Raw genomic sequence first — 57,671 nt, forward strand, 5'->3', positions numbered from 1 at the left:
TGCGGTCCTGCGGACCGCCTTGGGAATTGCCGCTGCGCAGCAATTAAAGGCCAGCGCGCTGCGCGCGCCTTTGGCTGGCAGGAGGGGGTCGGGATGCTCGGGCGATGAATTCGCTTGAATTCAGGGATTTATGATTTTGTTTCAGGTGGTCTGATTCTCACTGTTAGATCTGGCTCAATGGATTATGTTTCGGTAGCCAGAGGGGTTCTGAAACTTCCTCAAGTCTAGAGAAAAAATCCAATATGCGCCACTTCATAATACAACTCAGGCGGGGAGTCAATTTCGCTCGCAAAGTCCATCCAGGCCGTGTCAAGGTCTGTTTCGTCGCCGGATGACCATGCGTCGATGAGGTCGTCCCAACTGCACCTGCTAGGGCGGATTTCGCGTTCACTGGCTTCCTTCTGCGCCCCCTGGGCCTGCCTGCGGACATCCCGCCAGTCGACCGGGGTAATGCTCATCCGCTTGCCGTGGGCACGTTCCTTGAGCCGAGGTGCGATGGCTTGGCGGACAGGCGGGGGTGGGGTGCGTCCGGTGCGCTTCCAGTTGGTGGCGCGGAGCTGCCAGTATGCCTGGTTGATGCGTTCACGACTGGCAAGGCTGGGGGTGCGGGTCTTCCAGCCGCGACGCGTACGTGCGGGGATGCCCGCACGATCCATCGCCTCACGCCCGCCCTTACGGGTGTTCAGGTAGTCCAGTTGCGTTCGGACGTTAGGCGACACGTCTGCCGGCGGCGTAACCTCACCACTAGCCATCAGGTCCAGGACCTCGGTGTTCAGCTGCTCGCCGAACACGGTGCCGCCGCTGTCGGGGCCGCGTCCCCAGGACCCCAAAGGCCCCCCGCTATGTGGTAGACGAGGCCGACGAGACCTCACCTCTCACCCAGCCGCGAGATTCTCTTCACCTTGATCTGATTCAACGCGCGCCCTTCCATGAACAGCGGCCTACCGTTCCAGCGAGCCGCCCACACATCACCAGCGAGGTGGAGTTCATCCGTACCACCTACCTGAACAACCGTCAGCCCTGCCTGATGCGCACGGACTGCCTTTCGCCGCAGGTTGGAGAACGCCTGCCCACGAATAATATGCTGCCACTCCGGGCGCCGCAATTCATGATTCTTTCGACTATCGCCCATGGTCGAAACCAACTTGGCGTACATCGCAGCGACGTAAGTCTTCGTCAGTTCATCGCCCTCGGAAACAGCCTGCATACGGGTTTCATTGAGCACATTCACCAGCGTCTTGAACAGGGATGCGCTGCCTTTTGCGACGTAAGCCTCCCGGATCACCGGTGGTGTGCACAATTCCCCGTACAACAGTGAAGCGAGGTCTCTCAGGCCCAGCACCACCGACGTCGGGACCCACAACGTGCCGGACATCTCCCGGTCGTCACCAAGGGGGTGAGGCAACTCGGGATGTTGCCAGTCGATCGGGTCGATCCGGCAGATCCCCGAAAGATCCAGTCCCTTCCCGTAGTTGGCCAGATCATCCCAGCCTTCCGGGTTGTGGGTGATCGTGCGGATCGGAAGATGTGCGGACTGCAGCGCGGCAAGATAGGCGGCGTTGATATCGAGCTCAGTCACCTCCGTACCGTCCGGCACGGCAGGATTGGTGAACTTCGGGCGCGCCTCCCACACCTCGTCCGCATTGTCACGCCTCTTGCGAACCAACGGTTCGGGCAACTTGGGGTAGGTCGTGTGCTGATAACTCGTCTCCACCCGCGTCGCCTCGAACAACTCCATCACATCAGGAATCGCCGAACCACCGTCACCAGCCAGTGCTTTCAGGGCCGCGTCGGCGTCGCCTCCGCGCTCCTCCAGCGCGCGAGCGACCCGGTCGGAGACAAACGTGGACAAGCTGGCCTTCGCAGAGCTGACACGCCGCTGCCGCGCGGGCGCCGCCGCGGACACGGGGTGTGGCTGCTCCGGTGCCGAAGCGGTGCCGGAGGGGGCAGGGCACTGAATGGTGGCCGCTTCCCGGACAGACCGGGGTGGTCGGTGGGATTCCGGTGAAGCGGGGGTGGCCTGCACGGAGCCGAAGGCTGGGGCGCTGTCAGCGGGATCGGTGAAGCGGGCATAGGGCAGTTCGGCGCGCAGCTGAGTGGTGGTCTGGGGGCCGAAGTCGCGTTCGGAGACGTCGATGCGGGCATGCTCGCCGGTGCGGGTCAGGGTGAGAGTGACGTCTGGGTCCAGAGCGGCCACCACTTCGGGGAGGTCGGTGTCGAGCACGGCTAGGACCGGGATGTCTTGGGTTCTGGCCAGGTGGGCCAGAACCCGTGTGACGGCGGGTAGTTCGGGGCCGGACAGCGGGACCACGGGGTCGTGGGTGTACTGCAGGCGGTCGACCACCACCAGTGTCAGGCCGGTGATGTCCGGGACGGTTTGCGCGATGACTTCAGCGGTCAAGTCCGTGCCGTCGTCCATGTGCAGAGGGGCTCCTGCAAGGCGGCCCCGGGTTTCGGTCGCGGCCTGCTCCTCCGCGGCGGTCAGGGCGCCAGTGCGCAGCCGTCGGTAGTCCACAGGGGTCTCGGCGGCGATGATGCGCGCGGCAATATCTGCCCGGGTCAGTCCTGACGCCGCGTACAGCACGGGGAGCCCGCGGGTGAGGGCGGTGTGGCGGGCGGCGGCCGCGGCGAACAGGCTTCCGCCGGCACCCGGAGCAGCGGCGATCAGGGTCAGCGTGCCTGGTCTGAGGCCGCCGAGCGCCGTGTCGAGGGTGGGGATGCCGAACGAGACGGCCTGACCGTGACCGGACGCGCTAGGCGTCAGAACCTCGTCCAGAGCGTCGTCCAAGGCCGTCAGACGGCGCGTGGCCGCTGCTACGTCCGGCGAAGTGATGGTGGCCTGGCGGGCGGCAGAGGCACTGGAGGGCGAGAGAGCTTCGGGAGTGGCGGGGGGGAGCGCTGCGACTGGTGTGCGGCGGTGCAGGAGCAGCTGCGGGGTGCCGGAGGCTGCGGCGGCCAGCAGGTCGCCCAGCTTCCCGCGCGCCGTGGTAACCGGCGTGGCCGACAAGGTGGACAGCTGGGCCTGCCAGGTGGAGTCCAGATGGCTCAGCGGGGAAAGTACCGCGCACTTCGTACCGCGGCCGATCAGTGCGGACCGACCTGCCGCGGCGGCATCCACCAGGTCGTACAAAGCCTTACGCGCCTCATCGATACCCCACCGCCGCACGGCGCCAGCTGTGGTGGTTGTGGTGCCTGGTGTGTCCTCGGCCATGTCTGCTCCTTCCCTCCACACAAGACACGTAAGACACGTAAGAGTTTAGCGTAAGGGTGCTGTGGGGTGCCGGTGTGTGAGGCGTAAGGAAGTGAAGAGTTGGCGCCCCGTCACGAGGCGGGCAGCAAGCGGCTGCCCCGCAGAAACGTCGGCTACCGTGACCTGGATCTGCAAGCAACTGGTCGGGCGGCTCTACGAGCGCTTCCTCTCCCAGATCGCCGTCTGGACCGCACCATCCGGTCGATCATCTGCTTCCAGGTCTTCGCACTCAACGACGGCGACGACAGCGCGGTACACAGCCCGCGCTACCGCAGAACAGCCTGATTGCCGATTCAAGGAGTAGATACTCCCCCGTCCCGTGTCACCTCCCTACGGCAACGCGGTCCCCCCAGGCCGTCGCGTGGCCGCCTCGCGCGCACCGCGGCGTCCCGGGAACAGTGCCCAAGCGCCAGTTACGCCTCCGCATCCGGATCTTCGCTGGCGAGGCGGCCGGACAGCTCAGCCCGCAGCTCGGGCACCGGGACCTGAGCACCCAGCAAGCCTGCGAACTCCCCCAATCCCCAGGTGATCAGCTGCCCGCTGCGGGTGAGGTAGAAGCCAACCCGCTCCAGACGGTAAAGATCCTCGAAGTCCAGCAACGCGTACCCGGCCAACTGGTAGGCCGCCGCCGGGAGACGGACTGGGTCCTTCAGCGCTTTGAAGTCCAGCAGCAGCTGGCCGGCGATCAGGTCCGCGTCCGCGCCGCCCACCGCGCGCGAGCCGGCGAAAATAGGCCCTGAATAGCACTCCTCGGCCTCGGTGCCGGCGCGCAGCTCACCGAGGGCGTCCTGCGCAAGCCGCACCTGCACCGTGAGGTCGTCCACCATGTAATCGGGGACCTGGGCGAGCAACCCGGGCAACGTCAGCCCGGCAGCCAGACGCACAATCGCCGACCCCGGGTACAGAACACCGGAGCGGTAGACCTCCTCGAACCACACCATCACCACGCACAGACGGGCCAGCCGCTCCTCCGCCGCGGCGGCCAGCAGTATCGGCTGGCCCCGGTCGTCGGGCCGCTCCTGCTTGAGCAGAAAGCGCAGTTCACTCTCCAGGTCCCGGCCGGTTGCCAGAATCGCATCGGCGACGTCGGGGCGCCGCATACCCGCGCACCAGGCGGCCGCGCTCGCGACACCCTCGCGGACCGCACCGTCGATCACCTGCCGGCAGGTGAAGGCGTAGCGCAGTCGGTGGTCGATCGCCGCGCCGAGCGTGCCCCATGCCGGCCGTACCCCGGGCGGCGGCGTCGGCAAGGACACTGGCCGCTGCGCGGCGCGGGCTGCGGCGCGGTAGGTGTCCATCGCCGCACGCGGACGTGGCAGGTGTAACGCGGTGAATCGGGTGAACGGGCTGTCGGACGAATCGATCTGGGACGTCAAGGACAATCCAGGCTCCTCTTTCCAGGCGCGGACCGGCCGCGGGATAGCCACGCGCATTGATCCCATCGTCTCGGTACCTACGGGTAAGACGTGGGCGCTTTGCCAAGTCCCGGGCCTGCACATGGGGTTACGCGTCACCTGGGTACGGGCGGACCGCCGCCGTGAGCCCGACCACACGCATGCGAGGGAGGTGCCGTCAGTCTGGGGGTTCCCAGCATCAGCATGCTCGCCTGCTCACGTCTTCGCCCGTGGTAGCCGATCACGTTCGTCGCCGACGATGTTCTCGCCGCCCGGTTCCATCGGTACGGCATCACCCCCCTGGCCGACCTGAGGTGAACGACACTCATCTGCCTGCCTTCGGCGGGCCCACTGGCTGACCCAGCACCTGGCGCAGTACAGCGTCGTGCTCCTGGAAGACCACTCGCCCGCCTGCCCTCAAGGCGTCCCACACGGTCTCCTCTTCTATCTCAGGAGCCGGCCCGAGAGGGACTGATGAGGGCTCAGGGCCCGCGTCTTGCACCGTCGATGCGTCCATCGCGACCAGCTCGGCTCCGTACGTGCGTGCCACGTACTCGGCGATCCGCAGACCACTGCCGTCCAGGTCGCCGCTGTATCTCAGGTGGATCCCCTGGTCGACCGCGAGCTGCAGGAGGGTGTGGTCGACGCTGCTGAGCTGCCCACTGGTGCACGCCAGCGGGCCCGGGCTGTCGCAGGCCATGGCTGCTTCGAGGACCGAGGGGTTCTCGACCACGGTGAGCACCTGGGGCGCGAGCGTCGGCGGGGTACGGGTCAGGTCGAGCAGGGTCAGCGCCACCGGTGTGGCCGCCCCTCGTAGCCGCCGGTCCACCGGCCCGTCGCCCACCGCCTGCACCTGGTACAGCAGCACGGTGGCCGACAGCCGGTCGGCGATCACTCCGTAGTCGGTGAGCAGCGCCCGGACCAGGTCCGGGCGGCTCGGCTCGGGGCGCTTGGCCAGTTCGGCGATTGCGGCGACCAGTCGGGTGCCGGCGGTGGTGTCCAGGTCGAAGTAGTGCGGGTCGCCCGCGCAGTTGTGCGAGAGCTTCGCCAGAGAGACCGCGGGGCTGTGTGGCAGCTGCGAGGTGGCGGCAGCCAGGGCGTCGACGAGGCGGCGTATTGAGGCCGCGTCGTCGTCCGCGACGCCGGCCGCCCGCATCCGCGCCACCAGGGCAGGCAGGTGCGGCAGGGCTCGGCTTGTGTAGTCCCACAGTTCCTGGCGCAGCGTTGCGGCTGTGCGCCGGTCTGCTGCTCGGTCTTCCACTGGGCGGCCGACGGCGCGTTCCACCAGCGGTGGCAGGTGCTCGGCGGTCAGGCCGAGGACCGTCAGTAGTTCGCGGAGTGGCACGCGGACGCCGGTCGTGCCGACGGCAACGGCCGAGCGGACGCTGCGGCGGCGGGCGGTGGTGTCCAGCCAGGAGCGTAGGGTGGCGATCCCCGCCGGGGGCAACTTGGGTACCCGTACGGCGGCGATCCTCTCGGGGGCCTGGCCGGAGCACAGTCGGTCGTGGATGGCTGCCCACAGGGGGGCCAGGTCGGGGTCGTCGGCAATCAGGTCGAGGTCAACGCTCACGTGTGCTCCTCGCGGCGGGCGTGGTCCAGGGCCAGGTCGAGGGTGAGGGGTTGTGGTTCGCCGTGGCCTTGCCACAGCCAGGGCACGGTGACTCGGTGCCGTCCGGCGGTAACTACTTGGTGGACCATGACCTGCCCGGCTTCCTGTTTGATCATGGGGGTCATGAAGGGGGCGGTTGCGAGCACGTCGAAGTCCCAGGAGCGCAGTAGTGCGAGGACTTGGCGCAGGTTGGGTTCGTCGAATGCTGCGTCGATCTCATCGACGGACAGCAGCCGGGGTCCGCGGAAGCCTTCGCCGGAGTACATCGACCATGCTGCGGCCAGCAGCGGGAGCATGGTGGCCAGTCGCCGCTCGCCGGTGGACAGCGACTCCAGCGGGTTGGAGCGGGCGGTTACCTTGCGGAATTTCTCCGTGCTGCCGTCGCCGAACGAGGCGTGGGTCAGGGAGATTTCCCAGTCGTGCCAGGCGCGGTAGTCGAAGGTGTGGGCGACGCGATCGGCCCAGGGCTCGCCGGCCTTTTCGTCCATTCGCTGACGCAGCACGGCGTACATCTGCTCGAAGACCGCGTCGGAGGGCGGCTGGGAGATGAGGTCCACCATGCGCTGGGCGTCCTCGTCTTCGCGTACCGTCCATTCGACCTGGACGCCGACGCCTGCGACGCCGGTGCGGACTTCGCTGAGGGTGGAGCGGATCTTGCGGACCAGTTCCTGGGCCGCCTCACGGCGCAGGCGCACATCGCTGCGCAGTCGGGTGAACAGGCTGGTCTTCAGGGTCTGTTTGATGTCTGCGCGCAGGTCGTCCTCGAGTTGGCCGGCGGTGGCCTCAAGAGCCTGGACGGCGGTGTGGAGGTCTTCTCCGCGGCCGGCGCCTGGATCGGCGACGACGGCGCGGCGCCAGTCGGTGTTCTCGATGCTGATCAGGGTGACCTGGCGGTCGAAGCGGACCAGCGCGGTGTTCGCTGTGCGGGCGCTGGTCTCCAGTGCTGCCAGGGCGCGGTCGCGGGTCTGGGTGAGTGCGGCGAGGCGGTCGGCGGAGGCGGGGCGGTCGGCGAGCAAGCGGCGGGCCCAGGCCAGGCCGGCGGTGAGGTGAGCGGGCCGTTTGGAGGCGTCGGTGGGCAGGTCGTCGGGCACGGTGGCGAGGTCTTCCTCGGCGAGCCGGGCCAGTTGGCGCAGGCAGGCGTCGCGGCGGTTTTCGGCGGCCTGCCGGTAGGGGGCGATGCTCTCGAGTGTCGTCTGGGCGGTGGCGGCCTGCACGGCGGCGTTGTTGCGTCGTTGGAGGAGTTGCTCGGCCTGGGTGCGGGTTTGGTTCAGGGTGGTGGCGGTGTTCGCGCGGTGCTGCCGCAGCCGCTCGTATTCGGCGCCGTGCAGGGCGCGGATCTCGGCGACGGCAGCGGCTTCTCGCTGGGCATCCCGATGGGCGGTGTCTGCCTCCTGGCGGGCGCGTTCGCAGCGGTTCGTCCATTCCTTGGCCGCACGGGCATCGTGGCCGGCGCGCTGGAGCAGGTCGGTGGCGCGCAGCGCGGCGTGTTTCCATGTCTCGGTCTGCGAGGCGAGTTGTTCGGTTGCACGTTGATGGCGGTCGAGCGCGGCCGGCTCGGTGGGCAGGAGCGTTCCGTCGGGCAGGGTGGCCCGTCGGTTGAGCGTACGCAGGGCGTTTTTGACCGTTTCACCGGCCGTTCGGTGGCGTTCGGCGGCGGCCAGCGCCATGCTGCGGGCGCGGGTGAGGGCGGCGTCTGCGTCGTTCTCGGCGTCCTGGGCGGTGCGGGCGGCGGCGAGGGCGGCGAGGGGGAAGGCGGCCTGTTCGGCGTCCGCTTGTTGTTGTGCGTCGGCGGCTGCAGCCCGGGCAGTCTCGCTGCGCTGTGCGGCCTGCTGCCGCTGATCGAGTGCCTGGTGTGCTTGGTCGGCCTGGGTTCCGGTGTCGGTGGCGGCCTGCTCGGCGTGACGCAGTTCCTGTTCGACGGCGGCCAGGCGTGCGGCGCGGGCGACGGCTGCGGTCTGAAGCTCGGCCAGGGCCTGCTGGCGCCTGTGTCCGGCATCTGCGATACGGCTGTCGGTCTGTCGTTGGACGGTCTCGGCCTCGCGCCGCAGCCGGGCCACGGTCTCAGTTGCGGTCAGCAGCGCCGCCGCCTTCGGGAAGGCGTCGCGTTCGTCGGCGGCGGCCTGGATGTCCTGGTGGCGGCGGCGGGCCTCCTCCTGTGCGGCGTCCAGGAGCTGCTCGGCGGCGGCCAAGTCTCCTTCGAGGGCGGCGACGCGCTCCAGCCGGGCCCGCTCGCGGGCGGTACGGCCGATGTACGCGGCTCGGTAGCCGTCGGGGGCGGCAGCCGTGAGCACGCCGGATGTCAGCCGGCCGGTGGCCAGGTCGCTGCCGGGGGCATCGACGGGGATGGCGTGCAGGAGTCGCCGGATGCGGTCGGGGTCGATGGCCGGGTCTGGTTCGAGGTGCAGCAGGTCGGCCGGCGGCGGGGTGGAGGGTGGGGGTGAGGGTGAGGTCGCCGGCCACCGCGCTGCCGTCGGGGGTGACCAGGGCGTCGAGGATGCCGGCGACCAGTAGGGCGCCTTCGAGGCGGCTGGCTTCGGTGTCGGTCAGGTGGGGGGCGAAGTCGACCAGTGCCCACAGGGGGATTCCGTCGTGGTCCTGGCGGGTCCGCCACGGCGGGGCGGGCGGGGTGGCGGCGGCCTGGCGGCTTGCGGCCAGCTTGGCTTCGATGGCGGCGACGTCGGCGGCGAGGTCGGTCTGGTGCTCGGCGGCCTCAGCGTGGTGGTGCAGGCGCGGAGCGGCTGCCGCGTGTGCGCGCTGTGCCATCAGTTCGATGTCGGCCGGGCGAAGGGTGCCCAGCCAGGTCTCGGTGTCGTTCGCGGGGCTGTCCGATGCGGGGGCCTCGGGTACCTGGATGGCCTCGGCAGACAGATGGACGAGGTCGGCTCGCCAGCGGTGCACATCCCCCAGCCAGGTGCGGGCGGCGCAGGCGGCATCGTCCACGCCGGCGTTCCATTGCAGCTGGGCGGCGGCGAGGTCGGAGCGCGCGGCGTCCTCGGCCTGCTGGTAGGTGGCGTGGGCTTGGTCTCGTTGCCGTTCGGCTTCCTCGGTCTCGGCGCGGGCGGTCTCCTGCGCGTCGCGGTAGGCGGCCATGGCTTCGGCCGCTGTGGCCTGCGCGGCCTGGTGCACGGCGCGGGCTCGCTTAGCGGTGGCGGCGGCCTCGGTGGCCAGGGCGGCGTCGGTGGCGGCGGTCTGCTGGTGGCGGGGCAGGTCGATGCGGGCGCGGGCCGCTGCGGCAGCGGAGGCGAGCCAGGTGGTCAACTGCCCGAGGTCCACGCGGCGCTCGTCGTCGGCGCAGGTGGTGAGTTCGCTGGAGGCGGGTTCCAGCTGCCGGATGGCGGCTGACCATTCGGTGGTGCGGGAGGCGAGTTCGTGCTCGGTGTGTTGCCGGTGGGCGGTGGCTTCGGCGGCGAGCCGGCGGTGGGTGTCCTCGTCGTCTTCGGCGGCGCGCAGCTCTTCGGCAGCCGTGTACTCGGCTTCCTGGGCCAGTTGGTGGCGGCGCAGCGCGTCGTCCACCGCCCGTATCTGGCTGGCGCGTGCTTCGGCCCAGGCCCCAGGGGTTGCGCACAGGGGGTCGATATCGATGGCCGTTTTGCTACCGATGTCGGCCGAAGTCAGCTGCCCGGCGGCGGCCAGCAGGCGTTCGATGGCGGCTTCGGCACCCAGCGTCGTGGCGGTGCTGCGCAGTTCATCCGCCAGGTGGACCAGATGGTGCTGGCTGGTGCGGGCAAGGTCCGCCGAGCCGTCGGCCTGCTCGGTGGCCGCGCTCGCGTCGGTGGTGGCCTGCCCGGCACGTTCAGCGGCCTCGTCGGCGGTCTTGGCCAGTTCGGCGGCCCGGATTTCCCGGTGCGGCAGATCGGCCCCGGCGTGGCCGCGCAGTTCGCTGTCGGCTGCCTCGAGGCGGCCTTCGAGTTCGGAGATCCGACTGAGGGTGGCTGTGTGCTCCTGGTCGGCTGCCGCCTCGGCGGCCTGGGCCGCCTGGACCTGGGCGGTCGCCTCCCGTGTCCGCCGGGTCTGGTCGTCGAACTCGGTGTTGGCAGCGGTCAGCGCCGCGGCCTGGGTTTGCGCGACGGTGGTGAGGTAGCGGCGGTAGGCCCGGTCGGTGCTTTGAAGCAGCTTGGCTTCCTCGCGGGTGCGCTGCAGTTGCGTCTCCAGTTCGGCGATGCGTTCCATCGCCTCCGCGATCAGGGTGAGGCTGTCGGTGTCGAGGGCGGGCAGCGCATCGGTGAGCACCTGGCGCATGCGCGTGGGCGAGATGGCCTCGGCGGTGCGCAGACTGCGCAGGCTACGCAGGACGGCGATGAGCGCGTCGAACTGGACTTCGTCGAGCGGGGCGAACAGGCGGGTGCGGATGGTCTGCCGATAGTCGCGCTCGTCCTCGACGACGGGCAGATGGGCCAGCGCCTTGGTGCGCAGGCTGGGTGAGGCGGTGAACAGTTCTCCGTCGCAGGCGGCCAGTTGCTCGGCCAGGTCCTCGATCCGGACCGGCTCGCGGTCGCGTTGCAGCAGCAGGTCGGCCCCGATGCGGCCGGGGGCGAGGAAGAAGGCGCGGTGCAGGTGGCCACCGGTTGCCCGCAGCCACAGTCCGGTGGTCAGGAACGTCACCTCGCCGGTGTCCGCATCGCGCAGCCCGTACTCCAGCCACCAGGCGCCGGTACGGTCCTCCCGGTCGTTGAAGTCGGTGTGGCGGCTGGTGAGTGTGCCGGCTGCTTGGCCGGACACCGACAGGGCCGTCTGGGAGGTGTCTGCATCCAGCAGGACGGTGACCAGCATGGAGGCGGTCAGAGACTTGCCGGAGCCGTTGGGGCCGGCCAGAGTGAGCCAGCCGTCGGCGAACAGCAGGTCCTCGCTGGCCCAGGCCCAGGAGTTGACGATGCCGGCGCGGGTGGGCTGCCAGCGGCCGTCAGCGCCGGGCTGTCCGAGGGGCACTGCCCAGGCCGGGTGCGCAGTGGGATGGTCGGTGACGCTCATGGGCTAAGTTCCTGCCTGTCCTGCGTGCGGCGCGGTGGGGGCGGTGAGGAGCCGGGTGCGGCTGGCACGGAGCGGGGAGGGTGTCGCAGGTGGGTACGCCACAGGTAGATCCCGGGGGTGGGGTGCCAGTGGTCGGTCAGGTCGGGGTCTGCGGTGAGCAGCCCGGCCTGGATGAGTTCGGCGGCGGCGGCGCGGGCCAGGGCGGGCAGGCGCCGGTCGTAGGCGGCGGCCCAGCGAGGCAGGTCGTCGCGGTGCCGCTGGAACAGAGCGGTCACCTCGGTGATCGGAAGCGGGCCAGTGGGGTCGGCGCGGCGGGGCAGCTCGGCGAGCAGGGCGAGGGCTGCCTGCCGCTCGGTGCGGCGGCCCTGAGGGAAGTCGATGCCGCTGCCCAGACCCGTCGGATCAGCGGTCTGCCACCAGTCGCGGCGGACAGTGGCGGCAAGCCCGAGAGAGGCCACGACGCTCAGGGCCCGTTCACGGCCGGTGAGCGTGTGGAGGTAGGCGGTGGTCTCCGCAGCATCGTCGTGGGGGTCGGTGGCGGGGTCGTCGACGAGCCGGCGCAGCGCCTTCAGCCGCCGCTCGTCCCGGGTCGGGGCGCCCGCTGGTTCGAGGGCGGCGGCGGTGTGGTCCAGCAGTGACTCGGCGGACAGGGCGGCGGCGTGCTGCTGTGGGGAGAGGTCGTCCAGGCCGAGCAGCGTGGGGGAAAGCGAGGAGAACTTGGCGGCGAGACGGTCCCTGGATGCCGTGACGACCAAGTCGCTGTCCTCATCGGTGACGGCGCGGTCGAGGTCGGCGTCCACGGTGAGTGATCCTTCGGCGACCAGGAGTTTGAGGGCGTCGACCAGGTGCCGGCGGCTTTCGCGGGCTTCCTTCTTGCCGGTGCCGTCGGAGGCGACGATACGGAACTGTGGCAGCCGCCCGGTGGGGGCTTCGGCCGCGCACACCTGCGCGACGGCCTGCAGCAGCTCGCGCAGACTGACGCGCGGACGACGCCACAGCTGCTCGCAGACCAGACAGACCAGTACCAGGACCTCGGTGGGGGCCATGTGCATGGCGCGGCCGTCGCGGGGAAGGTGGGGGCCGCGATCGTCGGGTACGTCGGCGGGGCGCTTGTGGAGGCGGACCAGTTCAGCGACTTCATGGACCTCCAGGCGCCAGCCGAGTTCGGCGCGGAAGAACTGGGCAAGCGCCGTGCCGCCTTTGACGGCGACGCGGTAGAGCTCCGGGTCGCTCTCCGCGCGCAGACGGCCGGTGGCGATGAGCCGGCGTGCTGCCTCGCGCAGGTCGGGATCGAGGAGGTGCGGCGGCGTCATGCCACGCTCCAGGCCTTCGGGACGCGGTCTGGTGGATCACTCGCGGCGGCGTGGTCGGTGGCGGTGACCCGTACCCGCAGATCGGGTCCAGTCAGTCGGCCCTCGGCGAGGGCCACGGTCACGGCCGATGGAGGTCACTACCGCGCCGGACGTGGACCACGACGCCTGCCCCGTCGGCCTCGGCCTGCCCGCGGCCGGTAGAGGGGTCGATCTGGGCGTAGGCGACCTCGATGGCGCGGAACAAGATGACCGCCGCGTCGGTGGGCAGGCCGGCGAAGTGCTCCAGCCCCACTTCCGCGTCGGTGACCAGCAACGCGGCAAAACGCCGACGCTGTGCCGCCTCAGCTGCGGCTTCGGCCAGCGCGGCCTGTCGCTCAGCCGCGGTGTCGGGTACCTTGCGGGGCCGGCCGCTGGATGGGCCGTGCCGCTCATGTTCCCGCAAGGTCACCTCGACCTGATGCCGGCCAGTGCCGGCCGCGGCGGCGGTGCCGTGGGCGACGTCTTCTTCCGCCGGGCCGATGACCGCGTGCCAGGCCGGCCAGGCGGCGGCATACACGCGCCGTGCCTCGGCCGGCGTGGGCTGCCGGTGGAGGCTGCAGGCGAGGGAGCGGAAGTAGACCCCCAGGTCGGAGCCGCGCCGCCGCGCGGTGTAGCGCCGGTCGATGGCGACCAGCAGCGTGTGCACGGCGCCGGTGGCCGAGGCGATCAGGCGATGCACGGTGCCGTCGGGGCGGAACCACGCCTGGAGGTCCCCCAGGCGGCGCACCCGTTCGTCGACCCAGTGCTGCTGGTCACCGGGGTCAATCAGGCCGGCGTGGGGTACGGCGGCTTCGACGATCCGGCGGGGGCCTGCCGCCTGCAGGTCGCCCAGCGCGGCTTCGACCCGTCGCAGTGCCCGGCCGTACTCGCGGGGAAACTGGCGCAGCGCTTCGATGACCCGGTCGCGGTTGTCGCCGAACAGGCCGTCGTCGGTGACGTCGGACTGGACCATCTGCGCCAGGGCGGCGTAGAAGTCGGCGGTGACCCGCTGGAGCTCGTCGATGCGGGTGCGGACGTCCTCCAGGTCGACCGGAAGCAGCCCGGGGTCGGCGCCGAGGTGCTCAAGGATGCCGCGCACGGTGTGCTCGACGCTGTCCAGCAGGCGGCTGGGCAGTTGCAGCGCGCGGCGAACGTCAACCACGGCCGCCCGGACGGCGGCGACGATGCCACGTCCCTTGCGGGTCAGCGCCCACGCCTCCTGGCGGATGATCATGCCCTGGTAGCTGCGCACGGGGGCGGCGTAGTCACGGAACGGCTCGGCGAATCCCCACTTCGCCAGCTGGTCCAGCGCTTTGAGCAGGTCCGGCTCGGGAAGCGGGTCGTGGTAGCCGATGGCCCGCAGCTGGTCGGCGATATCCGCCAGCGTGGACATCGGGCCGCGCGTGGACAGTTCCTCCAGGGCTGCCAGCAGCGCGGTGTACCGCTCCCGGACCAGGTCATCGGGCAGCGCGAAGGCGGCCCAGTCGCCGGGATGGACCTCCTGCCACCACATGCGCGGTCGGCTCGTCGCCCGCCCCTTTGCTCCCACGGCGCCTCCACGCACAAGAACTCGTGTTCGTTTGGTGGTGTCCCGCCTCGGTTCGTGCCCCGCTTGGCTGGTGTCTGCGACGGTATCCGCCGCCACTGACATTGACTGCCGAAGGATAGTGCGGCGTATATCACTGAATCATCGCTTTCGTGCGCTATGGATCACTGCATGGCGCAGCTTGCGGGTGTGCGCTGCATCTGAGGTCATGGCCCGTGGAGCCGGGGGCTCGGTTCCGGCCCCGGTCAGCCTTCCGTCTGGAGGAGATCGCCAGCCGCTGGAGCGGCTGGATGCGGCACGGTGCGATGCGGCCTCAGCGATGGGCAGCCTCGTGCAGGTGCCTGCGGAGCCGTTCGCGTAGCTGCGCCAGCGGCATGGCCGCGCCGAGTCGACGCAGGAAGTCGGCGGCATCCCAGGTGATCAGGCCGCCCTGGCGGGAGAGGTACAGGCCCACCTGGTCGATGCCGAACTGGTCGTCGTAGTCCAGCAGGAGGTATCCGGCGAGCTGGTAGATCTCCTCGCGGCCCAGGCGGCGGGGGTCCTTGGTGGCTTTGCAGTCCAGCAGGAGGCCGCCGAGGATGTAGTCGGCGTCGGCGCCGCCGATGTCGCCGCTGCCGGCGAAGACCGGACCGCACACGCGGGCCCTTTGCGGTAGGGCCCGGAAGGCGGCGAACGGGCCGTCGGCGAGTCGCATCTGATGGTCGATGTCGGTCACGACGTACTCGGGGACCGCCGCGGTGAGGTCGTCCAGGGTCGTGGCCGGGGTGGCAGAGCTGAGCATGCTGAAGCGGCGGATCTCACCGGTGCGGGCGATGTCCTCGAAGAAGCCGGCAACGAAGCACAGCCGGATGAGCGCGTTCTCGTCCAGGCTGCCGGTATCGGCGAGGTAGGTGTCGACGGTGGCCAGCAGCTCCCGGCCCGCCGTGTGCAGGGCCTTGCGGACCCCACGCGCCGGTGCGCCGCGCAGCGGTCCGTTCTCGTCGAGGAACATGACACCGGCGACAACAGCCAGTCCGAGCCGCCCGCCGAGGCTGAGGCGGAGGCGGTAGTCGATGGCGTGCCCGAGGGCCGACCAGTTCGGGTACTGCACGTCGATCGGCTGCACGGGGTGAGGGAGGCCGGCGATGCGCGCCTGGTAGTCGCCCACCAGGTTCTGGCTGGAGGGCAGGTGGGCGGCCATGAACTGCGAGATCGGTGAGGAGTCGTACTTCAGCTGCCCGGTCAGACTGAGCTCGATCATCGGCCGGCCGGACACCGTGCCGTCCCGGCCGGCGTCGGCCATGGTCTTTTCGTACTCGTCGATCCAGGCAATGCCCTCGGTGTCCAGCAGATGGCGGGCGCGGGTGACCGCGACGTAGATCAGGCGGGCCTCGCTCGCATTCAGCGCGCGCTGCAGACCGTCGTCATCCACCGATGGAGCCATGAAGCCCTTGCCGATGCGTACCGACGGCCACTCCCGTCCCTTGGCCTTGTGCGCGGTGGAGACGGTGACCTGCGCCTTCTCCTGTGGGGAGAGACGGTCCACCGCGGCGATGATCTGGTCGGGGCCGTAGGTGTCGACCAGCTGCACGATCGCTTTGAGGTCCTGGCCGGCCTTGTCCTGCTCGGCGTACTCCTGCACCTCGCCCCAGGAGGAGAACAAGAACAGCTCCGGGTGGCTGGTGCGCTGGCCCGCCTTGAGCTCGAGTGCGGCCTTGGCGATGCGCTGCAGCGCGCTGCCCCCGCCGGTCAGCGCCACCGGGATGCCGAGCTCCAGGTAGGACAGGACTTCGCTCATCGCGTCCACGTTGCCCCGGCACAGCACCGCCTCGGGCTGCGCCACCTCGCCGACGCGGGAGCCGGGGCCGTGGCCGGTCAGCTGCATCTCCGACTCGGCGTGTCCCAGCCACCGGTTGGCCACCTCGGCGATGGCCGGGCCGAAGCGGAAGGACTGGGTCAGGCGCAGTTGCTCGGCGGGGAAGCCGGTCATCACATCGCGCGCGTTGCGCCAGCCGTAGATCTGCTGGGCCGGGTCCCCGACACACACCCGCTGCGCTTCCTGGGCGAGGAAGACCTCCTCCAGGACGGGGTTGGTGTCCTGGGCCTCGTCCAGCAGGACGAAGTCCGCCCCGAGCTGCGGGGAGGTCATCGCCCACAGCTTCATGTAGTGGTCGTGCTCGAACCGCAGCCGGCCCGCGGGCGAGCAGATGTCCTCCCACGCGCGATGTGCGTAGGGCAGCAGGTTGCGGGCGAGATAGTCCTGGCCAGGACCGTCGAGGCCGTTGACCGGCTCCATGTGGCGGGCCATGACCTGCCGGTCGGTGGTGTAGCAGAACTTGCGGACCATGCCCATCACCAGGCGCGCAGCGTGAGTGACCTTGATCTGGCGGGAGCCCACGTCAAGGTCGCGGGTGATGCCGAGCAGGCGGGCGGTGTGCTTGGCGGGGATCCTCGCCGAGGCATCCAGACGCTCACGGTAGTGGTGGCCGACGGCGCGGAAGGCCAGGGAGTGCGCGGTACGGCACTCCACATTGGACCCGAATCGCCCGCGGGCGTCGTCGGCGATCGCCCGGTTGAACGCCACGTACAGCCCGCGTTTGCGGGTGGCGGCGCCCATCAGGATCAGTGTGGACGTCTTGCCCGTCCCGGCACCTGCGACCAGGGCCAGGTCCCGGCCGGAGGCGAACACCTCACGGGCAGCCTGCTGCTCCTTCGTCGGCTCCATGGCCATGAACTCCTCTCTGGGAAGCGCGGCTTCATGTACCGCAACCCCAGAGGTTGAACCAGTTGATGACCAACCGTCAATACAGTCATACGTTCGGTAGCCAGTTCTGGCCGAATTCAGGACGGGCCGCACAAGGCAGCGCCGCGGACCTGTGCGCTGCCGGTTTTCCCTCCCTTGGACGGTGCACCCCCGTCGCGGCAATCAGTGCAGCGAACTTTCCTGATTGCGGGTGGAGTTGTCAGTCCCGGTTTCTATGCTGCCGTGGGAACCGCTGGGCACCGCGCTGATGCCCGGCCACACGATCAAATGGGAGGTGCGGCATGCCGACGTGTACCCGCCGGGCCAAGTCAACCCGGCGCTTATGCCGCCGAGTGGCCCGCTACGACGATCTCCCCGCCCCTGTGGTGGCGTGTGCCAGCCACCTCACGCCGGCGGAATGGGCTGCCTGCCAGGAAGCCCGCGCCCGGGCAAACGCCGAGCACGCCGCCCGCCGGACAGCGGAAGTGGCCGCATGCGAAGAGCAGGGCGAAAAGGCGTAGCCGGCGGCGACCGTGGCGCACCGTGTCCCACGGCCGTGCACCGGCCAGTGCATCTCCCAGGAGCGCGCCTAGGGCCGCGAAGCCGACAGCGCCTCCAGCCTGTGCGTGACCTGCGACGGCTACGTGTGCGTAGCCGGCGGCAAGCCGAAGTCGACGGCATCTTCGACCTCTGCGGCCGGTGCGCGGCGTTCGAATCGGAGATCGGCCAGAAGCCGGACGCGGTCTGGGACGATGAGATCGACACCGGGCCCGAGCCGCGCATGCGGCTGACCGCGATGGTCAACCAGCTCGTCGCGGCCACCGGTGCCACACACCGCGACGTCAACGCCCGCATCAACCAGACCATCGGGGTACGCACCCGCGTCGGAGCCGACGAGCAGGTGATCCGCCGGGCCGCACGGGCCGCCCGCGACTGGCTGGAACAACTTTTCCCAAGCCCCCAGCCGGACGCCACCGCTGCACCCGACGTGCCCGATCCCGGCGGAAGGACAGTGCCCCGGAGCACGCCGAGCCCTCTGCGCAGGCCGAAGGCGCTGCGCTCGCGCGCGGCCTGGTACTACGGTCAGCGCCCATGGACCCCCCAGCACCACTCCCGGCCGACGACGCCGTGGGCGAGCACGCCGAGCTGACCGTGACCGTGCGCCTGACCGGCCAGAGCGCCAGGCGCCTGCGCCGCGCGGCCGAGATCCAGCAGCGGCGCCCGTCGAGGGCAGGAACTCGCCGCGTCCGACGGCACGGTGATCCCCCTGCACCGTCCGCGCGGCTCCGCCCCCGATGAGGAAGGCTGACCGCCAGCGCCCCTGACCGTTGCGCGGGCAACCGCGGCTCCGGCATGGATACGCGCACCTGGTTGAGCACAGAGAATCGTACGCGGTGGTGCACGGCGAACGAAGCCGAACGCGACTGGGGGCACCTCTGTGCTTATCCGACAAGGCGGCACGGTGATCGCGGCCAGCCTCGCCGACAAGCACGCCGAGCGGGGCGCGTTCAACCTGCACGTCACCGACGAGGTTCACCTGTCCGACCTCGGCGCCCGCCCAGTAACTGCTGGGCGGGCAGAGGCAAGGCATCACGGGCGCTGTCACCGACGCGCACCACTCCGAGGAGGACAACACTATGTCGGGGGAAGCCCTGTCTGGATCGCGGTCACCAACCCGGTCACCAGGTTCGCTCGTTCGGGCATGCTCTCGACCAGCAAGTACTCGTGGTCGGCATGGGCCCCAGCACCGACGGCTCCGAGGCCGTCGAGGGTCGGCACCCCCAGCGCGGCCGTGAAGTTGCCGTCGCTCCCGCCGCCCACGGCCACGGCCTCGATGCCGGGCAGCAGCCGGCTCGCCACCGCGAAGAGCTCCGCCGCCGCGGACTGCGGCATCGGCGGGCGGCCCACGCCACCCCGCACCTCGATCACGGCTCCCTCGACGTGCGGAGCCAATGCCGCGAAGGCCGCTTCGACGCGGTCCTTCTCCTCTCCCGACTCGACCCGCACATCCACGACCACGGTCGCTTCAGCTGGAACGACATTGCTCTGAGTTCCGGCTGAAGCGATGGTCGGAGTGACCGTGGTACCGGCTTCAGGACAGCTCATCGCCTCGATGCGGAGGACCTGGTGAGCGGCTTCGACCAGGGCGTTCACGCCGGCTTCGGGTTCGAGACCGGCGTGTGACGCCCGGCCGGTGATCAGCACTTGAAACGTGCCGCACCCCTTGCGGCCGGTCTTCAGCCCACCACCCTCGGCCGCGCCCTCGAACACCAGCGCCGCGCCGCACGCCCGTGCGCGTTCCTCGATGAGGTCCCGCGAGGTGTGGGAGCCGTTCTCCTCGTCGCAGGTCACCAAGATCTCGACGCCGGTCAGATCCTTGAGCGCGGCCAGCCCGTGGATCGCCTGCACCAAGCCGCCTAGCATGTCGAAGACGCCCGGGCCGGTCACCCGTCCGTTTTCGACCGTGAACGGGCGGCGCTCCAAAGTGCCGAGCGGGAACACCGTGTCGTGGTGTCCGAGGATCAGCACCCGGGGTTCACCGCCGCCCGACCAATGCACGTGCGGACCCGCCTCGCCCTCGACCAGGATGGCCCGGCCGCCGAGGCGGTTCGCCAGGATCCCGGCGACCGCCTCGGCCGACCTGGCCAGGGCGATTGGATCGCCGGAAGGCGATTCGATCTCGACGAGAGTCCTGAGGTCGTCGAGCATCGCGTCGACGGAGAGGGGAACGGCCGTATGGGTGATCATGGCACGACGATATCCGGACAACAACGGGACGACCTCGCTCACGAGGGTGTGAGCAGGACACTGTTGACCGCGGAGCCCTGCTGGGCGTTGACGATCAGCCCGCCGCCCGGGGCACTGTGCCGGACGAAGACGTTTGAGATCTTGCGATCGAACATCAAAGGCCCCAGGACAAAGGGAACCGGCTGGGTGTGCAGCTGCCTGGTCCGGTCGTCCAGGAATGTCATCTCCAGTTGGTCGGCCCGCACCAGCCTTTGCAGGACGTGGTCCTTCGTGTCCATCGCCGCCTTCAGCGCAGCACGCCAGACCTCGGCCGGCTGTGTGTGTCCCAGCAGTATTCCGGCGCCGCCATGACCGTGCACGGGCTTCAGCACCCACTGCGTCTGCTCGGCGGCCGCCTCGCTGACGATCTGCTCGTGCTCCGGTGAGGCCATGACGGTGAACGGCACGTGCTCGTGCACGAACTGCCGGTCGGCGGGCGGCAGTTCGTCGATATCCGTCCACAGCCAGGCCAGGACGGTCTTGTTGCTCAGCAGCCAGGTCGCTTCCGAGGTGTGCAGGTGGATAGTGCCGCGACGCGCGGACTCGATCACGGCGGTGAGCCCGTCGCACGACGGTTCCGAGCTGGTGACGAACAGCCTCAGCACGGCGTCGACCTGTCGGTCTCCGGCGAAGAGCCGGTACTCGGCGTCGTTGTGCAGATCACGCCACGGGCAGGGAAACGCGGTGATCCCCTGCCGCCGGGCGCTCTCGACCATGGGCCGGTGCCGGTCGATCCGCTCGTCCTCGTTCGTCGCCCCAGCCAGGATGCCGTACTGGTACAGCGGGATGGCAACCGTCGGATCATGGTCGAACTGGGCCCGGATCTGCGCGAACCGAGCGTCCACCGCGGACGGCGGCGCGGCGAACCCCCGGGTGGGCAGTTCTTGCTCGTAAAGGTCAAGGAACCGGCGGGAGACCAGGTCCGCCTGCGCGGTACCCGCCACCGCGCCTTCGATGTTGACCTCCAGGAACTTGGGCGTTCCCGAGGCCAGCACCACGTCGGGGCGAGACGCGGCGAGCAGGTGCTCACCGAGCGGTTCGTCCCGCCTCAGCATTGGCACCTCGCTGTCGGGAAGACCGAGCACATCCTGCAGCTCGCCCGCAGTGCGGGCCCGCCGCATGCACGTGCGCAGGACGAGCTCACCGAGCCGGTCCGCGAGCTCGCCGAGGTCCCGGTAGAACGCTTCGCGCAGCACAACCGGCCGGGCCGGCCACCATGGTCCGGCTGCGCCCGCGACACCGTCGAAGACGCCGATCGTGTGCTCGACGGCCAGCCCCAGCGCCCGCTCCTGCCACGAAGGCGGAAGAGAGCTCCAGAGATCCGTCCCCATCGGGGGTGGATTCATCAGGTCCACTGTCTGACCTTTCTGCCTGCCTCGGACCGAGGCGGCGGTGAACGGAATTGTGGGTCACGCGGTCGCGGGTACGGCCGGGAGTTCCCGCATGGTTCGCAAGGGCGAGGCCAGCACCCACAGCGCCGAGAACAGCATCCCGGCCGCGGCGACGGCCAGCCCCGTGCGGGCGCCTGCCCAGTCGCCTAGGGCGCCGCCGGCCATTCCGCCAAGCGGGAGCACACCCCAGATGAGGAACCGCACAGTGGCGTTCATCCGGGTCATCATCTCCGGCGGGCACTCCTGCTGCCGGAAGCTGATCTGCGCCACGTTGTAGAGGATCAGTCCGTAGTTCAATACGAACCACGGGACGGCGAACAACAGCACACCCCACCCGGACGAGCTGAGTGGCATCAACAGGCCGAACGGCATGCAAGTCACCAGGGCGAGCCACATCACCCGGGCCGAACCCAGCCGCTGAGCGACCATCCGGGAGGTCATCGCCCCGGCAAGCCCGCCGATTCCACCGGCGGCCATCAGCGCCCCGACGGCCCACTCCGGCTGCTTCAGCTCGTCCACCAGCATCACCACGAGCAGCGGAGAAGCGATGGCATAGCAGAGGTTAAACGTCGCCGAGCAGCACGTCACCGCCCGCATCAGCGGATCGGTGAACACGTAGCGCAGCCCCGCCGCGATCTCCGGCAACATCGGCGCGCGTTCCCGTACTACCGGGAGCACCTCCTGGCGGATTCGGCTGAGGCTCACCGCGGAGACGACGTAGCACAGCACCTGCACACCCACCGCGTTCACGGCGGACAGCAGGCCGGCCAGACTGCCTCCAGCGGCCGGGCCCGCCACCTGGGGCACCGAACGGCTTGTCTCCAGCCGCGCGTTACCCGCCATGAGATTCTCCGGCTTCACGAGAGCTGGCAGGAACGAGAGGTAGGCGACGTCGAACATCACCGAGGCGAAGCCGAGGAGCAGGCCGACGGCCAGCAGGTGGACCATCGTCAGTGCTCCCGCCCACCACGCCAGCGGAATGCTCGCAAGCAGCGCGGCGCGCACGATGTCGGCGGTGACCATCACCGTGCGCGGCCGCATCCGGTCCACCCACACCCCGGCCGGGAGGCCGATCACCAGGAACGCCACGCTCTGGATCGCGTACAGCGCACCCAACTCGAACGGCGTCGCTGACAGCGTCGTCGCCGCCACCAGGGGCAGGACGACGCGGCTGACGTAGGTGCCGAACTGACTCGCGGATTGCGCCACCCACAGGTGGCGGAACCCCTGGTGCTTCATCAGGCTCATCAGGCGAACGCCACGAACACCTCGCGCGGGCCGCAGAACGGCAACCGCCCGTGCATCACTGCCCGGTTGTCGACCAGCAGGACGTCGCCGGCTTCCCAGTTCACCGGCACGGTGCAATCGATCAACGTCTGGCTGACAACCTCGATGTACTCGGCGGGGATCTCCGTGCCGTCACCGAACATCGCGCCATAGCCGAACCGGGTCCGCCAGCGATCCATGTTCGTCACGTCCGGGGTGACGCTCTCGTCCTTGCGCCAGATGTGTGCCTGGTTGAACCAGGCCATCCGGTGGTCCGAACCCACTTCCACCGCTCCCGGCGTGCGGTTGGTGGTGAGCAGGCCGAGGTCCGTCCACTCGGCCGAGGTGTAGCTGGACCGGCACAGCTCCATGACCTTCTCGCGGGAATCGGTCTCGAAGGTCTCGGGCCAGGACTTGATCCCGCTCGGATCACCGCTGTCATTCGGCAGGTGCTGGATGTAGGTCACGCCCTTGGTCCGGAACTCATCGCGGATCTCCGCGGGCAACGACAGGTACACACGATGCCCGTCGATGATCGTGGTCGCGCCGCCTTCGTCGGCAGGGCGGCCACACGCGAAGCAGAGCGTCGTGGGGTGCCAGGGTGCGTAGGAAAGCTCGTTGTGCGCGCGGAGCAGCCGGGACGGGCTCGGTCCCGCGGCGTTGTAGACAAAGCCCTTTTCCGCCTGCCGTGGGGCGTCGCCGCCCCGGTAGGGCGCGAGCTCGCCGAGCAGGCCCTGGGCGGTGCGCTCGAAGTCGTCGACCGTACGCACGCCGAAGCCGCGGAAGAGCACCGAGCCGGTCGTGTCGAGCAGGTCGCGGGTGGCCGCCCGCTGCTCCGTCGTCAGGTTCGCCAACAGGTCCACCGTGCCCACGGCCTCCCCTTGCTGGCGGGCCATCGCCGGAAAGCCGGCTTCGAAGGTGATCGAGTCGAGAATGTCAACGGTCGTCATGAATTCCATCCGTTGTTGTTGTGAACCCAGGGAAACGCGGTCGTCAGGCCCCGTTTTCGGCTGCCGCCTGCAGGGCGCCCTCAAGGGCGTTCAAGAAGCTCTCGTCGGTCTGCTCGTCCTGGGCCAACGACAGCGTCACAAACCCGGACTTCCCGATGTACACGCCGCGCTCGAGCAGCTCGTGGAACAGGAACTGGACCCGGCGCCGGTCGGCTCCCGCAAGGTCGGCGGCGCAGCGGACCTCGCCGTCGACCGGGTGGATGCTGATGAGCGAGCCCCACCCGGTCGCCTGGAAGCCCTGGCCGCACAGCAGTTCGCCGGCCTGTTTGCGCAGCCGCTCACCACGCTGGTGCAGCTCGTCGAGGCTTTCCGCGGTGAGCACCCGGTTGAGCATCGCCGCCGCCGCGGCCATCGAGAAGCGGTTGTTGTTGAAGGTTCCGGAGTGGTCGAAATGCGGCTCGTTCGTGCGGCTGAGCAGCCGCATGATGTCGTTGCGGCCACCGACGGCACCGAAGCCGAACCCACCTCCGATGTACTTCCCGAGGGTCGTCAGGTCCGGCCTGATTCCCAGAACGGACTGTGCGCCGCCGACCGCCGTCCGGGACGTCTGCACCTCGTCGAACACGAGCGGGACGCCGAACACGTCGCACAGCTCCCGCACTCCGCGCAGGAACGCGGGATCACCGGGGATCCGGCCACCCGAGCCGAGCATTGGCTCGATCAGCACACAGGCGAACCGCCCGTGGTGGGCCCGAAACGCCGACCTAACCGATTCGAGGTTGTTGTAGTCGCAGACGACCGCGTCGAAAGGCACGTTGAGCGAGGAGCCGTCACGGCTGAAGCTCAGGAAGCCGCCGTGGTATCCCCCGTCGAAGGCCAATACGGTGCTGTGTCCCGACCACTTGCCGGCCAGCGAAACGGCCGCCAGGTTGGCCTCGGTCCCGGAGCTCGTGAACCGTACGAGGTCCATCGACTCGTACCGCTCGCACAGACGGCGAGCCACTTCGGCCTCCTCGGGCGCGACCGCACCGAACGACCACCCGCTGTCGAGCACGGACTCGACCGCCTCGCGCACCGCCTCCGGGTTGTGCCCGGCCAGCCCGACGCTGTAGTCACCCAGGTAGTCGAGGTATTCGTGGCCGTCGACGTCCCTCAACCGGCAGCCCCAAGCAGCTTCGACCGCGAACGGGAAGGGCGCGAAATCGAGTACGGATCTCGTGATCCCAGAGGGCAGGTATGCCGCCGCGTCGGCGTGCCGCCGCTCGCTGACCGGCCGCTTGCGCGCATAGCGCGCGTACAAGGCCTCTAACGCCTCATCCAACATTCAGCACCTCGAGCCTTTTCTGTAGGACTTCTTCATGAGCCACCGGTCCCGGCATGCAGGACCATGGAAGCCGCAGGAGGGCGGCCGCGGACCTGCCGTCGACGCTGCTTTCCTGGAGCTCGTGCGGGGCCACCAGCAGGGAACGGAGGAATGGCACATCCTCCGGCATCGCCGACAGTTGCGGGAGGTATCCGTCCAGATCAGCTGCGGCGACACCCAGTTCGAGGGCGGTCCGGGTGACATCGGCCTCGTACTGCTTGGTGACGGGCAGGGCCGCGCCGGCGGCATCGGCGAGCCAGCGGATCGTCCGTAGTCCCGGCAGGTCCTCGCGTATCAGCCGCGACTCCCGCAGCTCATCCAGGGAGCCGCATGAGGTGGACCGGTAAATTTCCCGGCACGACTGCATCATTTCGTAGAAGTCGGACCGGTACGGGAGCCCGTACTGCCGCTCGATGATGTGGGGGAACGTCTCCGTCTCGACCCCGTAGGCCGCTGCCAGTTCGACCCTCTCCTCGTCGAGCGCGGCCAGCAACGGAGCGAGTTCCCGGTCAATGCCGTCGGTGTAATGCAGGTACTTGCGGCCGGCCCGGGTCTTGGCCAAGTTCCGTGCGTGAAACGCCACACCGATGTGAATGATGTAGCCGAGCGGGTCGAACAGGAGCCCGATGCCCGGGCGAACCACCACATCGGGCCACGATGGTCTGCCGATTAGCGCACCGAGCGGGAACAGCGTCCGTACCCGTTCGGCGGCGATGTGCGGAGTCCTCGAGTACACCGACACGTTCACTGACAGCTTGCGCTTGTAGGCGATGTGCCGGCCGGAGATCCGGGTCCCGTAGAACGAGTCCTCGACCAGGACGATCGAGGTGTTGCGCAGGCGCGGAGTGCGGCGCACCCAGTCGGCGACGACGGGCTGCCCGCCCTGTCCCGCCCGGACGAACGTCACCACCTTGCCCGCCAGGGAGCGAAGGCCGGCGATGCGACGCATCAGCTCCAGGCGCAGCACCGGGATGTCGGGGACGGTCACGATGATGTGCTCGGCACGCTCCAGCAGGGCCTCGGCCTCTTCGCCGTAGAGGGATCCGAAGTGCTCCTCCCGTAGCTCGACCCGGTCCTGCTGGCCATCCATGAGATTCGTCCGGGTCACCGGGCCGCGCGGACGGTCTCCGGCGTCCCGGACGAACAGCAGCTTCGGCCGGAATCCGTGGGTCTCTTCGGCGGCCACGAGGTCCGTGAGCAGGGTCAGGCCGACGTGCCCGCCGCCTATGACGATGATGTCCGACATCTCGCTTAGCCCTCGAGGGAGATCATCGTGCGGCCGTGGTGCTCCACCACGCTGTCGGGCACGACGTAGGAACGCAGCAGGAGCCGACGGCAGGCGCCCGAGTCGATCGGGTCCCGGCCGTGCAGGCAGTGGTCGTTCGGGACGATCAGCGCCTCTCCCTGGAGCGCAGCGTGCCCTCGCACCCGGCCGACGGCAAGTGCGGCGTCGTGCAACTGCTGGTGCGCTGCGGCAGCCGCCGCGCGCAGTTCACCCTCCAGGTGCGCCGCAGGGGTGAACGCCGAGAAGTTGAGCCGGACAACAAGCTTCCCGGCGGCTTCCTCCAGCAGGGGCATCTTGCGGACTCGTTCGTACTTCCAGCCCAGTGATGATCCCGAGCGGGCCTCAAAGACCGGCGAACGCAGGATCTCGATCGCTGCGGGGTCGAGGCGAGCCGCCACTTCGGTCGCCGGAGCCAGCAGGGTGCGCGGCACGACCCCCTCGGCCATGTGTGGAACCAGGACCAGCGTCCTGGGCCGGCAGACGTCACTCGCCCACGCCAGGTCGTTGTGCATGGCCAGCAGGTCGGTTCCCGCGCTCTTCTCACGGGACAGCTCGGTCGCCCGAATATCAGTGATGTAGGAGCCGTTGTAGTCGCTGTAGGCGACACAGTTCCCGACTGTCTGGCCAATCAGCAAAGCCAGGATCTTGCTGTGCTCGACGTTCTCGAATTGCGGCAGATTACTCAGCAGGACGGGCTGCCCCTCGGCTGATTCGTACGTTTCGCGGATCCAGCCGATCGGTGTGTCGACGTGCTCCTTCAGGAAGGTCAGGTAGCGGTACTCCGTCTGGCCGGGGCAGTTTTCTAAGACCTTGTACACCACGTCTTCGACCAGTGCGCGTTCGGCGTCCTTGAGGACAACACGAGTCGTCGGCCCAGTTTCCTGCATAGCTCAAATCCTTTGTGAAATCGTGGGCATTTCGCCACAAATTGGCCCGCGAAGCGTTTCTGCGGGCATGGAAGCGATCACGTTTGTGCTGTGAAGTTTCGTGTTTCGGTGACACGGAGGGTTGGGTGGGTGCTGAGGGCGTCCCTGTCGGCAGGCGACTCCGGCACCACCCTTCTCAGGCGGCGGATCTTCCGAACCGGGACGCAAGCAGAACAGTCATACCTCCCCTTCCGGCGAGCCCGTCCACTTACTCTTCCGCCCTGGCCCGCCACTGCGGAGCCGTGGACCAGAGGTCTCGTCGAGCACCCTGCCGCCGACTGTAACCATGAGGTGACCCGCAAATCAACTGTCAGTTGAATCTTTTCTCTTGACGTGAACTGTCCGTTGCCTGCACGATGAGGGCACGGGTGGAGCGCTGGCAGCTTTTACGGCCGTGCGCCGGGACGGCTCCGCCCCCCGCGCGGCAGGAGGTAGAAAGTGCCTGACGAGGGCAACACACAAGACCCAGGCACGCCCGGCACCGCCGACGACCAAGCGCCGGTGTTGAGTCAACGACTCGATCGCCTGTTCCGGATGAACCAGACCGCTGGGCAGAAGCTGACCAACAACGAAGTCGCCGAGCAAGTGCGGCAGCGCCACCCCGGTCTCCGGGTCAGCGGCGCTTATCTGTCCGCGTTGCGCGCGGGAACACGCGTGAACCCGTCACCGGAGTTGCTGGTGGCGCTCGCGGAGTACTTCGGCGTGCCTCCCGGTTACTTCCTCGACCGCGACGAGTCCGGCCGGATCACCGAGCAGTTGGAGATGCTCGAAGGGATGCGCAACGCGGGCATCCGCGGCATCGCCATGCGAGCGGTCGGGCTGTCGAACGAGAACCTCGAAGCCGTCGCCTCTGTCCTGGACCAGATCCGAAAGCTCCAAGGCCTGCCACCCGTTCACGAGGAAGCCGAAGATGATCCGACGGGACAAAAATGAATCGCGGCGGCTCCGTGGCTTCCGCGGCATGCGCCGGCGGGCTCGAACGCTGGTCGAGTCCCTCGACCTGCCTGCACCCTGCGATCTTGTGACACTCCGTGACAAAGTGAGCGCGGAGCGGAATCGGCCGATCCGGCTCGTCCCGCTGGCCATGCACGGATCGGGTCTCAGCGGCCTGTGGCTCGAAACGGACGACGCCGACCTGGTCGTCTACGAGGCGACCACCGGCGCCCAACACCGCAACCACATCATCGCCCACGAGTTCTCCCACATGCTCTGCGGTCACACCAGCACAGAGGCAGTGACGGACCAGGCGGCCACGCTCCTCTTCCCCGATCTCGACCCGGGTCTGGTCCGTCGGATGCTGGGCCGCGGCGGGTACGCCGATCGCGACGAGCAGGAGGCAGAGGTCGTCGCGACGATCATGATGGAGCGCCTCGGCCGCAGCGACCCCGGGGCGGCCGACGAGCTGCCCGCTGCCGAAGCCGACGTACTCGCCCGGATACAGAAGTCATTACGCAGGACTTGACCCGGAAGGAATCTGCGGTGGACCAGATCAAGGACTGGACGTTCCTGTCCTGCGCCGCGACCTGCCTGGCCGCGTGCATCTACATGTCGCTGGGCCTGCGCAGGAACCGGCACGATCGCGCGCTGCTCATGCTGACCTCGGCTTTCGGGTTCAAGTTCGTCTCCTTGACTCTCTCCGCCCCGGGTGTCGCGGCGATCGCCGATCAACTGATCGGCATCCCGGATCTCACCGCGCTGGGCGTGCACCTCTTCGGCGGAGCGGGGGGCAGCACCGGGATCCTCGTGGCGTTGGGCTACTGGACCTACCCGACGGACCGAGCCCGGCGGCGCGCGGTGCTCGTGTTCGCCCTCGCCGCAGTGGTGGCGGGGGTGCTGATCAGCCTGTGGCTGGCCGCCGGGTCCGCCGTGTCCGTCCAGTCGGGGAACTACCTGCTGGACAACATGGGACTGCCTGAAGTCGCCGTGTACCTCGTGCTCTACACGGTGACCTTCGCCGCCGGATTGCTCGAGATCCTGGTCCTCTGTGTGCGTTACGCCCGCGTGGCCCCCGGAGTGTGGCTGCGTCGCGGGCTGCGGATCACTGCGATCGGCGCGGCCGTCTACCTGCTCTACTGCGCGCACCGGCTGATCGGCGTGATCGCGTTGCACCTGCGCTTGGAGCTGCCTGACCTAGAGTTCATCACTCCGTTGTGTATCGGCGCCGGCGTCCCGCTGCTGGCCATTGGGCTGACGCTGCCGGCCTGGGGAGCGAAGCTGACGACAGCGTCGGTGTGGCTGCGTGACTACCGCAGTTATCAGGCCCTCTATCCGCTGTGGCGGGAGCTGTACGACCAGGTTCCGTCGATCGCCCTCGATCCGCCCAGGTCGCGGATCGCCGATCTCCTGCGGTTCCGGGAGATCGGCTACCACCTGTGCCGCCGGGTCATCGAGATCAACGATGGCCGTCTCGCGCTGCGCTCACCCACCACGGTCGTGCCGTCGCAGGCGCCCGTCCGGAGTAGCTCCGACCTCGCCGACGAAGTGGAGTGGCTCGTCCAGATGTCTCGCGGGACACGGGCCGCCTGAGACCGTCCTTAAGGATCATCACGTGAAAACCGTTGAACCGCGACGGGCCAGTTCGCCCGTCGCGTTCCGCTCCCTCGCGGCCGTCGAACGGGTCGGGAACAAGCTCCCGGATCCGTTCTGGCTGTTCTGGTTGCTGGCGCTCGGGGTCGTCGTGCTCAGCGCGGTCCTGTCGGCCACCGGGTTCAGCGTGGTCCAGGGTTCGACCGGGAAGAGCATCGCGGTGCGGAACCTGCTCAGCGCGGACGGACTGGTCGTCATCGTGGATGATGCCATGCGGAACTTCGCGAGCTTCCCGCCCTTGCCGACCATTGTGGCGGTGATGCTCGGTATCTCCGTGGCGGACCGCAGCGGGTTCATATCCACCCTCCTGCGTCGAATGGTCGCCCGGGTATCGGGCCGCTACCTGACTTTTGCGTTGTCGCTGACGGCCATGGTCGGCCACATCGCCGGTGACGCGGCGTACGTGACGCTCATCCCCATCGGCGCTATGGCATTCTGCGCCGCGAACCGCAGTCCGGTGCTGGGCTGTGTCGTGGCTTTCGTCTCCATCTCGGCCGGCTACGACGCCTCCCCGTCCCTGACCACGACCGACGCCCTGCTTTCGGGCATCACCACTGCCGCGGCTCAAACCGTCGACCCGAACTACACCGTGACACCGGTGGCGAACTATTTCTTCGGGCTCGCCTCCTCCGTTCTGATCGCCCTGGTCATCACCGTGGTAGTGGAGACAGTCCTGGCCAGGCGGCCGGACCTCGCAGTCGACCAGCCCAGTGAGGCCGGTGCCGGTGATCCGGAAACGGCGGAGCCGACCGGCCGCGAACAGCGTGCGCTGCGGGTGACCGGCCTGGTGGCTGTCGCGTTCGTCGCCGCACTGGTCGTGGTGATGATCCCGGCTGGATCACCGCTGCGCGGCCCGGGCGGGGGAGTGGTGACCTCACCCTTGTTCACCGGGATGGCGCCCGTACTCGGCCTGTTCTTCGCGATGCTCGGAGTCGTCTACGGGCGGCTCGCAGGCACGCTCACCCGGGCTCCCGAGATCGTCGCGGCGATGACCGACGGAGTCCGCTCGCTCGCGCCGACGTTGGTCCTGTTCTTCGCGATCTCACAGTTCCTGGCCTACTTCAAGTGGACCAACATCGGCGAGATCCTCGCCGTGAGCGGCGCGGAAACGCTGCGGGGGTTTCGGACACAGGGCTGGCTGGTGCTCATAGGCATCGCCGTCGTGGTCACAGTGATGAATTTGCTGGTCACCAGCGGGTCGGCGCTTTGGTCACTGGTGTCACCGGTATTTGTGCCCATGCTCATGCTGATCGGGATCGCCCCGGAGGCCACTCAGGCCGTCTACCGGGTGGCCGATTCGGCGACCAACTGCATCACGCCGATGAGCCCCTACTTCCTCATGGCGCTGCGGTTCATCCAGACCTACCGCAAGTCGGCGGGCATCGGGACGCTGGCTTCCTTCACGCTGCCGCTCGCGGGAGCCGTCTGGCTTGTGTGGATCTGCTTTTTCACCGCCTGGTACCTGCTGGGCATTCCGTTCGGCCCCGGCGCCTGAGTCCCGACCCGAAGCACAGAGGGGAACAATGATGGGGAGCAAGCAAACAGTCTGCGTCGTCGTGGACGCGTACAGCAGCGGCGCGTTCTTGCCGGCAGCCTTCTCAGCTCGAGGGTTTCCGGTCGTTCACGTGCGGAACCGGAATGAGGAGTATGCGCCGTACGCCCGAGGGGAGCAGCCGCCGGGAGTGATCGATGTCGTCGACTTCCACGGAGACTTCGACGACACCCTCTCCCGGCTCTCCGCCTACGACGTCGCTCATGTCCTGGCCGGGTTGGAAAGCGGTGTGGGGGTGGCTGATCATCTCGCACATCGGATGGAACTGCCCACCCGCAACGGGATCGGGAAGACGGAAGCCAAGAGGCACAAGGCCTTGATGGTGGAAACCTTGCAGGCGGCGGGAATCCGGCACGCCCGTTCGGAGCGCGTCACGACGGCGGCGGAGGCGATGGCGTTCGCAGCGCGCGGCGAAGGGTACCCCATCGTGTTGAAGCCGCTGCAAGGCGCCGGAACCCTCGGTGTGCAGGTCGTGCATTCGGACGACGACGCCCTGGCCTATTTTTCCAAAAACGTCGGCAGCGCGGACATGTGGGGAAACATCAACACAAGCTTCCTCGCTCAGGAATTCCTCGTGGGCGAGGAGTACATGGTGGACACCATATCGGCGGCGGGCCACCATCGGGTCGCGGAGGTATGGCGGGCGGACAAGCGGGTAGTCGACGGATCCCGCGTCTACGACCTGAGTCTCCTGCTGCCGCCAACCGACCCGGTCTACACGGTGCTCACCGACTACGTCTTCGCCGTGCTCAATGCGTTCGCCATCGCCTGGGGCCCGGTCCACGCCGAGGTGATGGTGACCCCGACTGGGCCGGTGCTTATCGAACTGGGCGCTCGGTTGCACGGTGGTATCGCCCCGTCGATCACGCTGCCGGTCTACGGTGCCAACCTGATCCTGCTGGCCGCCGCGGCGTACACCGCACCGGATCACTTCCTGGCCGCCACCGAACAGCCCCTGCCGCACCGGGCAACCTTGGCGCAAACGGCTCTGCACTGCCCTCGCGACGGGACGCTGTCCGAAGAACTCGACCTCGGCGACATCCGGCAGCTGCCGGCATTCCACTCGGTGCTCCTCCGGGCGGCGGTCGGTCCCGTCCGCAAGACCCGTGATCTTCTCACTTCGTTCGGTTCGGTTTACCTGGTGCACCCCGAAGCCAGCCAAGTACGCGAGGACTACCTGCGCATCCGCGGGCTGGAGGTGGCTGGTCTCTATTCGGCCATCGTGTGAGATCGCTGCGGGTTGGGAACCAGCAGGCCGGGGGAGCCAGCGTCACCAAGACCTACCGTCACGGCACGACTCCCGCGCCCGGTCCCCGAAGGGAGCGGGCAAGAGGCTCAAGGCGCGGCTCCCGCTGAGTCCCACACGTTCTGATCGTCCCGGTTACGGCGTTTCTGGCGTACTGAACGGCCAGTAGAGATCCCAGGTGGAGGCTCAACGCAGGGCCCGCGGGGTGTACGGCACGCGACAGCGGCGGCCGTGGAGCACCCGGTAGTGGATCGGGTCCGGGTGCCTGGGCCACGGCCGTCTCGATCGCCCGCCAGGTACCCTCTCCCGACCACGCCGCTCAGGACGTCATGAGGCGGTCATAGCGCTCGACCTGCTGAGCCAGGTCGTCTTCGGGGATGCCGGTGAAGGCGCTCATCTGGGCGTAGGACAGGCCGCTTCGGCGTCCGACCAGCGCGAGCTCCCACAGGGCCTGGTTGATCCGGGCCCTGGCAGTGCCGAGGGAGACCATGCCGAGCTCGACGCCGGTCGCGGCCGGCGCAGTGCCCTCGATCTTCAGCTCGGCCAGGTGACGCACCGCGCACGTGATCAGATCGGTGACGAACTCCGGCATGTCGGAAGGGACGTTGCCCGCCCAGGTCCGCTCATATGGTTCCGGTGGGCCGGCGTCAGCGTGCTGCTGGGAGCGGCGATCGGTGATGTACTCCCACACCCACCGGTAGGACACCGGAAGTCCGTCGGTACGAAGGTTCAGCTCCTCGTACAGCTCGAAGGCCGAGCGACGCTTATCGGGCGCCTTGGCCTGGTCTTCTTCCAGTAGCGCATCCAGGAACTGACGGGCCTCGGCCAGTCCCTCCTCGTCAGCCGGGAGGGAATGCGGCAGGGGCAGCACGGTCGAGATCGCCTCTTTCACCGTCGCTCTGGCCACGCCGTGGCGGGCGGCCAGGGAGCTGGGCAGCCTGTCGCCCGCGCGGTGGTCGCGGCGGATCGCTTCGAAGAGTTCTGTCCCCGGCTCGGCCATCGTCTACTCCCTGTCGTCTGCGGATGGGTGGGTGCAGCTGTGCCTCATGCTGCCCGGCTGGGTGCCGATGTGCTGCCCGCGCTCCGGTCTGTGGCAGCGGGCCGTGGGGAACGCGCAGTAGTCGCGGCAGGATGCCGCCTCGGGCGGGGCGCTTGGTACTCGTGCAGGCCGCAGGCGTGGGCTGCCTCGGTCACGGCTGTCTGGTCCCAGAGGCTCAGCCGCAGTGGGCGCTCGCTGTGCGCCGGCCGTTCCAGTTGCCCGAAGCGGCGCCCTGCCTCGAGCATGTCCGCTGCCCAGATGGGTGTCAGCACCTGACGGCCACGGCTTGCCCTGGCCGCAGCCGCCCCCGCGGCGGGTATCTGCAGTTGTGCGGCCGGGTGGCCGGTGAAGACCCGCGCGGCCAGCACGGCGGCGTGGACGGGGTGGGCGATGCGCGCATGCAGCCGGTGCGCGAGCACGGCGGTGTGTTCATCGGGCTCGAGCGGGAAGCGGCCGGCGGCGGGTAGCGGGAGCACCGCGCGGCCCAGGCGGCAGGCAGCCGCGTCGATGTCGCCGCGGCCGAGTGCGCGCCGCGCCGGCAGCAGGAAGCACGGCTCGCCCTCGCGGGGCGGGAACTGCCCGTCCGCCTCCCACCACGCGAACCGGTCGGCGGACGGTGGTGGAGCGGGCGTGCCCAGGACACGGTGGGCCGCGGCCAGGGTGTGCGCCTCTTCGTGCCGGAGCGCGGCCAGCGCGGGGGCGAGAGCGGGCGGGAGGGGGCCGTGGCACAGCAGGGTCAGCTGGATTTTGGTGAGTTCCCGCAGGGCGAAGAGGTACTCGAAGTGCCTCGAGCTGATGCGATGGGCCCGGGTGACGATGACGTGACCGATACGCAACGCCAAGATCCAGGCGGCGACCGCGCGCCAAGCGGTCTCGGTGTTGCCCGTCCAGTAGGCGCCGTCCTCGCTGCCAGCCAGCGGGAGGTGCTTGCCCAGGCTGCGCAGCAGGTCGTGGGCCAGAGAGGCGGGGGCACTCGCCACCGGGGTGGGGTGGACGGTGATACGGCCGGCCGCGGGGGTGTGGGCGGCCAGCGCGGCAGCCATGAAGGCGTGGTCGTCCCACGGGTCGTGCACCACGGTGAGCGGGGGCAGGCCGGGGCGGGTGTGGCCGGGTGACCAGGTGGGCTTCCACGCGCCGGTGGTGGTCTCGGGCACAGCGGCCGTACCCTGCGTCGGCATCATCGCGCTCCGGGTGGTGGCGGTGCGGCAGCGGCGGGCGTCGCCGCGGAGCCGCCGGCAATGTCCGCGTCGGCCGCAGCGACGTGGCGGTGGTCCAAGGCGGGGTGGTCGGCGGGGCCGGAGGCGTCCAGGAGGGGGTGGGCGGCCAGGCCGAGGGCAAACAGCACGTCCGGGTGGGGAGCGGGCTGTGTGCCGGAGGGGGCGAGCAGGCGTCGGTTGGCCAGGCGCGGGATCTGATCGTCGGTCAGGTCGAGGGTGAGGCCGCGGGCGGTGCGGTGCAGCAGGCGGGTGAGGGCGGCGGCCTCGCCGGGGGCGAGACAGGCGGCGGTGTGGCCGGTGTTGTACAGGTTCTGCCGCTGCTTGGGGTCTAACAGATCGGGGACGGTGGTCAGGTGGATGCTGGTGTCGGTGTGGAGGAGCCGGTGCGGGCTGCTGGGCTGCTCGAGGTGTGCGGCCAGGGTGGTGGCGGCGCGCTTCAGACGGTGCGGGGGCCACTGAAGGGCGGAGGCCAGGTCGTCTGGGTGGATGCGGTCGGCCTCGAGCAGGGCGGCGTGCAGCACGGTGGCGTGGGTGGCCGCCCCTGGGCCCTGGCGGGTGGCGGGCATGGGCTGGAGCAGGAGGGATTCGGGTGAGGTGTTCAGGGCGCGGGCGAGGGGGAACAGGGCCGCGGCGGGGAGGGTGTGCGGGGTGAGGTGGGTGTCCCAGTCGGTGGTGGGGATGCCGGTCAGCGCGGTCAGGTCCTCGTCGGTGAGCCTGCACTGAGCGGCTCGCTCACGCAGGAACGTCAGATCGAATGCGGCCGCGGACGTGTCGCCGGGCGGCGGGGGCTGATCGGTCACGTGCGTGACTCCACAAGGCGCGGCAGGACATCAGGGGTGGGTGGTTGGGGAGTGTGCAGGTACCAGCAGCGGGCTGCGGTGTGCCAATCGTCCCCCTCATGGGGGTGGACCAGGGAGGGGACCGGGAGTCCTGCGTCGGCGACAAGAGCCTCGAAGCGTGGCGTGGTGCCGAAGCAGTTCGCGAACAGGCCATGGTTATCAGCGGTGCGCGGGGTGCGGCGGCGGAAGTCCACGGCCGCGCGCAGCAGGGGGCGGGCGCGGGGCGGGATCGCGTACAGGTGCCGGGGCCCGGGCGGTTCACCGATGTTGATCCGCGAGTCGCGGTCGATGGCCACGGTGGTGCCGTCCTCGTCGACGGATCCGATCTGGGTCATCGACAGCAGCGACGTGGCGGTGCCGGTGAACAGCAGAGCCGCGATGGCGGCGGCGCGCAGCGGGTTGGGCAGGCGCACAGTGATCGTGTGCACGACGCGCGGGGTGAGGGGCACGGTAGTGAGGCCGGGCCCCGCGCAACTGGTGAGGTCGTCAGGCACGTTGAGCAGCAGCGAGCGGGCCAGGAAGCCGGCCTGGGCACCGCGCACGCGGGCCACGGTGTGCTGGACGCTGGGGCTTGAGACGGTCAAGCGGGCCAGGAACAGCCGCAAGGCCTCCGTCTCCTGCAGGGTAAAGAGGGTGGGCTCGGCCGGGTGACCGGCGCCTTCGGTGACCTCAGGTCGGGGTGGCTGAAGTGGCAGGGTGCGGGCCAGCCAGGTGCGGGCGGCGGCGTAGCCGGCGCGGTACTGACCATCGGTGTGGGCGAAGTCGGTGGTGTTCTGGCGGCGCCAGCAGTCCGCGCGGAACGCGGCCACCGAGCTGCGCGGCAGCGTCGGGAGCCGGTAGGCGTGATCGCGCGGGGGCGGGCCGGCCCGACGGCCGGTGGCGGCCGGGCCGATCGCCTCGAGAACAGCGGCCGTGCCGCGTACGGTCACCACGTCCACCAGCCCGGCGGCTGTGAGGTGTTCGAGCAGGCGCTGGAAGTCGGCCTGCTCCGGGGTGTGGGCCAGGAGGGTCAGGCGGATACCGGTGTCCGCGCGCCACGCGGCCAGGCGGCGCAGCCGCTCGGTGGTGAGGCGGTGGGCGCGCAGCACGATGACCTCATCCAGGCCGCAGGCCAGGGTCCAGCAGGTCACCGCCCGCCAGGCCGGGTCGGTGGACATCCGCTCCGCATCTGGATGGGAGAACCCGTCGCGGCCCATGGCGCGCAGTACGTCCAGCGCGAGGTAGGCCGGGCTGGTGGTGTGCGGGGTGGGATCGACGGTGATCCGGCCGCGGGCGGGATCGGCCCACTGGTAGGCGGCTCGGTGTACCGCGTGGTCGTCGTCGCCGTCCAGCAGCAGCCTCACCGGCCCCGCCGCCGGGGCCGCCGGGGGTGTAGCGGCCCGTGAAGCAGGAGCGGGGGCGGGGGCGGGGGCGGGAGGAAGTGTGGATGCGGTCATGGGCGACGTTCGCCGTCGACCCGGTCGGCCACGGCCTGCAGCATGCCCCAATCCGGCTTGCTCGCGCCGGTGGCTGCCAGAGCCCGCTGGGTGTGAAGGGTCAGCACGACCCAGCGGCGCAGACAGCCATCGGCGATACGGGCGTCCAGCGCCTTGAGGTCGCCGGGCGCGACGCTCTGCCACAGCGGGTGCAAAGCGGGAACCGCCTGCGGGACCTGGTCGCGGGTGAGCGGCCAGATGTAGGGCCAGCCGGCACTGCGGGTGGCGAGCATCCGCTGGGCGCGCAAGGAGCGTTCGCCGCGCGCCTGGGCGATCAGGACCACGCACAGCCCCTGGGGGAGGTCGTCGTGGAGGAACCGCAGGTACTCGAAGCAGGACGCCGACAGCCGGTGGGCGTCCTCGACCACGACGATCCGCGGCCCCTGGGCCAGGGCGCGGCGGATCAGCGTGTCGGCGGCCCCGGGGTCGGCGGGCGCATCGCCGCCAAGGCCAAGTGCACGGTGGAGGGCGGCGCGCAGGTCCGCCGGCGCCGGCTGAGCCCGGAAGTCCAGCGGCAGCAGCTCACCGAGACGGCGGGCGGCGGTGTGGACGGCGAAGGTCTTACCGACCCCGGCATCGCCCAGCACGCACACAAACCGGCCCTGGGCGTAGGCATCGGCGAGCGCATCGCCCACGGCAAGCATGCCCGGGGTGAGCAAGGTGCGCACACCTGGGGTGTCGAGGAAGTGCAGGCCAGGTGGGGCCGCGTCTTCCATGACGGCGAAGGGCTCGGCCGCGGCGGCCGCGCCCCACACAGCCGACGGCGAAGGCGGGGGCGGGGTGGTCAGCATCGCTTCAGGGCCCAGTCCACGACCCGGTCGTCGACCTTGTCGGCCTTGAAGTGCTCCATGCCCTTGATCACGTGCTTGGTGACCTTCACCCACTCCCGGAACGAGCCGAGCGCGTACTGGGTGTCGACCCGCTTCAGCAGCGCCTCGTCCGCGCCCCTCCACACCGGATGGGAGTCGGGCACGGTCTTGAGGACCTCGTCCTCGGTCATCGCCAGAATCTCCAGGCGGATGTAGATCCGCGAGGCCAGCGCCGGATCGCTCTGCAGCGTCTCGTACGCCTCCCGGCCGCCGACGAAGAGGATGGCGGGCTTGGGGTCGCAGTTGTCCCACAGCTTGCGCAGGAACTCGAAGTTCTCCCGCCGGTACTGCTGGGCCTCGTCACACACGATCACATACGGGCGCCGAGGAAGGGTCTCGCGCAGCAGCTTGTCAAACGCGGTCGGCGTCCCCGGCATCTTGCAGGACAGGTTCATCTGGTGGAACAGCTCCTCGCGCAGGTCCTTCGGCCCCGGGCGGGAACGGGCGAAGTCCAGCGGAAGGATCAGATCCGGATTCATCTCCTGGATCGTGGCCCGGGTGCCGAAGCTCTTGCCGAGCCCCGCGTCGCCGTAGACCACCGACATGGCCCGCGATTCGACGGTGTCGACGACGGTGTCCTTGATCTGCAGCAGCGTGTCGGTGGCGACCAGCGACGAGTCCTCAAGGCCGAGGAAGAACTGCGGGCGCAGATCCGGACGGCGCGGCGCCCCCGACTCGGGCGGCTGGGGCGGCGCGGCAGCAGTGGCGGTGGTGGTCATGCGTCCTCCGAAGACGGATCGGCGGGGGCAGTGGCCTGGCCGGGACGTACCCAGCCGGCCGGGACGGGAGTCAAGGGCTGATACGGCTCCGCGCGACGACGAAGCGCGGCAGGCGCTCGCCGGCTGGTGCCCGCGAGTTCGGCGAGCGCCTCTTCTTTGGTCATGCGGGTCGCAGAGACGGGCAGTTGGGGTTCGGTAGCCGGCAGATAACGGTCGCGTCTGCGCTCACCGGAGCGCTGCAGGGCCCGGCGCAGGTCAGCACTGTGCTCCTGGCGGTCGGCAAGGACCTTGGCGCGCAGCTCCTCGGTGGCCTCGTCGCTGAGGAACGCCCGGCCCAGGTAGCGCTCCCCGCGGAAGGTGTACAGGTCGATCTCGTGGCTGTGGTGCGGCATCCACCGCACCCGCACCTCCACCCCGATCCGGCCGACACCGTTCTCCGGCATGTAACAGCGGCCCGCGAACTCCACCCCATGACTGGTGATCTTCCGAGGCCGGTGATCGCTCTCCAGCATGAACGCCCGCAGCTCGGCCGGGGTGGGCTCGGGACGGATCTCGGTGGGGTCGGCCAGCCACGCCTCAAGCGGCGTCACCCCGGTGCGCTTCACCACATGCTTGGTGTTGTGCTCGGTGACCCACTCCCCCAGGCGCTCCACGAATGCCTCGAAGGTCAACGGTGGATCCTGGTCGCCAAGGCGTCGGCGGTGGTCAAGCAGGGGCGCCTTGGTGTAGCGGGGCAGGTCGGCGAAGAAGCGGGTCATGCTGGTGCGGTTCAGCCGCTCGATACCGCCTTTGTGGCGGGCGCTGCGCACCCGGTGCACCGGGACACCGAGGAGCCCGAAGGCCCGCCGGACGGTCTTGGACAGGAAGTCGGCGCCGCCGTCGACCCGTACCAGGTGCGGCAGTCCCCCGGCCGGCCCGTAAGGATCCTCCCGCAGCACCGACGCCCGCACCGCCGCCAGAACCGATCCCCGGTGCGCGGAACCGGCGGTGACCGCCCAGCCCATCACATAGCTGGTACCGCGGTCCTCGAACCAGGTCACCCACACCTTCGACAGCTTCTTGTCGGGCATCGCCACAACGAGCGGGGCCTGCTTGTGATCGCCCTCCCACACCTGGTTCCGGGCCACCGCCGGCCGTTGGAAGGCAGGGTCGAACCCGCGGGCGGCCGGAATACCCTCCCGCAGGCCCGCCATGAAACCCGGATCGAGGTCACGGGCGATGGCGTCGTGCAGCGTGGTCAGACCGATCGGATTCTCCCCCGCCGCCCTTGCGACGCGCACCAAGTGCTCGTGAGCGCGTTTGACGTTGCCCTGGTAGTCGGCGAGAACTTCGATGATCTCGTCGGTGATACGGAACCGGGAGCGTTCCGGCTTCTCCGGGCTGCCGGTCTCCTCAGCCTGCGCCAGCCAGCGCCACACCTGCCGCACGCTCACATCCAGCGAGTCGGCGATCAGTTTCACGTGAGCGGTCGTCAACTTCCCCGCCCCACGCAACTGCAGCAGCCGGGCCACAGCAGCGGGCCGCAACTCGTCCCGATGCCGCCCCAAGCCCGTCTCCGCAGTCTCCGAGGCGTCGTCCAGCGTCGTCACCGGTGCCAGCACCCCTGGAGTGGGCGGGCGGATAACGGCACGGTGATCACGTACAGCCTCCAACAACGAACAACGGTTACGTACGAGTCAGTTCAGCCAGGACGCACGCGAGTGACGGATGCGTCTGATGCGAGGCTATGAGCCGCGCATGGGCTTCCCGCCCAGCCGCTCACCCGAGCGGGTGACAGCAGAACGTTCCCGCCAGTTCGACGGACGCGCGTGCTATCGGGCCCTCGGGACTGCCGCGGGAATCCGGACCAGCCGGACTCCGCGGCGCCGGCACAGACGTCGCACTCCCCCGCGGCACCTGCCAGGAACCGCCGGACACACTCCGCACGCCCAGACGGCACCGTGAAGACCAGGAAGACAAAGGAGACACGGCGAACACGACACCGGCCGATACGGCTTCACGTCACTGCAATGTTCGGGGAACTGTCACCATGATCGACCGATCAACTGCCCCTTGAGCAGCGCGAACACACCTACACGTCAGTGACATACAACGCCGAACATCCCAGCGACATCACGGCCGAACCTCACACCAGCGACCGCCGCCGAGCTGTATGCGGCCGAGGCGTCCGAGGCCGCTCTCGCCGACGCGGAGGAGCTGCCTGCCTCCTCCATCGATGCCGAGCTGTACGAGCTGGAGGACGGTCGTCATGTCCCGCCGGACCGGGTGTGGGCGGACTGGCTATGCGGGGATCACCCCATCGCTCACCGGCGTGAGGTAATCCGCCAGTTCGCCAATGGCATCAACGCCGAGAACCGGCGGGTGCACCGGGCGTTCCTCGCGTCCGTGCGTGCGCTCGGAGTCGGGGTCGACATCACCGGGCTGCGCGGGGTAGAGGCGGTATGCATCGTCGGCTCCCGCAGCTCCCAGGTCGACATCGTCCAGAACATCGGACGCGCCTTGCGGCCCAACCCTGACGGCAGCGTGAAGACCGCGCGGATCATCATCCCTGTCTTCCTCACCCCTGGCGAGGATCCCAAGGACATGGTCGCCTCTGCCAGCTACCAGCCCCTGGTCGACATCCTCCAGGCCCTGCGCTCGCACTCGGAACGCATGGTCGAGCAGCTCGCCTCCCGCGCCCTGACCCGCGGCACAGAGCGCCGCCGTCTCCACATCCGTCCCGATCGCGGTGCCGCAGGGACCGGCAGCGGCGAGGTGGAGGAACCGGGTGATGAGACGCAGCAGGAGGTGGACCGCGTCACCTCGATCGTGGTCAACTTCGCCCAGCCCCGGAACGCCGCCGACATCGCCGCACTCACCCGCTGCCGCGTCATCAAACCCGAGTCCCTGGTGTGGCTGGAGGGTTACCAAGCCCTGCTGCGCTGGCGCGCCGAGAACGAGATCACCGGCCTGCACGCCGTCCCCTACGACACCGAGGCGACCGTGGGCACGACGGACTTTCCCCTGGGCAGGTGGGTGCACCAGCAGCGAAAAGCGCACCGGGCCGGAGAACTCAACTCCCACCGCAAGGAGCTGCTGGACGAGGCCGGGATGGTGTGGGAACCGGGCGATGAAGCGTGGGAGGCCAAGCTCGCCGCGCTGCGGTCCTACCGGCGGGCCACCGGGCACCTCGCGCCCCGGCAGGACGCGGTGTGGGGCGAGGTCGAGGCGATGGTGCCGATCGGCCAGCATCTGGCGAACCTGCGCCGGAAGGGCGGCCTCGGGAAGGACCCGGAACGGGCCGCCGTACGCGCGGCGCAGCTAACCGCGATCGACCCGGACTGGAACTGCCCCTGGCCGCTGGACTGGCAACGCCACTACCGCGTCCTCGCCGACCTCGTCGACGCCGACGGCGTCCTGCCCCACATCAAGCCGGGCGTCGTCTTCAACGGCGACGACCTGGGCAAGTGGCGGTGGCGGCAACAGGAGCCGGGCACCTGGGCACAGCTGTCGACCGAGCAGCGGGAGCGGCTGACCGCGCTGGGCATCAAGGGCCCTGAGGCCCCTTCTCCCGCCCCCGCGGCCGCGCGTGCGGCGAAGGGCAAGGCGCAGCAGGCGTTCCAGCGGGGCCTGGCGGCCCTCACGCAGTGGGTGGAGCGGGAAGGCGCGGACCGGCCGGTGCCGCGCGGAGCCAGCGAACAGATCACGGTCGACGGCGAGACGGAACCGGTGATCGTGAAACTGGGCGTATGGGTCTCGAACACCAAATCGAGGCGGAACAAGCTCACCACCGAGCAGCTGGACGCGCTGCGGGAACTGGGCGTGGAATGGGTGTGATGGAGCAGGTCGCCTTGTAGCCATTACCTGATGGGATGCGCGTCGGTTGATGGTGCGTGTGGCAGCAAGGCTCCTCAGCGCACCGGGCGGTTGCTGATCCCGGTCTGTACAGCGCCCGTTTCCTGGATCCCTACGGTGGAGAACAGCGGATGCCGTGGGGCGAGGCCGCTCGCGTCGTGTGCTTGGAGGACTGCGGCCCGGTACGTCCGTTTCCCCTACGGCTTGGCCGCCGTTTCGCGCCGGGCTGGTGGTGGTCGGCTACCACCGGGCGGCTGGTGCACTACGGGTCGGGTGTCATGCGGACCCAGGTGATGCTGCTGGACCATGATCCTTCCGTGATGGCGATGGCATGTCGCCCTGTGGAGCTGTCCTGGAAGGAGTCCGATGGGACCGTGGTGTCGCATGCGCCGCATCTGATGGCGCGGCTCAGCGACGGCACGGGCCTGCTGCTCGACTGCGCCGGGCGGGGGGCGATCTCGCCCCGGCTCGCACACCGCGCTGGCGTCATGGCAGCGGCGGCTCGCGCGGTGGGATGGCAGTACAGGGTTGCCACGCCTCCCGAACCGGTCGTGGCTGCCAACCTCGGCTGGCTGTCGGGATATCGACACCCTCGTTACCGGGACACCGTTCTCATGGAGCGGGTGGTGCGGGCCTTTGCCCGTCCGCATCCGCTGATCGAAGGAGCACGTGCCCTCGGAGACAGCATCAAGGTCCTCCCGGTCCTCTTCCACGCCTTATGGACCGGGACACTGTCAGCCCCGCTGAACGAGCCCTTGCATGAACGGGTGACCGTGACAGCAGGCCCGGGCGAGTGGGCGTCTGCGTGACGACGGCAGTACTTGAGGTGGGGAGCCGGGTGCGGTTTGAGGACCGCTCTTGGACGGTGGTGATGCTCGAAGGGGCCCGTGCCCGGCTGGTCGGCTCGGACAACTCCACGGCGACGGTGCTGGTGAGCTATCTGTTTGCTGCTCCTGGCTTCGAACTCGTTGGAGCGCCCCGCCGCCAGGTGCCTCCGTTCGGGCTCCTGGAGGAACTGCCTGTGCAGGCGCGCGAGCGTGCTGAAGCCTGGGAGCGGCACGTGCGCGAGGTGGAGACGGGTCTTCCTGTGCCAGGGCAGGGCGGTGTGCCGCGGGCGGAGTTCGATCCGGCGCAGCGGACTGTGGCGGAACGGGAGGAGGCCAAGGCGGCGGAGTTGACCGCGGCGGGGCAGCCGACGAGTGCTGTGACCGTGCGGCGGATGCGGGCCCGTTACCGCGAGAAGGGGTTGTGGGGGCTGGTCGACCAGCGCACGGCGCGTAGGCGTTCTGTGGTGGGACGGGCCGATGAGCGTGTGGTCGCTGCGGTCATTCAGGTGCTGGAGGCGCAGCGGGAACGCTCCAGTGGCACGTTGAGCCGGCTGCGGCGCATGGTCGGGTGGGTTCTGGAGGAAACCCATGGTCCGGGCGTGGTGGAGGTGCCGCCGGTGACGACGTTCAACCGGCTGGTGCACGCGCTCGCCGATGGCCATGGGCTGCTGGGGTCGGCGGCGCAGCAGCGGCGGCGCACCTCGCGGCCGGCTCCTCCGTTCACCCCGACTGTGGCCCTGCGGCCGGGTGAGCTGGTGATGCTGGACAGTACGCCGCTGGATGTGCTGGTGGTGCTCGCCGACGGGGTGACGGGCTCGGTTGAGTTGTCGATTGCGTTGGACGTGGCAACGCGCAGTATCTGTGCTGCGGTGGTGCGTCCGGTGGGCACAAGATCGGTGGATGCGGCGGTGCTGCTGGCGCAGATGGTTACGCCCATGCGGATGCGCCCGGGGTGGGAGATGGCGCTGGCGATGTCCCGGTCAGTCATCCCCTATGAGCGGTTGGTGTCGTTGGATGCGCGGCTGGAAGGGGCAGCGGCCCGGCCGGTGATCATGCCGGAGACGGTGGTGGTCGACCAAGGTGCGGTGTTTGTCTCCCATTCCTTCATTGCCGCGTGCGAGAACCTGGGGGTGTCCGTTCAGCCGGCGCCGCCGGCCAACGGCCCGGCCAAGGGCCATGTCGAGCGGACGTTCCGCACCATCGGAGACCGGTTCTCCCAGTACGTGGCCGGCTACAGCGGCTCGGATGTCACCCGGCGCGGCACGGGCGTTGAGGACGAGGCGTGCTGGACGCTTGCGCAGGTGCAGGACCTGCTGGATGAATGGCTCGTCGCCGACTGGCAGTACCGCCCGCACGCGTCGCTGCGCCATCCGCTGGCGCCGAAGATCGCCCTGTCGCCGAACGAGATGTGGGGCGCGCTCGTGGGAGTCACCGGCTATATCCCGGTGCCGCTGAGCGCGGACGACTACATCGAGCTCATGCCCGTCAAGCGGGTGGCCGTCAACGACTACGGCATCCGCTTCGACTACCGCACCTACGACCACAAGGTCCTCAATCCGCATCGCGGGGACCGGTCGGGCGCGCCGGACGGCAGATGGGAGGTGCACCACAACCCCTACGACCCCAATCAGATCTGGGTGCGGCTGCCCACCGGGTGGGAGGAGGTGCCGTGGATCCACCGCGGCTGTGTCAGCCTGCCCTTCACCGACTTCACCTGGCAGCACGTCCGTGCCGCAGTCGAGCGCCGCGGCGACCGCGTCGAGCACGAGCGGCAGCTCGCCCAGTGCCTGGACCGCCTCCTGCGGCGCGCGAGTAACGGTGCCGGGACTCGCCGCGAGCAGACGGTGGCGGCGCGTGCCAGCGCCGCAGCGTCCCTGGCCCGACCGGCCGTGCCGCAGGCGGTCCCGGACCCCGTGGCGGCTCCGACCCTCTCCTACGGCCTGGTGGGCGCTTTCGCCCCGATCGAGGAAGAGGATCAGGAAGGGGAGGCAGGATTCGAGGACGGCTGGGACGAGGACGACGGCCTGCTGCCCGGCCCCGCTGACGCCGATGAGCCTGCCGGAGGCGAGCGGCCAGACTCCCCCGCCCACGTTCCGCGCCCGTCCCGGATCTATGACGCCCACCAGGAAGCAGCACAGTGGTGACAGACACCCCTGCCAACAGCACTCTTCATGACGGAGCGAGGGCCGCGGCGTACGCGCCGCCGACCACGCGGGACGGCTGGCAGCAGTTCGTCGCCACTCCCCCGCTGCAGCCCCATCCGGCCGCGGACGAGGACTGGTCGCTGGAGGAACGGCTGGACTACCACTCCCGGTTCGTGGTGCTGACCACCCCGGCCATGGAACGCATCTCCCTGTCGCTGCGGCGCCTGATGCTCCTCAACCGCCGCCAGCAGGGCACCGCACGTCGCGGCCTGATCGTCTCCGGACCGCCCACCACCGGCAAGACCACCACTCTGCTGGAAATGGGGCGTACCTTCGAACTCGCCGAGCAGCGCCGGCACCCCGGCCGCACGGACCGCCTGCCCGTGGTCTTCCTGGCCGTCCCTCCGGCCTCCACACCCAAGATGCTGGTCAGCGAATTCGCCCGGTTCCTCGGCATCTCCATCGCGGCCCGCATGAACCAGGCGCAGATCACCGACGCCGTCTGCCATCTGCTGTGCCTGCTGGAGACGAAGCTGGTCCTCGTGGACGACGTCCACCTGCTCGACACCCGCACCCGGTCCGGCGCGGAGACCTCCGACCAGATGAAACACCTCGGCGAGCGCATCCCCGCCACCTTCGTCTACGCCGGCGTCGACGTCGACGTCGACGTCGACGTCGAAGCCTCTCCCCTGCTCACCTGACCGCGTGGCGCCCAGCTCGCCGGCCGATTCACCCTGGTCCGCAACACCGCGCTGCCCTGCGCCACCGACGAGCAACGCGAGATCTGGCGTGGTCTGGTCACCGACATGGAGCAAGCCCTGCGCCTGCGCCACCACACCCCGCACACCCTGGCGCGGCACGCCGACTACCTCCACCAGCGCACCGGCGGCGTCATGGGCAGCCTCTCCCACCTCATCCGCGAAGCCGCCCTGACCGCCCTGCTCGACGGCAGCGAAAAGATCACCAAGAAGCTCCTGGCCGGCATCCAGCTCGACATCCGCGCCGAACAACAAGCCCGCCCGCCCCGAAAACGCCTCCCGCGCCCACGCAGCCACAACGCGGGATCCTGACGGAGGTCGGAGCGGCGGTGACGAAGACCACCAGCGGACAGCAGGCGCAGCCACCACAGCGCGAGCAGCCCGAACTTTCCGGGCACACAGGGGCTTGGGGCGCGGTACGGGTAGCGCCGCTGCACGGCGAGACGACGCTGTCCTACATGAGCCGAGTCGCCTCCCGCTACCGGCTCACGGCCAAAGAACTCATCGGCGCACTCGTGGACGTGGGACGACGCCCCAACCTCTTCACGGTGCGGCCCGACGGCGAAGTCGTCTTCAACGCCGAGGCCAGGGCGGTGGTCACCGCCTTCTGCCGCATGTCCGAAGAACACCTGCACCATGCCCTGCCAGCCTGGAGCCGGGAAGTCCCCTCGAGCAGGCTCGGGAGCGGGCCGGCCGCCTGGGTCCGCACCGCAGCCACCATCCCGCCGACCGGCCCCGGGTGCCGGGCCTGCACCGCGAGGGCCACACAGGGCCGGGATACAGCACGCCGTTACCTCCCACCACACGCACGGGTCTGCGTCAAACACCAGTGCTGGATGCTGGAAGCACCCGTCGTCGACGGAGCGACGGTCGGGCCCGGGCAGCTGAATCTGCGGCACGTGCCGCAGATCGCAGCGGCCCAGCGCCGTCACGCACGGCTGCTGCGGCGCTGCCCGCACGCGGCCGAAGCGTTCACTACGGCGCAAGCGATTCTCGCCTCATGGTGGGACGAGCCCTGGCCGGAAGAGACCATCTGGCCCGACCGGCTGCGGCTGATGGCCGCGGGCAACGGCCTCGCACGGCGTACCGCGGCGCGGGATGCGGTCACCTATCCCGAAGCCGTCACGCTGGCCGCGGCCCTGGCCGATACGGGCGTACAGCAGCGACTGCTCGACGAGGCGGGCCGGCATCAGCCGCACTCGCTCGCCGATGTCCCCCACCTCGTCGACGAACTGGCCCAGCGTCTTGAGCGGCCGTGGATCGCCGGTCGCCTCAGTGTGGTCACAACTGGGCCGCTGAACGCCTGGGTGCGCGCCTGTGTCCGCACCCGTGCCGGGCACAAACCGAAAACGCGCAGCATGTGGCGCGTCTCCCCACCCCACCGGCCCACCTCGGTTTCCCAGCTCCTGGCGGAAAGCAGTGACCGGGGCGGGACACCTGTGCAGCCCGAGCCTGCGCCGCTCCCAGACAGCGCCGAAGACGCTGCCCAGGGGTTCGCGCGTGGACTGCGCCATGCCCGTGCCTATGCCGCCGAGCACGGCCACCTGTGCGCGCCCAACACGGTGCGGGTCGACGGATTCGCCGTCGGCCTGTGGCTCGCCAACCAGCGCGCCGCAGGACCCGAGCTCGCTCCCGAACGCGCCGCCGCCCTCGACACCCTCGACCCGTGGTGGAACCCGCCCTGGAACCTGTGGTGGCAGCGCATCTACCACCGCGCCAAGGCACTGGCGCAGACCGGACAGCCGCTCACCCCCGAACGCGGATTCCCCGGCACCACGGAAAATCTCGGCACCTGGCTCTACGAGCAGTGCACCAGCTACAGCAGCCTCCACCCCGGACAGCAGCGACTCCTCGCCGAACTCGGCATCACGCAGGAACGAGCGCGTGGCGCAGCGCCCAGGCGCCGGAATCTCAAGGCAGCCCGGCGCACCGCTGTGGACCACGCCCGCGCCTACGGAAACGAACATGGCCACCTGTGCGCCCCCACCTCCGCACGCCAGAACGGCTTCCCCATCGGCAAATGGCTGCACAGCCAGCGAGTACGCGCACGACGCGGCCAACTCGACCCCGCACTCGACCAGGCACTGACCGACATCGACTCCCGGTGGAACCCGCCCTGGCCCACCGACTGGCAACGCGAGCACCACATCGCCCACGCCGCCGTCGCCTCGGGCAGTCTCCTCGATCCCGAAGCCGGATTCCGTAACTTCGACGACCTCACCGGGCAGTGGCTGTATACCCAGTGCATCAACTACACCGCCCTCCAGCCCGGCCAACAGCACCTCCTCGCCCACCTCGGCCTCACCAAACCCCTCGCCGCCACCGCCGTGCCCAACCCGGCCACCCGACACCCGGCCATGGAGACCGGCCTGCACTACGCCCGCACCTGGGCAGCCGAACACGGCACCCTCGACCTCTCCCGCACCACCCACCACGCCGGTTTCCCCCTCGGCCGCTGGCTGGTCCGACAACGGCACCAGGCCAACCTCCACCGCGAACTCTTCGACACCCCCTGGCCACACGAAGAGGCCCTCGCCCGCATCGACCCGTACTGGAACCCACCCTGGGGCATGAAATGGCAGCGCCGCTACCAGGCCGCCCGCGCACAGCTCACCCCCGACCACGCCCTCGCCCCGAACAAGGGCTTCCCCGGCACACCGGACTGGACCGGACAGTGGCTGTACAACCAGTGCACCGTCTACGACAAGCTCCACCCCCACCAGCAGCAGCTACTCGCCGACCTGGGCCTCACCGCTCAAAGCGCCCGCACCGCCCAGCCCCGCCGCATCCCCCAAGCCGCAGCCTTCACAGCCGGCCTCGCCCACGCCCAAGCCTGGGCCGCCCAGCACGGACACCTCACAGTCACCGGAGACACCCGCCACGACGGCTACCCGCTCGGCACATGGCTCGCCCACCAACGCAAACGCGCCGCCCGCGGACGGCTGCCCGAGGACCGCGCACAGGCCCTGGCCGCACTCGACCCCTGGTGGAACCCACCCTGGACACCGCGCTGGCAGCAAGCCTTTCGAACCGCGCGCACCCACACCACCGGCCGGCCCCTGGCCACCACTACCGACCTCGACGCCCTGCCCACAGTCACCTCGAAATGGCTGTTCACGCAATGCGCCAGCTACGACAGCCTCGACCATGAGCAGCGCCAGCTACTGGCCGGCATGGGCTTGACCGCTGAACGCGCCCGCGCCCTGGCCCCACCGCCGAAACCTCCCCAGCCATCCCGTCCGGCCCGCCCCCGTCTGAAGAACTCGCCCTCGTCCATCGCCGTTGGCCTGCCCTACGCCCGGTCCTGGGCCGCCCAGCACGGCAACCTCACCTCAGCCGGCTACCGCACCGAACACGACGGCTTCCCCCTCGGATGGTGGCTGTACAAACAACGCCGAGCCGCCTACACCCACCTGAAACGAACCGGCCAGCCCTGGCCCCACCACGACCACCTCGCCGCGCTCGACCCGTGGTGGAACCCGCCCTGGCGCGCCACCTGGAACCACAGCTGGCACCAAGCCCACGCCCACCACAGCACGGCTCAGTCCTTCCCCAACAACACCACCAAGTGGATCCGCACCCAGCAACGAACCTGGGAACAGCTCCACCCCCACCAACAACACCTGATGGGCACCATCGGCATCCACAGCCCCACACCCCTATGCCGCTACAACAGCCACCCAGCGAACCTGACCGACCAACCAACAGATCTGATCAACACCAACAAGACCAACGCAGAGCAGGAAACCCGCAGTCCACAGGCCCGCCCAGGCCCGACCCGCAAACAACACCAAGCATCTCGCCAGCACACACCACACCGCCGGACCCAACCAGCCAACTGATCAGCCCAGTTCAACACCCCAGATGCCGATCAGAACGAACGAACCGCGACACCGCGACCCTAAGCCGGTCCTGGGACTGTCGGAGGAGGCGCTGCGCGGGCGTCGGCTGGCGCTGTTGCAGGCCGCGTTGCTGGAGCACGCGGCGAGGTGGAACCTGAAGACGGTGATGACGTTCCACCAGCGGGTGGAAGAGGCGGCGGCGTTCGCGGAGAAGCTGCCCAAGACGGCGGCCGAGCTGTACGCCACCGAGGCGTCCGAGCAGGCCCTGTCCGAGGCCGAGCGGCTGCCGGAGTCGTCGATCGACGCGGAGTTCTACGAGCTGGAGGCAGGCCGTCACGTACCCCCGGACCGGGTATGGTCCGCGTGGCTGTGCGGCGACCACCTGGTGGCCGAGCGGCGTGAGGCCATCCGCCAGTTCGCCAATGGCGTCGACGCATCCGGCCGCCGGGTGCACCGGGCCTTCCTCGCCAGCGTTCGCGTGCTCGGTCAGGGCGTCGACATCGTCGGCACACGGGGTGTGGAGGCCGTCTGCTTCGCCGACACCCGCGGCTCCCAGGTCGAGATCGTCCAGAACATCGGCCGCGCGCTCCGGCCGAACCCGGACGGCTCCACCAAGGTCGCACGGATCATCGTGCCGGTCTTCCTCGAGCCCGGCGAGAACCCGGAAGACATGGTCGCCAGCGCCTCGTTCCGCCCCCTGGTCGCGGTGCTCCAGGGCCTTCGCTCACACTCCGAACAACTGGTCGAACAGCTCGCCTCCCACGCCCTCACCCGCAGCCACCAGCAGCGGCGCGTGCACATCCACCGCGACACACAGGGCCGGATCGTCGGCGCCAGCAGCCAGGTCGAGGGCGGCGGTGAGGGCCGAGAGGACAAGGAGGGCACCGACGGTACTGCCGAGTCCGCACTGCTGCACTTCTCCAGCCCACGCGACCCGGCGACCATCGCCGCGTTCCTGCGCACCCGGATCTACCGCCCGGAGTCCCTGGTATGGCTCGAGGGATACCAGGCCAGACGGCGCTGGCGGGAAGAGAACGGCATCACCGGACTCCACCCGACCCCCTACGACACGGAAACAGCCGTAGCCGTCGGCGGGGGCCGGTTACCGGTCGGGCGCTGGGAGGCCCAGCAGCGCCGCGCGGCCCGCGCCGGGGATCTCGACGCCTGGCGCCGCGAGCTCCTGGACGAGGACGGCATGGTGTGGGAACCCGGAGAAGAAGCCTGGGAAGCCAAACTGGCCCTCTTCCGCTCCTACCGCCGCGCCCACGGACACCTCGCCCCACGGCAGGACGCCCTCTGGGGCGAAACCGATACCGACACCCAGCCCATCGGCCAGCAAGTAGCCAACATCCGCAGAAAGAACGGCCTGGGCAAGAACCCCAAGCGGGCCGAGACCCGCGCCGCGCAACTCACCGCGATCGATCCCGACTGGGACTGCCCCTGGCCCCTGGACTGGCAACGCCAGTACCGCATCCTCGCCCAGCTCGCCGAAGACGAACCCGGCGGCCACCTACCCCACATCGCACCCGGCGTACTATTCGAAGGCGACGACCTTGGGCAGTGGCTCCAGCAGCAAGCAAACAACTGGACGGGCCTGTCCAACGAGCAACAGCAGCGGCTGACCGCACTGGGCATGACACCCGCAGAACGACCCGCCCCCGCGGCCCACAGCGGCCAGAAAGCAGCGGGGAAGCTGTCAGCGGCCTTCCATCGAAGCGTGGCAGCTCTCGCACAGTACATCGCACGCGAAGGACACCACCGCATCCCCAGAGGCCACATAGAGGAGATCACAATCAACGGCCACGACACCGCGGTGAGCGTTCGGCTAGGGGTGTTCATGAGCAACACCAAATCCAGGCGGGACAAGCTCACCGAGCCGCAACGCGCCGCACTGGCCGCCCTCGGACTGAAATGGGCGAGGGCGTAGAAGCCTCTCAGGCTACTGTGCGTCGATGCAGGGCCCTTGGGCACGGAAGCGCGCGCGGGTTTCCGGCCAGGGTGTCGCGCTGTCGTGGCCGCAGCAGCCGACGCCTCCGCAAAGAGGTCGTGAGTCGCGCGCCGGTCTGCCGTTGATCAGCGCCACTCGCCCGTACGCCTCGTAGCGCTCGCGGCTGTCCTCGCCGTCCACAAGATCGTTGGCGAGCTCCTGCTTGGTGGAGCGCACGAGATCCGCGATCGGAACACCCCACCTACTGCGGATCATGGCTACGAGCTGCGCCTTGGAGTGGTCGCGCATCAGAGCGTTTCTCCGCTGGAGCAGCTCGTTGGCGAGCTCGACTTCGGCTGCGGGAATCGGCGTGATCGAGTCGCGGATGTACTCGGGGTCCTCGTCCGCGTCGAAGATCATGATGCAGGCCGCGTGCGGTGCGAAGACAACGATCTCATCTGGGTTCTCAGCCTGCGCCTCGGCGGTGGCGCGTACCCAGTTGAGGGCTTCGTGGTAGCTGAGGTGTGTGCCCTGCTCGCGTGCGGTGCACTGGAGTTCGCGGGCGCGCTGCTGCTCGGTAGTGCGTTTGGTCATGGACGGGTCCTCTCGGCACCGGGTCCTCGCCCCCACACGGCAACCCCGGCTCGATGGATCCTCAAGGTGTTCGTCAAGCGGTCCGTTGATCCCGGAAGACCTTCCACCAGTGTGCCGGGCAGTGTGGGTGTCCGGGTGCGGTGTGGGCGTCGGCGAAGCCCAGGGCGTCAGCCCTGCGGGCAGGATACCGGCTCGGCCGTCGGCTCTTCCCTTCGTCAGTGAAGGCGGTGGCGTTGTCCTCGTACGGGTCGTTCGGCTCATGTGCGTGCCGGACGGCGTCGCGGTCGAGGCGTAGTCGGCGGAACTCTCCCGCCTCAGGGGGGCTCGATACCAGAAGGACAACACCGGGATGCCGGCGACGTCCGTCGTGACCCGCGCCGCCAGCTTGTCGCCGGTGCTCGCCCAAGGGCTCGTAGCCTGCGTCAGCCGGCGCTGTCCCGAGAATGCAGAAACTGGCAGGCGGGGGCAGATGACGTGGCAGAACTGACGCTACGGACTGCGGGGTGCTGGCCCTGTCGGCTGGCCGCTTGGAGAGACGGACGTGGGACAGATCGAGCAGGGATTGGAGCGGGCGTTGCGCACCCGACCCGTTCCTTCAAGCACCGAGGCACGCCTGCGATTTTTGCTAGCGGCGCACCGGGGTTCCACCTGGAGGGTCGCCGCCGTGCTGGGGGTGTCGCAGCGCACTGTGCAGCGGTGGGTGACGAAGAAGCCAGGAGCGCGTCGTCCGCCGGGTCCGATACAGCTCCGGGCGATCGAGGAAGCGGTCCTGGCCCGATGGCAGCCCCGGATACGGGCCCGTCGGCATGCACAGGCCGAAGCTAACGGGTTCGTCTTCCACACGAGGGCGCGATTCGGGTTCGCCGCGCCAGCAGGGTCTTCGGACGATCCGCGGGTGCGATGGATCGCCCAGGACCTGCCGGGAGAGGTGGCCCGGGAGCTGTTCGCCGCTCGGGATGCCGGCGCGGGCGAGCAGCAGCAGACGGTGATACTCGCCCGTGCGCTGGGGCATGCCTACTTTCGCGAATGGGGCCGCCGGGCCCACGGTCTGCACGTCGCTTTCAGCGACGTCGAGTTCGCCGACTTCTCGATCGGCTGAGTCTGCCCTGTCGAGCGAACGCGTCAGGGTGTTCAGCGTAGCGAGAGCCTGACGCGACTGGCCGGCACCGCTTTGTACCTCTCAGCTTCCTGCCGCTCGCGCCAGTCCCACTCCACACGCCCGACCGGGCCTTGGCGGCGGGCCGCGGGCGGCTGGGGCGGGCGCAGTCTGGCCGTCTCCGCAACGCCCAGCAGGTGCGCACGGTCACCTGGCGCGGCGAGCAGTTCCTGGTCCTCACCGGAGACGAGTCGGGTGAAGCAGGCCGCGGCCCGCAGGAAGATGCCTGCCCAGGGCGGTACGGGGTAGGCGGCGCAGCCGTCGGTGTAGCGGGCGCGGTCGTGCAGGGCGAGCGTGGCCGCAGCGTCGTCGTAGTCGCGGGGGCGGGCGGTGGCGAGTTGCTGGAGGGAGGCGCCGGTGATCAGTGCGGCGGCGACGGCCGCAGCCAGGCGAGGGTGTGCGGTCGCCGTGTGCAGCCGGTGGGCGACTCGCTGCGCGGTGGGCGCGGTGAGAGGCGCGGGCGGTGGGCGGTGCCGCCAGGCGATCGGGGGTGGCGTGCGCGGGTCGGTGCAGGGGCGGGGACTGTCGTAGGAGACGAGGCGGTCCAGTGCGGGCAGGGTGAGCCATCGGCTGGCCGGCTCGGTGGGCTCGTCTGCGGCCGGGGATTCGGCGATAGGTGTGCCGTAGTAGTGGCGGCGGGCTGCCTCGAAGTCGGCGGTGAGGGAGTAGTCGGCCGTCCGCAGGGCCTGGTGCAGAGCGGCGGGAAGGTGAGGGCGGTGGCAGACCAGGGTCGGGTGGATACCGGTGAGGGCCTGTAGCTGCAGCAGGCGCATCGTGCGGCGGGTGGTGAGGCGGTGGGCGCGCAGGGCGGTCAGCCGGGTGACGGGCAGGGCGGTCATCCAGGCGGCAGCGGCTTCCCAGGCGGGCTGACGGCCGGCGGGAAAGCGGCCCGGGAGCAGGGGCGGCTTGCCCAGAGCGGCGAGAAGGTCGTGGGCGAGGCCGGTCTCGCTCGTGGTGCCCGGACCGGGGTGCGGGGTGATCCGGCCGAACGGCGGATGGTGGGCGGCCAGGGCAGTGTGCGTGTGCAGCGCGTCGTCGTGACGGTCGAGAACCACGGTGACGGACGGCAGCGGCGGGGCGGGAGGCATGGGCGGTGCAGGTGGTCAGGCAAGGCGGCTGAAGGCCCAGCGCAGCAGCTCCTGGTCGACGCGGGCGCGGCCGGTGCGGGCCAGGGCGGTGCGGGTGTGGGCGGTCAGCTGAGCCCAGGCGCGGAAGTTGCCGTGGGCTGCGTGGCTGTCGGCGAAGGTGATGTCGTCGGGGTCGGCATCGGCCCAGACCGGGTGGAACAAAGGGATGACGTCGAGGACGTCTTCGGGGTTGAGGCGGGTGAAGTGCTGCCAGATGAAGATGCGGGAGGACAGCATCGGTTCGCGGCGCAGCACGGTGTGGCAGCCCTCGCCGCCGACGAAGATGATCGCGAGCTGGGTTGAGGGTTCGTCCGACAGGTAGCGGAAGTATTCGAACGCCTCTCCGTTGAGCCACTGGGCCTCATCGACGAGGAAGGTGCGGGGGCGTTCGGCCAGCGCGGTTTTCAGCAGGCGGTCGAACTCGCTGGGGTGGCGCGGCGGTTCGCCGGCCAGGTCGAGCGCGGTGAACAGCTCGTAGCGCACCGCGCGGGCGGTGGGCCGGGCCCGGAAGGTGATCTTGCGGACGTCCTCGTGCGGTTCGAGTGCGCGCAAGCAAATGTTGACGGCGAGGGTCTTGCCGAAGCCGGCGCCGCCGTGGATGCACATCATCGCGCGGGCGGCGACCGTGTCGGTGATGTTGTCCCGGGCGGTGAGCAGGGCCCGGGTGGTGACCACCGACGCATCGGGCAGGTCGACGTACTGGTAGGTGGCCGCGGTCACGAGGCGTCTCCGTCTTCAGTGGTCTGTTCGGCCGGTCCGGGCGGGCGCCCGGGGGCAGGTTCGGACGGAACGGGAGGAGGCCGGCCAGGCGCGGTCCGGGTAACGAGGGGAGGCGGGGTACGCCAGTCGGCCGGGGGCGCGGCGGGCGGAATGAGGTCCGGCATCGCCAGATCCGACAGGGCGGTGCCGGCGGACTAGGCGAGTTCGGCCTTGGCCTGCGCGGTGGTCAGCGCGCCGAGCCGCCGGGGCGCCTCGGGCTGGTTCACGGCGGCGTAGCGCTCGCGCTGGGAAGCCTCCAGGTCCTTCTTCAGACGGCGGGAGCGAGCGGCCCGCGCTCTACGTACGGCGCTGACCTGTTCCTCGGTGGCCTGATCGGCCAGCTCCGCAGACCCCAGGTAACGGCCGGTGGCCGCGTGGTAGACCTCGATCCGGTGATCATGGTGGGGGTGGGGCATGAAACGGACCCAGACCTGGATGCCGGCCTGACCGGTCATCCACGCGCTCACGTAGTCGCGTTTCCTGAAACGGACTCCGCGGGTGGTCAACGTGCGAGTGCCGGCGTCCTCCAGGGTGAACGTCCACAGATCTGCCGCGGGCACGTCCCGCAGCGGGGTGGGATCGTCCTGCCACGCCTCAAGCGGAGTCCTGCCCCGCAAGGGCGCGGGGTGATACTCGGTGTTCCACCACGAAGTCCAGGCCAGCCGGCCGGTGAAGTCCTCGAAGCCGAGCAGCACTTCGTCCTTTGGGCGGGAAACCCGTTTGCCGGGACGCGGCTGGCGGGCATAGCCGGGCAGCGCGGCCAGGAACATGCTCTCCACCGCCCGGTTCAACCCCTCCACCGTGCCCTTGAGATGGGGGGTGTAGGCGGGCAGGTTCTCCACCGTCACGTCCAGAAGATCGAACGCGGCGGTCACCGTCCGGGACAGGAAGTCCTTGCCGCGGTCCACCCGCACCTTTTGGGGCAGGCCGCCGAACGGGCCGTAAGGGTCCGCGCGCAGGACTGCGGAGCGCAGCGCGGCCAGCACCGACTCCCGCGACGGATGCACCGGCGTGACCGCGACGCCGGTGATCGCGTTGGTGGCGCAGTCGGTGAACCAGGTGATCCACGGCCTGCGGGGCTTTCCGTTGACATCGACCAGCACCGGGGCCTGCATGTGGTCGGTCTCCCATGCCTGGTTGCGCCAGCCCCGCGGCCGGGCCAGGAACACATCGTGTTTGCGCGCCGCCCGCTCGCCTTTCGCAAGTCCGGCCCGCTCCCCCGGCGTCAGGTCCCGCTGGATCGCCCGGTGCAGCGTCGGAATCGACGGAGGCGGCTCTCCCTCACCCCCGGCCGCGCGAGCAGCCAGCTCACGATGGGCCGCCGCGACGTTGCCCTTCCACAAGGCCAGCAGGCGGCGCACCTCCGAGGTGACGGTGAAGCGGTCCCTGCTCTGGGCCCGTGCCCCAGGCTCCGCGGCCGCGGACTCGTCGCGCTCGGCGGCGGCCAGCCACCGCCACACCGTGCGCTCCGTCACCTCCAACGCAGCCGTACATGACGGGAGGTCAATTTCTGTTCCTGCCGCAGGGCGAGCAGCCGGCGCACGGCAGGACCGCGCAGCGCCGACAGGGAGGAAGAAGGCAGGCCTCCCCGCGCGTCCGGACCGTCCTCGCGCACGCCGGAACGGGAAGCGCCCTCTCCCGGCCCGGAAGCGCCGGTCACAGCGGCCCCATCAACCGTGCGCAGGCCCGCTCCAGCATCCGGCGGTCCACTACCGCACGGCTCTTGCCGTAGATCTCGGCGGTCAGGTGCGAGGTGAAGCTTCCCCTTGTGACTGGACACCTGGAAACTGGGACGTGAGGTTCCAGAGGAAGTAGTGCCAGGTGGGTAGTCAGTACTCGAAGCGGTATTCGGAGGAGTTCAAGCGGGACGCGATCACGTTGGCCCGCTCCTCCGACAAGACGATCACCGAGGTCGCGCGGGATCTGGGCGTGAGCCCGGAGAGTCTGCGTGGCTGGGTGAAGCGTGACCGGATCGACCGGGGCGGGGGCACGTCGGGCGAACTGACGAGCGCGGAGCGCGAGGAGCTGAGGCGGCTGCGCAGGCAGAACGCCGAGCAGCAGAAGACGATCGAGATCTTGAAAAAAGTATTCATGGCGCCGCTGCGCGGCGTCACCGTGGCGGGATGAGAATCAGGGGTTCGCTCCCTGCTGTCCGCTTGGTCTGGGTAAACGCTCCGGCGACGCCACTGCCCGCCAGTCCCGCGCCACCTCGATCATGCAGGTGGTGCCGTCCGGCTGACGTCGGTGCGGTGTGGTACTGCGAGTCCGCAAAAAAGTATGACGCTGGGGCTTGAGGGATCGTTGACTGCTGCCACGAGCGCGAATCTCAGACTCTTCAACCAGTAGGCCCCCTCTCGGGCGGCACCGTGTGCG

40 protein-coding genes and 3 pseudogenes are annotated in these 57,671 nt (G+C 69.5%); 16 read left to right on the forward strand and 27 right to left on the reverse strand.

Annotation, left to right across the window (positions count from 1 at the left end):
• Positions 1–224: 224 nt before the first annotated feature.
• Positions 225–791 (reverse strand): hypothetical protein, encoded by a 567-nt coding sequence (locus tag NQU54_RS38680; RefSeq protein ID WP_257635073.1) that lies wholly within the window; start codon positions 789–791, stop codon positions 225–227.
• A 77-nt stretch (positions 792–868) separates the two neighbouring features.
• A complete protein-coding gene (locus tag NQU54_RS38685; protein WP_257635074.1) occupies positions 869–3,211 on the reverse strand; it encodes a DnaB-like helicase C-terminal domain-containing protein in 2,343 nt (780 codons plus the stop codon).
• Positions 3,212–3,310: 99 nt separating this feature from the next.
• Here NQU54_RS38685 and NQU54_RS38690 point away from each other — a divergent pair, with 99 nt between their 5' ends.
• Positions 3,311–3,535 (forward strand): hypothetical protein, encoded by a 225-nt coding sequence (locus NQU54_RS38690; protein WP_257635075.1) that lies wholly within the window; start codon positions 3,311–3,313, stop codon positions 3,533–3,535.
• A 128-nt stretch (positions 3,536–3,663) separates the two neighbouring features.
• Here the strand turns inward: NQU54_RS38690 and NQU54_RS38695 are convergent, their stop codons facing one another.
• The 7 genes from NQU54_RS38695 to NQU54_RS38725 all read right to left on the reverse strand — a co-directional run bounded on the left by NQU54_RS38695 (position 3,664) and on the right by NQU54_RS38725 (position 16,802).
• Entirely contained in the window at positions 3,664–4,626 is a 963-nt protein-coding gene (locus NQU54_RS38695; RefSeq protein WP_257635076.1) for a hypothetical protein, read from the reverse strand.
• Between the two features lie 343 nt (positions 4,627–4,969).
• Positions 4,970–6,214, reverse strand: a complete 1,245-nt coding sequence (locus NQU54_RS38700) for a TIGR02679 domain-containing protein (RefSeq protein ID WP_257635077.1) — start codon at positions 6,212–6,214, stop codon at positions 4,970–4,972.
• The gene (locus tag NQU54_RS49520; RefSeq protein ID WP_306279504.1) at positions 6,211–7,920 is read right to left on the reverse strand and encodes an SbcC/MukB-like Walker B domain-containing protein; all 1,710 of its coding nucleotides are present in this window, start codon (positions 7,918–7,920) and stop codon (positions 6,211–6,213) included. Before NQU54_RS49520 ends, NQU54_RS38700 begins: the two co-directional genes overlap by 4 nt.
• 394 nt (positions 7,921–8,314) lie before the next feature.
• Positions 8,315–11,221 carry a TIGR02680 family protein gene (locus NQU54_RS38710; RefSeq protein WP_257635078.1) on the reverse strand — a complete coding sequence of 969 codons (2,907 nt, stop codon included), beginning with the start codon at positions 11,219–11,221 and terminating at the stop codon, positions 8,315–8,317.
• The gene (locus NQU54_RS38715; protein WP_257635079.1) at positions 11,218–12,534 is read right to left on the reverse strand and encodes a DUF2398 family protein; all 1,317 of its coding nucleotides are present in this window, start codon (positions 12,532–12,534) and stop codon (positions 11,218–11,220) included. The genes NQU54_RS38710 and NQU54_RS38715 overlap by 4 nt, the downstream gene beginning before the upstream one ends.
• A 118-nt stretch (positions 12,535–12,652) precedes the next feature.
• Complete coding sequence (locus NQU54_RS38720) at positions 12,653–14,101, reverse strand: DUF2397 family protein (protein ID WP_257635080.1); 1,449 nt, start codon at positions 14,099–14,101, stop codon at positions 12,653–12,655.
• Positions 14,102–14,411: 310 nt separating this feature from the next.
• Positions 14,412–16,802 carry a UvrD-helicase domain-containing protein gene (locus NQU54_RS38725; RefSeq protein WP_257635081.1) on the reverse strand — a complete coding sequence of 797 codons (2,391 nt, stop codon included), beginning with the start codon at positions 16,800–16,802 and terminating at the stop codon, positions 14,412–14,414.
• Positions 16,803–17,466: 664 nt separating this feature from the next.
• On the opposite strand from NQU54_RS38725, the gene NQU54_RS38730 reads away from it, so the two are divergent.
• Positions 17,467–17,970 carry a hypothetical protein gene (locus NQU54_RS38730; RefSeq protein WP_257635082.1) on the forward strand — a complete coding sequence of 168 codons (504 nt, stop codon included), beginning with the start codon at positions 17,467–17,469 and terminating at the stop codon, positions 17,968–17,970.
• Between the two features lie 485 nt (positions 17,971–18,455).
• Here NQU54_RS38730 and NQU54_RS38735 read toward each other — a convergent pair whose 3' ends face one another.
• From NQU54_RS38735 to NQU54_RS38765, 7 genes are all read right to left on the reverse strand, one after another.
• On the reverse strand, positions 18,456–19,568 hold the full coding sequence (locus NQU54_RS38735) for a M20 family metallopeptidase (protein ID WP_257635083.1): 1,113 nt from the start codon (positions 19,566–19,568) through the stop codon (positions 18,456–18,458).
• 38 nt (positions 19,569–19,606) lie between these two features.
• Positions 19,607–20,953, reverse strand: coding sequence for an ATP-grasp domain-containing protein (locus NQU54_RS38740; RefSeq protein ID WP_257635084.1), 1,347 nt, complete (start codon positions 20,951–20,953; stop codon positions 19,607–19,609).
• Positions 20,954–21,016: 63 nt separating this feature from the next.
• Complete coding sequence (locus NQU54_RS38745; protein ID WP_257635085.1) at positions 21,017–22,246, reverse strand: MFS transporter; 1,230 nt, start codon at positions 22,244–22,246, stop codon at positions 21,017–21,019.
• On the reverse strand, positions 22,246–23,214 hold the full coding sequence (locus NQU54_RS38750; protein ID WP_257635086.1) for a TauD/TfdA family dioxygenase: 969 nt from the start codon (positions 23,212–23,214) through the stop codon (positions 22,246–22,248). Before NQU54_RS38750 ends, NQU54_RS38745 begins: the two co-directional genes overlap by 1 nt.
• Before the next feature lie 43 nt (positions 23,215–23,257).
• Positions 23,258–24,514, reverse strand: coding sequence for an aspartate aminotransferase family protein (locus NQU54_RS38755; RefSeq protein ID WP_257635087.1), 1,257 nt, complete (start codon positions 24,512–24,514; stop codon positions 23,258–23,260).
• Positions 24,515–24,527: 13 nt separating this feature from the next.
• Positions 24,528–25,823, reverse strand: coding sequence for an NAD/NADP octopine/nopaline dehydrogenase family protein (locus NQU54_RS38760; protein WP_257635088.1), 1,296 nt, complete (start codon positions 25,821–25,823; stop codon positions 24,528–24,530).
• Positions 25,824–25,828: 5 nt separating this feature from the next.
• Positions 25,829–26,749 (reverse strand): TauD/TfdA family dioxygenase, encoded by a 921-nt coding sequence (locus tag NQU54_RS38765; protein WP_257635089.1) that lies wholly within the window; start codon positions 26,747–26,749, stop codon positions 25,829–25,831.
• A gap of 477 nt (positions 26,750–27,226) precedes the next feature.
• Between NQU54_RS38765 and NQU54_RS38770 the strand changes: the two genes are divergently transcribed.
• The 5 genes from NQU54_RS38770 (at position 27,227) to NQU54_RS38790 (ending at position 32,154) form a co-directional block, all read left to right on the forward strand.
• Positions 27,227–27,721, forward strand: coding sequence for a helix-turn-helix domain-containing protein (locus NQU54_RS38770; RefSeq protein WP_257635090.1), 495 nt, complete (start codon positions 27,227–27,229; stop codon positions 27,719–27,721).
• 88 nt (positions 27,722–27,809) lie between these two features.
• Positions 27,810–28,250 carry a toxin gene (locus NQU54_RS38775; protein WP_257635091.1) on the forward strand — a complete coding sequence of 147 codons (441 nt, stop codon included), beginning with the start codon at positions 27,810–27,812 and terminating at the stop codon, positions 28,248–28,250.
• Positions 28,251–28,267: 17 nt separating this feature from the next.
• A complete protein-coding gene (locus tag NQU54_RS38780) occupies positions 28,268–29,314 on the forward strand; it encodes an MAB_1171c family putative transporter (protein WP_257635092.1) in 1,047 nt (348 codons plus the stop codon).
• A gap of 22 nt (positions 29,315–29,336) precedes the next feature.
• Positions 29,337–30,869: an AbgT family transporter gene (locus NQU54_RS38785; protein WP_257635110.1), complete on the forward strand. Its 1,533-nt coding sequence runs from the start codon at positions 29,337–29,339 to the stop codon at positions 30,867–30,869.
• A gap of 31 nt (positions 30,870–30,900) precedes the next feature.
• Complete coding sequence (locus NQU54_RS38790) at positions 30,901–32,154, forward strand: ATP-grasp domain-containing protein (RefSeq protein WP_257635093.1); 1,254 nt, start codon at positions 30,901–30,903, stop codon at positions 32,152–32,154.
• 337 nt (positions 32,155–32,491) lie between these two features.
• Here NQU54_RS38790 and NQU54_RS38795 read toward each other — a convergent pair whose 3' ends face one another.
• From NQU54_RS38795 to NQU54_RS38825, 7 genes are all read right to left on the reverse strand, one after another.
• Positions 32,492–33,172 (reverse strand): helix-turn-helix domain-containing protein, encoded by a 681-nt coding sequence (locus tag NQU54_RS38795; RefSeq protein WP_257635094.1) that lies wholly within the window; start codon positions 33,170–33,172, stop codon positions 32,492–32,494.
• Between the two features lie 44 nt (positions 33,173–33,216).
• Positions 33,217–34,365 (reverse strand): hypothetical protein, encoded by a 1,149-nt coding sequence (locus tag NQU54_RS38800; protein WP_257635095.1) that lies wholly within the window; start codon positions 34,363–34,365, stop codon positions 33,217–33,219.
• Between the two features lie 23 nt (positions 34,366–34,388).
• A complete protein-coding gene (locus tag NQU54_RS38805; RefSeq protein ID WP_257635096.1) occupies positions 34,389–35,228 on the reverse strand; it encodes a hypothetical protein in 840 nt (279 codons plus the stop codon).
• Positions 35,225–36,610, reverse strand: coding sequence for a carboxymuconolactone decarboxylase family protein (locus NQU54_RS38810; protein WP_257635097.1), 1,386 nt, complete (start codon positions 36,608–36,610; stop codon positions 35,225–35,227). Before NQU54_RS38810 ends, NQU54_RS38805 begins: the two co-directional genes overlap by 4 nt.
• Positions 36,611–36,699: 89 nt before the next feature.
• The gene (locus tag NQU54_RS38815; protein WP_257635098.1) at positions 36,700–37,533 is read right to left on the reverse strand and encodes an AAA family ATPase; all 834 of its coding nucleotides are present in this window, start codon (positions 37,531–37,533) and stop codon (positions 36,700–36,702) included.
• Positions 37,527–38,330 (reverse strand): AAA family ATPase, encoded by an 804-nt coding sequence (locus tag NQU54_RS38820; RefSeq protein ID WP_257635099.1) that lies wholly within the window; start codon positions 38,328–38,330, stop codon positions 37,527–37,529. The genes NQU54_RS38815 and NQU54_RS38820 overlap by 7 nt, the downstream gene beginning before the upstream one ends.
• Positions 38,327–39,919: a Mu transposase C-terminal domain-containing protein gene (locus NQU54_RS38825; protein ID WP_257635100.1), complete on the reverse strand. Its 1,593-nt coding sequence runs from the start codon at positions 39,917–39,919 to the stop codon at positions 38,327–38,329. Before NQU54_RS38825 ends, NQU54_RS38820 begins: the two co-directional genes overlap by 4 nt.
• Positions 39,920–40,460: 541 nt before the next feature.
• Between NQU54_RS38825 and NQU54_RS38830 the strand changes: the two are divergent.
• The 7 genes and pseudogenes from NQU54_RS38830 to NQU54_RS38855 form a co-directional block, all read left to right on the forward strand.
• A pseudogene (locus NQU54_RS38830) lies at positions 40,461–42,146 on the forward strand (helicase associated domain-containing protein); the annotation flags it as partial.
• 149 nt (positions 42,147–42,295) lie between these two features.
• A complete protein-coding gene (locus NQU54_RS38835; protein WP_257635101.1) occupies positions 42,296–42,973 on the forward strand; it encodes a TnsA-like heteromeric transposase endonuclease subunit in 678 nt (225 codons plus the stop codon).
• A gap of 62 nt (positions 42,974–43,035) precedes the next feature.
• Positions 43,036–45,135, forward strand: a complete 2,100-nt coding sequence (locus NQU54_RS38840; protein WP_257635111.1) for a TnsB C-terminal domain-containing protein — start codon at positions 43,036–43,038, stop codon at positions 45,133–45,135.
• On the forward strand, positions 45,132–45,836 hold the full coding sequence (locus NQU54_RS49525) for a TniB family NTP-binding protein (RefSeq protein WP_308408530.1): 705 nt from the start codon (positions 45,132–45,134) through the stop codon (positions 45,834–45,836). Before NQU54_RS38840 ends, NQU54_RS49525 begins: the two co-directional genes overlap by 4 nt.
• Before the next feature lie 105 nt (positions 45,837–45,941).
• Positions 45,942–46,205: a hypothetical protein gene (locus NQU54_RS50590; protein ID WP_306279501.1), complete on the forward strand. Its 264-nt coding sequence runs from the start codon at positions 45,942–45,944 to the stop codon at positions 46,203–46,205.
• Between the two features lie 17 nt (positions 46,206–46,222).
• The gene (locus NQU54_RS38850) at positions 46,223–49,735 is read left to right on the forward strand and encodes a helicase associated domain-containing protein (RefSeq protein ID WP_257635102.1); all 3,513 of its coding nucleotides are present in this window, start codon (positions 46,223–46,225) and stop codon (positions 49,733–49,735) included.
• A gap of 52 nt (positions 49,736–49,787) precedes the next feature.
• Positions 49,788–51,662 (forward strand): annotated as a pseudogene (locus tag NQU54_RS38855) (helicase associated domain-containing protein); the annotation flags it as partial.
• A 12-nt stretch (positions 51,663–51,674) separates the two neighbouring features.
• Here NQU54_RS38855 and NQU54_RS38860 read toward each other — a convergent pair.
• Positions 51,675–52,256, reverse strand: coding sequence for a hypothetical protein (locus NQU54_RS38860; RefSeq protein WP_257635103.1), 582 nt, complete (start codon positions 52,254–52,256; stop codon positions 51,675–51,677).
• A gap of 541 nt (positions 52,257–52,797) precedes the next feature.
• On the opposite strand from NQU54_RS38860, the gene tpg reads away from it, so the two are divergent.
• A complete protein-coding gene (gene tpg, locus NQU54_RS50595) occupies positions 52,798–53,355 on the forward strand; it encodes a telomere-protecting terminal protein Tpg (protein WP_441005760.1) in 558 nt (185 codons plus the stop codon).
• Between the two features lie 32 nt (positions 53,356–53,387).
• Here the strand turns inward: tpg and NQU54_RS38870 are convergent, their stop codons facing one another.
• The 3 genes and pseudogenes from NQU54_RS38870 to NQU54_RS38880 form a co-directional block, all read right to left on the reverse strand.
• Positions 53,388–54,500 carry a hypothetical protein gene (locus tag NQU54_RS38870; protein WP_257635105.1) on the reverse strand — a complete coding sequence of 371 codons (1,113 nt, stop codon included), beginning with the start codon at positions 54,498–54,500 and terminating at the stop codon, positions 53,388–53,390.
• A 15-nt stretch (positions 54,501–54,515) separates the two neighbouring features.
• Complete coding sequence (locus NQU54_RS38875; protein WP_257635106.1) at positions 54,516–55,259, reverse strand: AAA family ATPase; 744 nt, start codon at positions 55,257–55,259, stop codon at positions 54,516–54,518.
• A pseudogene (locus NQU54_RS38880) lies at positions 55,256–56,841 on the reverse strand (transposase). The gene NQU54_RS38875 and the pseudogene NQU54_RS38880 overlap by 4 nt, the downstream one beginning before the upstream one ends.
• A gap of 278 nt (positions 56,842–57,119) precedes the next feature.
• Between NQU54_RS38880 and NQU54_RS38885 the strand changes: the two are divergent.
• Positions 57,120–57,425 carry a transposase gene (locus NQU54_RS38885; RefSeq protein ID WP_257635108.1) on the forward strand — a complete coding sequence of 102 codons (306 nt, stop codon included), beginning with the start codon at positions 57,120–57,122 and terminating at the stop codon, positions 57,423–57,425.
• The last annotated feature ends 246 nt before the right edge of the window (positions 57,426–57,671 follow it).

The sequence above is a fragment of the Streptomyces malaysiensis subsp. samsunensis genome, assembly GCF_024519315.1.
Lineage (GTDB): Bacteria > Actinomycetota > Actinomycetes > Streptomycetales > Streptomycetaceae > Streptomyces > Streptomyces malaysiensis.

What these genes read in the sequence shown, in the direction of transcription:
- NQU54_RS38685 (WP_257635074.1), bottom strand. Translation starts at nt 3,211, where the DNA reads ATGGCCGAGGACACACCAGGCACCACAACCACCACAGCTGGCGCCGTG.
- NQU54_RS49520 (WP_306279504.1), bottom strand. Translation starts at nt 7,920, where the DNA reads ATGGCGCTGGCCGCCGCCGAACGCCACCGAACGGCCGGTGAAACGGTC.
- NQU54_RS38710 (WP_257635078.1), bottom strand. Translation starts at nt 11,221, where the DNA reads ATGAGCGTCACCGACCATCCCACTGCGCACCCGGCCTGGGCAGTGCCC.
- NQU54_RS38715 (WP_257635079.1), bottom strand. Translation starts at nt 12,534, where the DNA reads ATGACGCCGCCGCACCTCCTCGATCCCGACCTGCGCGAGGCAGCACGC.
- NQU54_RS38725 (WP_257635081.1), bottom strand. Translation starts at nt 16,802, where the DNA reads ATGGAGCCGACGAAGGAGCAGCAGGCTGCCCGTGAGGTGTTCGCCTCC.
- NQU54_RS38735 (WP_257635083.1), bottom strand. Translation starts at nt 19,568, where the DNA reads ATGATCACCCATACGGCCGTTCCCCTCTCCGTCGACGCGATGCTCGAC.
- NQU54_RS38740 (WP_257635084.1), bottom strand. Translation starts at nt 20,953, where the DNA reads ATGAATCCACCCCCGATGGGGACGGATCTCTGGAGCTCTCTTCCGCCT.
- NQU54_RS38745 (WP_257635085.1), bottom strand. Translation starts at nt 22,246, where the DNA reads ATGAGCCTGATGAAGCACCAGGGGTTCCGCCACCTGTGGGTGGCGCAA.
- NQU54_RS38750 (WP_257635086.1), bottom strand. Translation starts at nt 23,214, where the DNA reads ATGACGACCGTTGACATTCTCGACTCGATCACCTTCGAAGCCGGCTTT.
- NQU54_RS38760 (WP_257635088.1), bottom strand. Translation starts at nt 25,823, where the DNA reads ATGTCGGACATCATCGTCATAGGCGGCGGGCACGTCGGCCTGACCCTG.
- NQU54_RS38765 (WP_257635089.1), bottom strand. Translation starts at nt 26,749, where the DNA reads ATGCAGGAAACTGGGCCGACGACTCGTGTTGTCCTCAAGGACGCCGAA.
- NQU54_RS38790 (WP_257635093.1), top strand. Translation starts at nt 30,901, where the DNA reads ATGGGGAGCAAGCAAACAGTCTGCGTCGTCGTGGACGCGTACAGCAGC.
- NQU54_RS38795 (WP_257635094.1), bottom strand. Translation starts at nt 33,172, where the DNA reads ATGGCCGAGCCGGGGACAGAACTCTTCGAAGCGATCCGCCGCGACCAC.
- NQU54_RS38815 (WP_257635098.1), bottom strand. Translation starts at nt 37,533, where the DNA reads ATGCTGACCACCCCGCCCCCGCCTTCGCCGTCGGCTGTGTGGGGCGCG.
- NQU54_RS38820 (WP_257635099.1), bottom strand. Translation starts at nt 38,330, where the DNA reads ATGACCACCACCGCCACTGCTGCCGCGCCGCCCCAGCCGCCCGAGTCG.
- NQU54_RS38835 (WP_257635101.1), top strand. Translation starts at nt 42,296, where the DNA reads ATGCCGTGGGGCGAGGCCGCTCGCGTCGTGTGCTTGGAGGACTGCGGC.
- NQU54_RS38840 (WP_257635111.1), top strand. Translation starts at nt 43,036, where the DNA reads ATGCTCGAAGGGGCCCGTGCCCGGCTGGTCGGCTCGGACAACTCCACG.
- NQU54_RS50590 (WP_306279501.1), top strand. Translation starts at nt 45,942, where the DNA reads ATGGAGCAAGCCCTGCGCCTGCGCCACCACACCCCGCACACCCTGGCG.
- NQU54_RS38860 (WP_257635103.1), bottom strand. Translation starts at nt 52,256, where the DNA reads ATGACCAAACGCACTACCGAGCAGCAGCGCGCCCGCGAACTCCAGTGC.
- NQU54_RS38870 (WP_257635105.1), bottom strand. Translation starts at nt 54,500, where the DNA reads ATGCCTCCCGCCCCGCCGCTGCCGTCCGTCACCGTGGTTCTCGACCGT.